Origin of the sequence: Longispora sp. NPDC051575, assembly GCF_040681875.1 — a bacterium.
In the GTDB taxonomy this organism is placed as follows: Bacteria; Actinomycetota; Actinomycetes; order Mycobacteriales; family Micromonosporaceae; genus Longispora.
The window spans coordinates 1-42,289 of the sequence record NZ_JBFAZP010000023.1; the positions used below are offsets into that span (position 1 = coordinate 1).

48 protein-coding genes and 1 pseudogene are annotated in these 42,289 nt (G+C 71.9%); 19 read left to right on the forward strand and 30 right to left on the reverse strand.

Annotation, left to right across the window (positions count from 1 at the left end; translation table 11 throughout):
• The 4 genes from mobF to AB0M43_RS38160 form a co-directional block, all read right to left on the reverse strand.
• On the reverse strand, nucleotides 1–2,866 hold a 2,866-nt coding region (mobF, locus tag AB0M43_RS38145; RefSeq protein WP_363732449.1), incomplete at its 3' end, for a MobF family relaxase.
• Between the two features lie 589 nt (nucleotides 2,867–3,455).
• Nucleotides 3,456–4,094 carry an HNH endonuclease gene (locus AB0M43_RS38150; protein ID WP_363732450.1) on the reverse strand — a complete coding sequence of 213 codons (639 nt, stop codon included), beginning with the start codon at nucleotides 4,092–4,094 and terminating at the stop codon, nucleotides 3,456–3,458.
• Nucleotides 4,091–4,321, reverse strand: coding sequence for a hypothetical protein (locus AB0M43_RS38155; RefSeq protein ID WP_363732451.1), 231 nt, complete (start codon nucleotides 4,319–4,321; stop codon nucleotides 4,091–4,093). Before AB0M43_RS38155 ends, AB0M43_RS38150 begins: the two co-directional genes overlap by 4 nt.
• A 32-nt stretch (nucleotides 4,322–4,353) precedes the next feature.
• Entirely contained in the window at nucleotides 4,354–4,986 is a 633-nt protein-coding gene (locus AB0M43_RS38160) for a hypothetical protein (RefSeq protein WP_363732452.1), read from the reverse strand.
• Between the two features lie 112 nt (nucleotides 4,987–5,098).
• Between AB0M43_RS38160 and AB0M43_RS38165 the strand changes: the two genes are divergently transcribed.
• Nucleotides 5,099–5,983, forward strand: a complete 885-nt coding sequence (locus AB0M43_RS38165) for a nuclease-related domain-containing protein (RefSeq protein WP_363732454.1) — start codon at nucleotides 5,099–5,101, stop codon at nucleotides 5,981–5,983.
• 21 nt (nucleotides 5,984–6,004) lie between these two features.
• Here AB0M43_RS38165 and AB0M43_RS38170 read toward each other — a convergent pair whose 3' ends face one another.
• Genes AB0M43_RS38170 through AB0M43_RS38180 form a run of 3 tightly spaced genes read right to left on the reverse strand, consistent with a single transcriptional unit; the run spans nucleotide 6,005 to nucleotide 8,511 of the window.
• Entirely contained in the window at nucleotides 6,005–6,895 is an 891-nt protein-coding gene (locus tag AB0M43_RS38170) for a hypothetical protein (protein WP_363732456.1), read from the reverse strand.
• Nucleotides 6,896–8,023 carry a hypothetical protein gene (locus AB0M43_RS38175; protein WP_363732458.1) on the reverse strand — a complete coding sequence of 376 codons (1,128 nt, stop codon included), beginning with the start codon at nucleotides 8,021–8,023 and terminating at the stop codon, nucleotides 6,896–6,898.
• Nucleotides 8,020–8,511 carry a helix-turn-helix transcriptional regulator gene (locus AB0M43_RS38180; protein ID WP_363732459.1) on the reverse strand — a complete coding sequence of 164 codons (492 nt, stop codon included), beginning with the start codon at nucleotides 8,509–8,511 and terminating at the stop codon, nucleotides 8,020–8,022. Before AB0M43_RS38180 ends, AB0M43_RS38175 begins: the two co-directional genes overlap by 4 nt.
• Nucleotides 8,512–8,812: 301 nt before the next feature.
• Between AB0M43_RS38180 and AB0M43_RS38185 the strand changes: the two genes are divergently transcribed.
• The 9 genes from AB0M43_RS38185 (at nucleotide 8,813) to AB0M43_RS38225 (ending at nucleotide 15,870) form a co-directional block, all read left to right on the forward strand.
• On the forward strand, nucleotides 8,813–9,967 hold the full coding sequence (locus AB0M43_RS38185) for a histidine decarboxylase (RefSeq protein WP_363732462.1): 1,155 nt from the start codon (nucleotides 8,813–8,815) through the stop codon (nucleotides 9,965–9,967).
• 110 nt (nucleotides 9,968–10,077) lie between these two features.
• On the forward strand, nucleotides 10,078–10,989 hold the full coding sequence (locus AB0M43_RS38190; RefSeq protein WP_363732464.1) for a 2-keto-3-deoxygluconate permease: 912 nt from the start codon (nucleotides 10,078–10,080) through the stop codon (nucleotides 10,987–10,989).
• A gap of 5 nt (nucleotides 10,990–10,994) precedes the next feature.
• Nucleotides 10,995–11,711, forward strand: coding sequence for a GGDEF domain-containing protein (locus AB0M43_RS38195; protein WP_363732466.1), 717 nt, complete (start codon nucleotides 10,995–10,997; stop codon nucleotides 11,709–11,711).
• Nucleotides 11,712–11,738: 27 nt separating this feature from the next.
• On the forward strand, nucleotides 11,739–12,122 hold the full coding sequence (locus tag AB0M43_RS38200; protein ID WP_363732468.1) for a hypothetical protein: 384 nt from the start codon (nucleotides 11,739–11,741) through the stop codon (nucleotides 12,120–12,122).
• Nucleotides 12,119–12,466: a hypothetical protein gene (locus AB0M43_RS38205; protein ID WP_363732470.1), complete on the forward strand. Its 348-nt coding sequence runs from the start codon at nucleotides 12,119–12,121 to the stop codon at nucleotides 12,464–12,466. Before AB0M43_RS38200 ends, AB0M43_RS38205 begins: the two co-directional genes overlap by 4 nt.
• A 58-nt stretch (nucleotides 12,467–12,524) precedes the next feature.
• Entirely contained in the window at nucleotides 12,525–13,103 is a 579-nt protein-coding gene (locus tag AB0M43_RS38210) for a hypothetical protein (protein ID WP_363732472.1), read from the forward strand.
• Nucleotides 13,100–13,345: a hypothetical protein gene (locus AB0M43_RS38215; protein WP_363732474.1), complete on the forward strand. Its 246-nt coding sequence runs from the start codon at nucleotides 13,100–13,102 to the stop codon at nucleotides 13,343–13,345. The genes AB0M43_RS38210 and AB0M43_RS38215 overlap by 4 nt, the downstream gene beginning before the upstream one ends.
• A gap of 165 nt (nucleotides 13,346–13,510) precedes the next feature.
• Nucleotides 13,511–13,984, forward strand: a complete 474-nt coding sequence (locus AB0M43_RS38220; protein ID WP_363732476.1) for a hypothetical protein — start codon at nucleotides 13,511–13,513, stop codon at nucleotides 13,982–13,984.
• A complete protein-coding gene (locus AB0M43_RS38225; RefSeq protein WP_363732479.1) occupies nucleotides 13,981–15,870 on the forward strand; it encodes a type IV secretory system conjugative DNA transfer family protein in 1,890 nt (629 codons plus the stop codon). The genes AB0M43_RS38220 and AB0M43_RS38225 overlap by 4 nt, the downstream gene beginning before the upstream one ends.
• Here AB0M43_RS38225 and AB0M43_RS38230 read toward each other — a convergent pair.
• The 6 genes from AB0M43_RS38230 to AB0M43_RS38255 form a co-directional block, all read right to left on the reverse strand.
• Nucleotides 15,867–16,415 carry a hypothetical protein gene (locus AB0M43_RS38230; RefSeq protein WP_363732480.1) on the reverse strand — a complete coding sequence of 183 codons (549 nt, stop codon included), beginning with the start codon at nucleotides 16,413–16,415 and terminating at the stop codon, nucleotides 15,867–15,869. The two genes, AB0M43_RS38225 and AB0M43_RS38230, sit on opposite strands and share 4 nt — an antisense overlap.
• 15 nt (nucleotides 16,416–16,430) lie before the next feature.
• Nucleotides 16,431–16,898: a DUF3307 domain-containing protein gene (locus tag AB0M43_RS38235; RefSeq protein WP_363732483.1), complete on the reverse strand. Its 468-nt coding sequence runs from the start codon at nucleotides 16,896–16,898 to the stop codon at nucleotides 16,431–16,433.
• An 86-nt stretch (nucleotides 16,899–16,984) separates the two neighbouring features.
• A complete protein-coding gene (locus tag AB0M43_RS38240) occupies nucleotides 16,985–17,245 on the reverse strand; it encodes a hypothetical protein (protein WP_363732485.1) in 261 nt (86 codons plus the stop codon).
• Between the two features lie 15 nt (nucleotides 17,246–17,260).
• On the reverse strand, nucleotides 17,261–17,839 hold the full coding sequence (locus tag AB0M43_RS38245; RefSeq protein WP_363732488.1) for a hypothetical protein: 579 nt from the start codon (nucleotides 17,837–17,839) through the stop codon (nucleotides 17,261–17,263).
• A gap of 171 nt (nucleotides 17,840–18,010) precedes the next feature.
• Nucleotides 18,011–18,403, reverse strand: coding sequence for a PIN domain-containing protein (locus AB0M43_RS38250; RefSeq protein ID WP_363732490.1), 393 nt, complete (start codon nucleotides 18,401–18,403; stop codon nucleotides 18,011–18,013).
• Nucleotides 18,400–18,582, reverse strand: a complete 183-nt coding sequence (locus tag AB0M43_RS38255; protein ID WP_363732493.1) for a hypothetical protein — start codon at nucleotides 18,580–18,582, stop codon at nucleotides 18,400–18,402. The genes AB0M43_RS38250 and AB0M43_RS38255 overlap by 4 nt, the downstream gene beginning before the upstream one ends.
• Nucleotides 18,583–18,683: 101 nt before the next feature.
• Here AB0M43_RS38255 and AB0M43_RS38260 point away from each other — a divergent pair, with 101 nt between their 5' ends.
• The gene (locus AB0M43_RS38260) at nucleotides 18,684–19,145 is read left to right on the forward strand and encodes a hypothetical protein (RefSeq protein ID WP_363732495.1); all 462 of its coding nucleotides are present in this window, start codon (nucleotides 18,684–18,686) and stop codon (nucleotides 19,143–19,145) included.
• Nucleotides 19,146–19,631: 486 nt separating this feature from the next.
• On the opposite strand, the gene AB0M43_RS38265 is transcribed toward AB0M43_RS38260, so the two are convergent.
• The 5 genes from AB0M43_RS38265 to AB0M43_RS38285 form a co-directional block, all read right to left on the reverse strand.
• Nucleotides 19,632–20,225, reverse strand: coding sequence for a hypothetical protein (locus tag AB0M43_RS38265; protein WP_363732498.1), 594 nt, complete (start codon nucleotides 20,223–20,225; stop codon nucleotides 19,632–19,634).
• Between the two features lie 87 nt (nucleotides 20,226–20,312).
• Complete coding sequence (locus AB0M43_RS38270; RefSeq protein ID WP_363732500.1) at nucleotides 20,313–20,594, reverse strand: hypothetical protein; 282 nt, start codon at nucleotides 20,592–20,594, stop codon at nucleotides 20,313–20,315.
• Nucleotides 20,591–21,610: a 3'-5' exonuclease gene (locus tag AB0M43_RS38275; protein WP_363732503.1), complete on the reverse strand. Its 1,020-nt coding sequence runs from the start codon at nucleotides 21,608–21,610 to the stop codon at nucleotides 20,591–20,593. Before AB0M43_RS38275 ends, AB0M43_RS38270 begins: the two co-directional genes overlap by 4 nt.
• A 59-nt stretch (nucleotides 21,611–21,669) precedes the next feature.
• Nucleotides 21,670–22,080, reverse strand: coding sequence for a hypothetical protein (locus AB0M43_RS38280; protein WP_363732506.1), 411 nt, complete (start codon nucleotides 22,078–22,080; stop codon nucleotides 21,670–21,672).
• On the reverse strand, nucleotides 22,077–23,489 hold the full coding sequence (locus tag AB0M43_RS38285; protein ID WP_363732508.1) for a hypothetical protein: 1,413 nt from the start codon (nucleotides 23,487–23,489) through the stop codon (nucleotides 22,077–22,079). Before AB0M43_RS38285 ends, AB0M43_RS38280 begins: the two co-directional genes overlap by 4 nt.
• A gap of 755 nt (nucleotides 23,490–24,244) precedes the next feature.
• Between AB0M43_RS38285 and AB0M43_RS38290 the strand changes: the two genes are divergently transcribed.
• Nucleotides 24,245–24,838 carry a hypothetical protein gene (locus AB0M43_RS38290; RefSeq protein WP_363732511.1) on the forward strand — a complete coding sequence of 198 codons (594 nt, stop codon included), beginning with the start codon at nucleotides 24,245–24,247 and terminating at the stop codon, nucleotides 24,836–24,838.
• Here AB0M43_RS38290 and AB0M43_RS38295 read toward each other — a convergent pair.
• The 7 genes from AB0M43_RS38295 to AB0M43_RS38325 form a co-directional block, all read right to left on the reverse strand.
• Nucleotides 24,835–25,257, reverse strand: coding sequence for a hypothetical protein (locus AB0M43_RS38295; protein WP_363732513.1), 423 nt, complete (start codon nucleotides 25,255–25,257; stop codon nucleotides 24,835–24,837). The genes AB0M43_RS38290 and AB0M43_RS38295 overlap by 4 nt on opposite strands.
• Before the next feature lie 82 nt (nucleotides 25,258–25,339).
• Nucleotides 25,340–26,326, reverse strand: a complete 987-nt coding sequence (locus tag AB0M43_RS38300) for a site-specific integrase (RefSeq protein ID WP_363732515.1) — start codon at nucleotides 26,324–26,326, stop codon at nucleotides 25,340–25,342.
• Between the two features lie 302 nt (nucleotides 26,327–26,628).
• The gene (locus tag AB0M43_RS38305; RefSeq protein WP_363732517.1) at nucleotides 26,629–27,141 is read right to left on the reverse strand and encodes a hypothetical protein; all 513 of its coding nucleotides are present in this window, start codon (nucleotides 27,139–27,141) and stop codon (nucleotides 26,629–26,631) included.
• Nucleotides 27,138–29,018, reverse strand: a complete 1,881-nt coding sequence (locus tag AB0M43_RS38310; RefSeq protein ID WP_363732519.1) for a hypothetical protein — start codon at nucleotides 29,016–29,018, stop codon at nucleotides 27,138–27,140. The genes AB0M43_RS38305 and AB0M43_RS38310 overlap by 4 nt, the downstream gene beginning before the upstream one ends.
• 462 nt (nucleotides 29,019–29,480) lie before the next feature.
• The gene (locus AB0M43_RS38315; RefSeq protein WP_363732522.1) at nucleotides 29,481–29,816 is read right to left on the reverse strand and encodes a hypothetical protein; all 336 of its coding nucleotides are present in this window, start codon (nucleotides 29,814–29,816) and stop codon (nucleotides 29,481–29,483) included.
• Complete coding sequence (locus AB0M43_RS38320; RefSeq protein ID WP_363732525.1) at nucleotides 29,813–30,112, reverse strand: hypothetical protein; 300 nt, start codon at nucleotides 30,110–30,112, stop codon at nucleotides 29,813–29,815. Before AB0M43_RS38320 ends, AB0M43_RS38315 begins: the two co-directional genes overlap by 4 nt.
• Complete coding sequence (locus AB0M43_RS38325; RefSeq protein WP_363732527.1) at nucleotides 30,094–30,549, reverse strand: hypothetical protein; 456 nt, start codon at nucleotides 30,547–30,549, stop codon at nucleotides 30,094–30,096. The genes AB0M43_RS38320 and AB0M43_RS38325 overlap by 19 nt, the downstream gene beginning before the upstream one ends.
• A 205-nt stretch (nucleotides 30,550–30,754) precedes the next feature.
• Here AB0M43_RS38325 and AB0M43_RS38330 point away from each other — a divergent pair, with 205 nt between their 5' ends.
• On the forward strand, nucleotides 30,755–31,600 hold the full coding sequence (locus AB0M43_RS38330) for a helix-turn-helix transcriptional regulator (RefSeq protein WP_363732530.1): 846 nt from the start codon (nucleotides 30,755–30,757) through the stop codon (nucleotides 31,598–31,600).
• Nucleotides 31,597–31,833, forward strand: coding sequence for a DUF397 domain-containing protein (locus AB0M43_RS38335; RefSeq protein ID WP_363732533.1), 237 nt, complete (start codon nucleotides 31,597–31,599; stop codon nucleotides 31,831–31,833). The genes AB0M43_RS38330 and AB0M43_RS38335 overlap by 4 nt, the downstream gene beginning before the upstream one ends.
• 61 nt (nucleotides 31,834–31,894) lie before the next feature.
• On the opposite strand, the gene AB0M43_RS38340 is transcribed toward AB0M43_RS38335, so the two are convergent.
• Genes AB0M43_RS38340 through AB0M43_RS38350 form a run of 3 tightly spaced genes read right to left on the reverse strand, consistent with a single transcriptional unit; the run spans nucleotide 31,895 to nucleotide 32,981 of the window.
• Nucleotides 31,895–32,218, reverse strand: coding sequence for a hypothetical protein (locus AB0M43_RS38340; protein ID WP_363732535.1), 324 nt, complete (start codon nucleotides 32,216–32,218; stop codon nucleotides 31,895–31,897).
• Nucleotides 32,215–32,526 (reverse strand): hypothetical protein, encoded by a 312-nt coding sequence (locus AB0M43_RS38345; RefSeq protein ID WP_363732538.1) that lies wholly within the window; start codon nucleotides 32,524–32,526, stop codon nucleotides 32,215–32,217. The genes AB0M43_RS38340 and AB0M43_RS38345 overlap by 4 nt, the downstream gene beginning before the upstream one ends.
• On the reverse strand, nucleotides 32,523–32,981 hold the full coding sequence (locus AB0M43_RS38350) for a hypothetical protein (RefSeq protein WP_363732541.1): 459 nt from the start codon (nucleotides 32,979–32,981) through the stop codon (nucleotides 32,523–32,525). The genes AB0M43_RS38345 and AB0M43_RS38350 overlap by 4 nt, the downstream gene beginning before the upstream one ends.
• A 270-nt stretch (nucleotides 32,982–33,251) precedes the next feature.
• Between AB0M43_RS38350 and AB0M43_RS38355 the strand changes: the two genes are divergently transcribed.
• The 5 genes from AB0M43_RS38355 (at nucleotide 33,252) to AB0M43_RS38375 (ending at nucleotide 39,533) form a co-directional block, all read left to right on the forward strand.
• Entirely contained in the window at nucleotides 33,252–34,115 is an 864-nt protein-coding gene (locus AB0M43_RS38355) for a ParA family protein (RefSeq protein WP_363732544.1), read from the forward strand.
• Nucleotides 34,116–34,261: 146 nt separating this feature from the next.
• Nucleotides 34,262–34,480 (forward strand): hypothetical protein, encoded by a 219-nt coding sequence (locus tag AB0M43_RS38360; RefSeq protein ID WP_363732547.1) that lies wholly within the window; start codon nucleotides 34,262–34,264, stop codon nucleotides 34,478–34,480.
• A 166-nt stretch (nucleotides 34,481–34,646) separates the two neighbouring features.
• Nucleotides 34,647–36,866, forward strand: a complete 2,220-nt coding sequence (locus tag AB0M43_RS38365; protein ID WP_363732549.1) for a hypothetical protein — start codon at nucleotides 34,647–34,649, stop codon at nucleotides 36,864–36,866.
• Between the two features lie 199 nt (nucleotides 36,867–37,065).
• Nucleotides 37,066–38,856 carry a TraM recognition domain-containing protein gene (locus tag AB0M43_RS38370; RefSeq protein WP_363732552.1) on the forward strand — a complete coding sequence of 597 codons (1,791 nt, stop codon included), beginning with the start codon at nucleotides 37,066–37,068 and terminating at the stop codon, nucleotides 38,854–38,856.
• On the forward strand, nucleotides 38,853–39,533 hold the full coding sequence (locus AB0M43_RS38375) for a hypothetical protein (protein WP_363732554.1): 681 nt from the start codon (nucleotides 38,853–38,855) through the stop codon (nucleotides 39,531–39,533). The genes AB0M43_RS38370 and AB0M43_RS38375 overlap by 4 nt, the downstream gene beginning before the upstream one ends.
• A gap of 61 nt (nucleotides 39,534–39,594) precedes the next feature.
• Here AB0M43_RS38375 and AB0M43_RS38380 read toward each other — a convergent pair whose 3' ends face one another.
• Together AB0M43_RS38380 and AB0M43_RS38385 are read right to left on the reverse strand one after the other, a co-directional pair.
• Nucleotides 39,595–40,173: a hypothetical protein gene (locus tag AB0M43_RS38380; RefSeq protein WP_363732556.1), complete on the reverse strand. Its 579-nt coding sequence runs from the start codon at nucleotides 40,171–40,173 to the stop codon at nucleotides 39,595–39,597.
• 12 nt (nucleotides 40,174–40,185) lie between these two features.
• Nucleotides 40,186–42,289, reverse strand: a pseudogene (locus AB0M43_RS38385) (hypothetical protein); the annotation flags it as partial.

A 42,289-nucleotide genomic window follows, 5' to 3' on the forward strand; every position in this document is an offset into this window, starting at 1 on the left:
GGGCTTCGGCGCTGTCCGGCATGCCGTGACCGCGGCCCTCGTCCACGGTCGCGCCCTGCACGCCGTGGACGGTGGTGGCGTAGCCCAGCGCCACCTGCTCGCGCACGTAGTCGGCGGGCAGGACGGCCTGGCCCCCGTACTGGGTCTCGCCGTTCGGGCCTTGGCCGTCCAGAATGCGGCGCACGGCCAGGCTGCCGTCCGGGCGCACCTCATCGACGGTGTAGTGCCGGCGGTTGACCACCTCGTCCCCGGCGCTGTCGTTCTTGCGGGTGTTCTTCCTGGCCACGATCTCATCGCCCCGGCCGACCGTCACCCCGCCGGCCACCTCGGAGTCCAGCCACAGGCCGCGCTCCTCGACCACCCCGGCCTCGACCAGCCGTGAGCGAATCTCGTTGTTCAACCGGGCGGCGGTCTCGTTTTTGCTGGCACTGAGTGCCCCGGTGCGCCCGTCCAGCATGTTGGCCACGTGCCGGCGCACGTCGCGCTCGGTCATCTCGTCCGCAGTGCCCTGGTGGAGCAGGCCGCGCTTATGGAGTTCGGGCACCACCGTGGCATCGCCGGACCGCAGACGCAGAGAGGCGTCGGCGTACCACTCGTTGATCGAGCCGTCCTTGTTCCGGAACCGGCGCACCGTGTCCAACTCCACGAACGGCGCGTGCTCGGTGAGCATCCGCAGGCCACCACCCGCGCCGACTGCGGTCAGCTGCGCGTCGTCCCCGGCGCCCAGCACCTTGGCCCCGGCCGCGCGGGCCACCTCGCCCAGCTCGAACATGTGCGGGTTGGCGGCCATGCCGGCCTCGTCCAGGATCACCATGTCCTTGGGCCCCAGCTGGGCCATCGCCTTCTGCTCGGGCGTGGGCGCGAAGTCTCCCCGATTCCAACCCAAAAACCTCGTGGTGTTCATGGTCGTGGTCACCCCGGCCTCACGCAGCACCTCGGCGGCGGCCTGCGACGGGGCCAGGCCGACGACCTTCCCGCCGAAATGCTCTTCCCACGCCTTGACCACGACGGCGGTCACGTACGTCTTGCCCGCGCCGGCCGGCCCGATCAGGGTCTGCCACTCCCGGCCCCCGGTTAGGATCTCTCGCACCGCCTGGGCCTGGTCCCCGGACAGGTTGGCCTCCCGGATCACCCGCTCCACCTTCTCCGCCGGCATCACCAGCTCCGGGCGGACGGTGTTCGCCATGCTGACCAGCCGCTCCTCGTTGGAGAGCTGGCCGGTCGTGGCGTACCGGGCGTTCGTTGGCGGGTCGAAGGTGCTCTTACCGTTGAGCAGCTGCAGGTCGGCCGGCGTCGGCAGGACCTCGAACCCGCCTACCTGTACCGGTCGGTCCAGGTCGCTCAGCCCGGCCCTGCCTGCCAGCGCGTCGGCCACCATGCCGTCGAACAGCGTTTTGCGCTCGGCCTCCCCGATCCCCGGGAGCCGCGGCACGACCATGCCCAGCTCCGACCGCAGGTCAGCGGCCGTCCACGTGGTTTTCTTCTCCTGCACCCGGGCCACGGCCTGCGCGATGATCCCCGGGCTGTCCAGGCGCTGCGGACCGCCGGTTGCGAGCAGCTTCCGGTCGGCCTCCCTGCCGGCGTTCTCCATCATTGCCACGGCCTCGCCCAGCGACTGGCCCAGCCGCTCCATCGCGGCGGCCTCGTACCGGGCGGCCAGCTCCGAGGTGGTCGCGCCCACCTCGGCCTTGCGGTCCCGACTGGCCAGCACGAACTGCTCACGCATCATGGCGCGCAGATACCGGCCCGGCTCGTGCCCCCGCCGGGCCTCGTACGCTGCGGCCCAGTCGTTGTAGTCCTTGTCCACCTCGCCCTTGCGGGTGGAGAACGCCGCGCGCTGCGCCTCGGTGCTGCCGACGATCTCCCGGGCCACCCCGTCCGGGCGGAGCTCCATCACGATCGGCAGGTGCGACTGCTCGACGTGCTGTTCCATGGCCCGCAGGTACTCGGCGTCCATGCCCAGCCGGGTGTTTTTCATCGACCAGGAGTCAAGCGTGCGCCACTTCTCGGTCCCGTCCGCGTCGACGGTCTTCACCCGGTTCGGGATCGTCGCGTGGGAGTGGATCTGGGGGTCACCGGCCCTCGATGTGAGGTGGAAGAACTCCATGCCGATCCACTCGTGCGCGTCAACGTACCGGCCTGAACTGGCCCGGTGCTCGGCGCTGCCACCGTGGTGGCCGGCCCGGCTGTATCCGGCTTCCTGCTGCGCGAACTTCAGCGCTGCGGCGACCCCCGCGCGGTGGGCGGCCTCGATCACGGCGGCGTCCTCGGTGCGGCCCGTGGCCAGCAACCCGGCGTGGTAAATGGAGATCGACTTCGGGGCGCTCAGGGTGATGTCGAAAAATCCCACGGCCTTGCGAGTGGCCTTCGCCTCCTCCAACCGGATGGCGTCAATGCGCTTCTTGTCGGCTAGCGGCTCGGCCTCCAGGCGGGCCTTAACGCGCTCTTCGGTGCTCTTGAACTTCCTCGGCGCGGACCCCAGCCGGGAGTTGTCGATGGCGGTAGCGTATTCCTCATCTTCGATGGCAGCCCGTTCCCGAGACGACACCTTGCCGCTGATCTCGCCCAGGCGGGCGGTGATCCGCGACTCTGCCGCGGCCATCTCCTCGCGGTAGCGCTGCGGGTGGCAGACGTGCCCGATCAGGGCCTCCACGTCGCTCTCGGTCACCACGTCGCCGGCCGTCACGCCCAGCTCCCCGACGCCCTCACCGACCCACCAGCCCAGCGGCCGGTCCTCGATCGCGCCACCCTCCACGCCGTGGGCGTAGTAGCCAGCGGCGTGACTGTGGTCGGCACAGCCTTCTTGCTTGAGCAGGTATTTGACCGCGCCAGGACCCGCGCTCATGGCGGTGATTCTGACGGTCATGTCAGCAAGGATACACATGATCTTGAATCCAGTACATCTAGATGCCTAGGTGTGTCATCTGTACTTGACTTGGTTCTTGATCTGGATTTTGACTTTGACTTTGATCTTGTACGGGGGTGAGACTGACGGGACGGCGGCGAAGAGGTGGTTTGGGGGGCGAGCAGCTGAGAGCGGAAGAGAGATGATCAAGCAGAGAGGAATGTGGGTTGAAGATCAACCGGCAGCCCCGCCGCGCGGACGAGACAAGATCGACTAGGGGCACCGGCCCGGTTGACGCGCCAGCGGAATCCCGGCACTCACGGCCCCGGGCCGTGGTGCCGGCGCACTCACCCGCAACCGACAGTCACCACCCCGACCCACCCCCGGCGCGCGGCGCCGGCCCGGCGATGGCGCGAATGCGCCGAGCCAGGGCCGCGCCGAGCGCGCCCCGCCCCCTGGCGGGGACGAAGCCTCGGCGTCCAGCCGGGCGAGTCCCCCGCCAGGGGGCGGGGCCGTTAGGTGGTCTCCACCCCGGGCCCACGGTGCGGGCTTATCTACGTAGATAAGTGGTGGTCCGGGCTGAGGGCGGGGCCGTTAGGTGGGGTGGGGGTCAGAGGTCCAGGGAGAGCTGCCCGGGGTGGGCTTCCCCGGCCGCGCCGACGTCGGCCAGTACGGCGTCCAGGGCCTCGGCGTCGGCCCCGGCGGCCAGGGCGGCGAGCAGGGCCTGGTGCAGGGCGACGGCTCGGCCGTACGGCCCCCGGGCGTCGGCGCCGCCCCACTGGCGTGCGCCGAGCAGGCCGGTCCGGGCGGTGCGGCCGCGGTGCTCCCGGTCGTTCGCGTTCTGCCGGTTGGTGCCGACGTCCAGGTGCTCGCGGGCGACACACAGCGGCTCGTCGCAGGAGTGCATCACCTGGACGTCAGGCCCGATCGGTCCGTGCCAGGCGGCGTACGCGTAGCGGTGCGCCCGCCACACCCGCCCCCGGCCGGCACGGTCGCCGGCCGGGGGCTCGGTGGCCAGGTCCTCAAGCAGCGTCGGCTCGGCGGCCGGGGCGAGCTCGGGTCCGGGGCCCTGGACCCAGAACTGCCCGTACCCGTCGCTGCGGGGCGGCTTGAGCCACAGGACGCACCCGGTGGGGGCGGGGAGCACGACCGTCTGCCGGCAGAACCTTCGCCAGTCGCCGGCCGGCACGTGCGGCGGGTAGCCGACATCCCTGCCCAGCCGGTCGACGGCCGGCGGCTCGGTGGTCATGACTCGCGGGGGGCGATCGGGGGGCTGATCACGGAGAAGCGGATCTTGCCAGGGACGACGGTGGTGTTCATCAGGACCTGGTACAGCGAGCCGTCCGGCGGGCCCAGCACGTCGCGCTGGAACAGCTCCACCGGGAGGTCGACACTGCCGCCCAGGTGCATCAGGACGGCAACGAGCCAGCCGTGTGACAGGTCGTGATCGGTCTGGGGGTCGGGGAGCTCGGTCACGGGGTCCTCCATCGGGGCCGTTAGGTCGGGGGTCAGAACGGGGCGCGGTCGCTGAACAGGTCGGCGTCGGGGTGCGAGCTCCGCCACGGGGCGAGCGACAGCATGGCCTCGGCCAGGGTCGCGGCGCGGCTCTCCGCGATCGGCCGGCCGTCCGGGTCGTCGTGGGCGGTGACGGTCACGACGTAGGCGGCCGGCTCGGGCTCGGTCACCACGTCGTACTCGCCCATGACCCCGATCACCTCGGGCCAGTACGTGGCGGTGAGCTGGTGGCCGGCGCGTAGCAGCTCCTCGACGTCCAGGCGGTCGTCCAGGGCGGGCCGGTCGGCCAGCAGCCGGGCGGCGATCAGGGCAGCGACCGGGCGGCCGCGTCGGGTGAGGATCTGGGGCTGCGCCTCGCCCCAACCGGTCGCGGCATGCACAAGGTCGCCCAGCCGGGCGCGGGCGGCGCTGACGGCGTGCATCGGCAGGCCGGCCAGGGGCTCGGTCACCTCGGACAGCGGGGCGAGCGCGGCCCACTCCCACCGGTCGCGGTGCAGCAGCACGATCTCGCCGGCCTCGGCGGTGGCGACCAGCGCGGCGAACTGGGCGCGGGCGGCCTCGACGCCTACGCCGTCGCCGTGGCGCTCGATCAGCTCTCGATACTCCACGGGGATGTCCATCATCATCCCTCAATTGTAAGGCACCTTACGACTCAAGTGCAAGGGACCTTACAGATACGGCGTTCCTATTTGGACCGGCCGGTGGGAGAATGGATCGATAACGGCGAAGGAGTGAGTGGTGGCGCTGAAGCTCAGACGGTGGCAGAAGCAGGGCCATGACCGGCTGTACATCACCACGGCCTCGGGGTCAGAGCTCGGATGGGTGGACCTGCGCACCAACCGCGACGGCATCCGGGTGCCCGGGATGTGGCCGGAGATCCAGGCCGCGGTTAACCGCTGGAAGTCTGAGAATCCGGGCTGGTCGCAGAGCAGGCCGGCCCGACCGGCCGGCATCTCGCAGAGTCGCCAACCGCTCCGGCGCGGGGACCTGGGCGTGGACGTCGACGGGGACGGGGACCTGGCGGCGGTGCGGGCCGGCGCGGGCGTGCAGCAGCGCGCCGACCAGCTGCGCCCCGGCTGGGGGATCCGGCTGCTGTCCGGGGTGTTCGGCCACCGGACCGCTGACCGCTCCTGGGCGGTCGGCGCGGCCGGCGAGCGCGCGGTGGGCAAGAAGCTCGACAAGCTGGCCCGGAAAGGCAAGTGGCGGGTACTGCACTCCGTCCAGCTGGGCGGCGGCGGGGACCTGGACCACCTGCTGATCGGCCCGCTGGGCGTGTTCTGCATCAACAGCAAGCACCACCCGGGCGGGAAAGTCCGGGTCACCCGGAAGGGGATCCGGGTCGGGAAGCGGGAGACCAGCTACGCGGACAAGGCGGGCCGGGAGGCACGGCGGGTCCAGCTCGCGCTGCGCTCGGCCGGGCTGTCGTGGATCGCGGTCCAGCCGGTGATCGTCGTGCACGGGCACGCCAGCCTGTCCGGGCGGCGCAACTCCGCCGGGGTCTCGGTGCTGGCCAGCAGCTCCGTCTGGTGGTGGTTCCGCGTCGGTCGGGCGCGGCTGTCGACGGCGACCGTGGAGCAGGTCTACGCCATCGCGCGCCAGTCCTCGACCTGGGCCGGCGCGTAGCCGCGGCTGGGTCGCCGGGTCCTACCTGAGGTCCCCCACGCGGTAGAGCGTGAGGGACGTCCGGAGGCAGGCTTGGAGGATCTGCAGGGTGGGCGGGGGAGCCTCGGCCTGGGTGCTGGCCAGCGCGGCCAGGTGTCGCCGTGCCCGGTGGGTTATGGCTCGGGTGGTCCGGTCCGCCGTCATGGGTTCGCCCGCGCGGTCGCGTAGGTCGAGCACGTTGAGGCGGCCCTCGCTGCGGTCCCGGTCGGCGGATGCTAGGTCGTTGGCCAGTCGCACGGCCACGGACGCGCTGGTCATGGCGCGGCTCCACCTGCTGAGTACAGGCGCCGGGGCCACGTCCCCGGCGAGCAGCACGAGCGTCCACGCGAAGCTGCGGTAGTTCATTGCGGGGCCGGCCACTCGCAGGTAGTTCTCGACGGTGGGGGCTGGATCTCCGAGCGCTACGCGGCGGCTGTGGGCTGCCTGGGCGATGCCGGCCAGCGTGGCCTCGTACAGGGCGGAGCCGACAAGACGGGCGACGCCTCCGGTGTCGTACGCCTGCAGTCGGCCCCACAGGCTCGCCAGCTCGGTACCGAACGGGTCTCGGGGGTCGGGCCTGGTGCTCCCGGTCGTGATGCCTCGCACCCGGGCCGCGAGGCTCTGCAGCTCTGGCCTGGTGGCGGCCGGGTCGTCCAGGTCGTCGTCCAGTCGGGCGATCGTCCATAGGCCGTACTCCACCGCCAGCAGTAGCCGGTCGCGGTCCAGGGCGGGGGCGATGGCGGCCACCGTGGCGGGCAGGGTCTGATAGACCCTCGCTGAGCGGTCGGCCTCACCTGGTGCTGCGCGGTGGCGCGCGGCTTCGGTAAGCCATGCCGCGTTGGACCGCACTAGGTCGTGGTCGGCTGGGGCCACGTTCTCCAGCAGGTGCTCCACCTAGTCCAACTCCTCGAACTGGAGCCTGAGCGCGGCCAGCTCCTCGGGGCTCATGCCGGTGAGAATGGCGTCTAGCTCGGCTTCCTGCTCGGCCATCTCCTCGTCAGCAATCTGGTTGATCTTGACTTCGAACTCGCTGAGCCAGATCGAGTAGCGCAGCAGTGCCCCGGTGACCCCCACGCAGTCAATCAGGGTCAGCAGGTAGTCCATCCAGCTTGAGGTGATCAGGGGGTTTCCTGCGGCTGTGTACGATATGGACTCCACTAGGACCAGCAGCAACGCAACCGCTGCCCATGCCAGCATGTACCGCTCCGCGCGCCGCGCCTCGGTTCCGCGCTGCTGCTCGTAAGCGATGAGTCCCACGACCAGGGGCATGGCGGCCATCGCCATGAGGGACTGCCGGACGTAGGGGGCCACGAACTGCGGGTTGGCTATGTCCATCGCGATGAGCATCACGAACAGAAACGTGGCGGACACGAACGCGCCGCCGCTCACCAGGGTGAGCCGTGCCCGTTGCACTCCGTCCGGGTCGGGCATCCCGCCGTACCTGGTGCTGGCGGCCAGGCGTGCCCTCCAGAGGCCATAGAGCACCATCATGCCCGTGAACCCGAACATGGTTCCGACACCGAGCAGGGTCTCACCGAAGAGCACCGGCAGGCCGGTGCCCTGGGTGGCCAGCTGGATCAGTGAGGACACACCCCACACGCTCGATCCGACCACCACCCAGATCACGCTTTGGCGCCACACGACGTAGCCCCACTTGGCCAGGAAGGCGGCGGTGCGGACCTCGACCCGCTCCGGGAACGAACCTCGGCCGACCCGCCGGGCCAGCCATTGGACACCGGACAGTGCCCCGGCCATGGCCCGGTAGGACCACGGGCCCTCGCCGGGGGCGGGGATCGTCGCCTTGTGCTTGTGGATCTGGGAGTGCGCGGTGAGCGCGGCCACGCCCGCGAGTACGGCGGCGGCGATCAGCATTTGATGCGCCCACCGCAAAGAGGCGGGCCAGTCCAAGGGGATCAGGTCACTGATGATCAGCACCATCTGACCGGCCACCGCCACCAGCCCCGCGCACAGGCGTACCCACCCGAGCCGGCTGGTCAGCGGCGTCCGTTTCTCCCCGGTCATGGCTGGCGCACCCCCAGCTCCTCGACCTGCTCAACGACGGCGGCCGACAGGAACTCGTCTTCTTGCTCCATGAACCGCGCGAACCGCGCCAGTGCCCGGGCCCTGATGTTGCTGGTGATCCGGTCCAGGTCCTCCTGGCTGAGGTGTTCGGCGTTGGCGTTCAGAGCCGACCGCGTACGCGTCAGGGCGGCCAGGACCTGAGCGGGGTCGGTGAGCGGCTGATCCGCGACCGACAGCGGCGCGGTGCCCGGCTGCGGGGTCGGGTCCTGCCCGGTGGCGTACATCCGCGCCGCCGAACCCGGCTCCCATTGCAGCGCCCGGTCCAGGCCCTGCAGCGTCCGGGTCGACGGAATCGACTGCCCCGTCTCCCGCTCGATGTTGCCCAGCTGGCGCTCGCCCACCGACGCCGTAGCGGCGAGCTGCGGGCGGGTCATGCCCAGCTGCTGGCGGCGGGCCCTGATGCGCTCGCCCGGCGTCGTCGTCGGCATTACGCGTCCTCCTCGTGTGCAAGCGACCCCCGTCCACGTCATCCTCCCACCGGGACCGGCCAGCAGGTAACCCATTACCCCAAAACAGGCAATCAATTTCCTGTAAGGGGGTTGCGTGTTACCTGATCACGTGCCTAGGGTGCCTGATCAGGCAATGGATTTCCTGTTGGCCTTGAAGGGGGGATCTTCCATCTTGCCGCCACGGAGGTCCCCGCACCCGGGGGCTTAACACCCCTAGGAGTGTCTTTTGTCCATTTATGTACCTCCCGATGTTCCGGCCCTCTCGGGGCCTGCGGCCGGCGTGGTCGGCCTCGATGACCCGTGGAGCGCGCAACTGGAGTTCCTGTGGCACCGGTTGGACTTGGAGCTGCGGACCCTTATCGGGTTCCCCGGGGCCAGAGATGTGGACTGGAACCTGTTCCGCCGTTGGATCATGCGGCCCCTCAACGCCTTCGGGGATCCGGACTCCGATCCGCGGTGGGCCAACCACGCGCGTGAGTACGAGCGCCAGGTGGTGACCTGGGTGGGCGACCTGTTCCGCGCCCCCGCCGACCGGTGGGGCTACGTCACCTCCGGCGGCACAGAGGGCATCATTGCCGGCCTGCGGCTGGCTCGGGCTGCCCACCCGGGCGCCGTCGTGTACTACTCGGCTGCCGCGCACGCCTGCGTCCCCGATGCCGCTGAGCTGCTGCGGATGCTGGCCGTGCCCGTCGACGTCGACGGCGGCGGGGAGATGGACTACGGGGATCTGGCCCGCAAGGCTCGCGCCTACCCGGGCCGGCCCGCCGTGGTGGTGGCCACGGTCGGCACCACGATGACGGAGGCGACGGACAACACCCATCGGATCCACGCGGCGCTGAACGCGGCCGGGGTGGGTGACCGGTACCTGCACGTGGACGCGGCGCTGGCCGGCATCCCCCTGGCCCTCCTCGATGATGGAGACCGTCCGGCGGCACTCGACATGACCAACAGCCGCGTGGACAGCCTGTCCATCAGCGGGCACAAGTTCCTGGCGGTGCCGATGCCGTGCGGGGTGGTCATCGCCCGGCGCTCCCACCGTGACCTGATCGCGCGCCCGGTCGTCTACACGTCCACGGTCTCCTCCACGGTCCTCGGGAGCCGCTGCGGGCACACGATCTTGATGCTGTGGTGGGTGCTGCACCGCTACGGGCTCGACGGTCACCGCCTGCGGGCGGTCCTGGCCCGTGACCTCGCGTCCTACTTGGTGGACCGGCTCACGGAGTCCGGGCACCTGGCCTGGCGTCATCCGCACTCGATGACGGTCGTGCTCCGACGCCCGCCCGCCGCGATCGTGCAGCGCTGGCAGCTGGCCACGGCCGGGGAGTGGAGCCATGTCGTCACCATGCCCGGGGTCACCCGTGACGTCCTCGACCAGTTCCTCGAGGAACTGCGCGACGCGGACCCCACGGCTGTGAACCGGAGGGCGGCGGCGTGACGTGCACCGTGCCGCGTACCCGGCCCCTCGACCAGCCCGGACCCGACGCGCCTTCCCCCGCGTCGGGTCCGGGCGGGCCCGTCCGGGCGCTCGCGCGTCGAGTGGGTGCTGTGCCGGGTCTGACGGTCCTGGTGCCGCTGCTGGTGGGGGCGGCGGTCGGATCGGCCATCGGGCACCGTCCGCAGATCCGGCCAGTGACGGAGCTGGCGGGTCACCTCCCGCTCTGGTGCATCGGGGTGCTGCTGATCGTCGTCGGGGCACAGGTCCCGGTGCGCGCGCTGCGGGCCCTGGCCACCCGCACCCTGGCCGTCCTGCTCGCGGCCACGCTGCTGCCGGCGCTGCTCGTCCTCGGCTACGGCTGGACGTGGGGCGCGGCCGGCGTCCTGGGCGTGCCGCTGCTGACCCTGGCCAGCGCGAGCATGAGCGTGTCCAACAACATGTGGACCGCCATCGTGCAGAAAATCGGCACCCCGGCGGATGTGGCGGCCGGGTGCGTGGCGGCCGTGGTGTCCAGCGGCCCCCTGGTGCCGCTGCTCGTGCTCGCGGTCTGGGGCGGGCGGTCGACGTCCCTGCCGTGGGCGCTGGTCCTGGCGGCCGTGCTCCTCCTGGCCGGCGGGATCCTGACCGGCACCGTACTTCCGGGCAGCAGGCGACTGCTGGCCCGGCTCACCACCCCCCTGCTGCTCGTCATGAGCGCCGCCATGGGGTGGGTGGTCCCGCTGGGGTCTTTGGTCCGGGAGGCTCCAGCGGGAGTGGTGGTGGCCGTGCTCTCCGGGGTGGTGACCGGAGGCACGGCCGCCCTGCTCTGGGCCCGTGTCCTGCACCGGCCGGCCGCGATCGGCTGGGCCGCTGCGGCACCGGCCGGCGTCTCCGTCGCGGTGCCCACCATGGTGGCCATCGCTGACCCCACCTGGTCGCAGTGGGTACCGGTCGCCACCGCTCAGACCGGCGCGGCCGTCCTCGCCGGGATCGTCCTCGCGGCGGTCCTCGGCGCCGTCACCCGACCCCGCGCGGGGAGGTGACCACCGTGGACCCCATCACCCTCGGCACAGTCGCCGGCGCGGCCGTCGCGCTCGCCGGCATCAGCCGCGGCTGGCTCCGCGCCCGTGGCCGGCTCGTCCAGACAGAGCGGACCCTGGACCGTGTACGCCATGACCTGGCCTCGGCCCGGTGGGCGGCCGACCACGACCCCCTGACGGCCCTGCTCAACCGGCGTGGCCTCGCGGCGGAGGTGGAGCAGCAGCTGCGGCCCCTGCCCGGGTACGCGGCGCTGCTGATCCTCGACCTGGACGGCTTCAAGGCCGTGAACGACACCCTGGGCCACGCGGCCGGGGACGCGCTGCTGGTGACGGTGGCCCGGCGCCTGCGCGGTTTCGCGGCCGGCCTGCCGGCGGCGCGGCTCGGGGGCGACGAATTCGCCGTGCTGATCTCCGGTCCCTACCCGGTGCCGGTGGCCGCGGCGACCTGGCCCCATCCGCTGGGCGTGCGCCTGGCGGAGCTGCTGGCGGCTCCGATGCTGATCGGCGGTCGGACGCTGCGCGTCGGGGCCTCGATCGGCATCGCCTCCGTGGCTGAGCCCGCACCCCTCGGGGTGCTGCTGGCCCGGGCGGACGCCGCGTTGTACCGGGCCAAGGAGTCCGGCGGCGGGGTCGCGGTCTACAGCCCCCGCGAGGATGCCGGCCGCGTCGGCCGATCCCGCCTTTCCCGCGCGGGCCGCGCCGCTCACCCGGCGCCCCTCGCGTAGCTCACCCACCTGACAGGAGACACCACCGTGCCTGACATCCCCTCGACCACCCAGCCGACCCTCGACCCGCCGCTGCCGGCACCCACGCCCGGGGCCTCCGTCAGCGGCGTGGTCGGGGTGTCCCTGCTCGCGGTTCTCATCGCTGTGGTCTGCGGAGTTCCGGCATACGCCTGGGCACAGCTGGCCACGGACAGCTGCGGCGTGCAGTGCCCGATGGAGGACACCATCAGGACGCAGTTCGGCGTGGCCGGGTCCGTCCTCGGCTCCATGCTCGTGGGGGTGCTGCTCGGCGCGATCGCGCCACGGCGCTGGGAATGGGTCCGGGGCGTGCAGCTGTGCGCGGCCGTCATCGCCGTCTGCGCCGCAGTGTGGCCCGTCGCCTGGACCCTGCTCGGCGGGCCGCAGTCATGACCAGCGCCCGGCCCGAGCGGTGGCTGCGCGTCCTCGCCGGGGTCCTCGCCGGCCTGGGCGTCGTGATCCTCATCAGCTGCGGCCCGTTCGCCCTGGGCCTGTCGGCCATGGGCACCGACACCTGCACCGGAGACGCACCGTGCCCGGCGGCCGACGCCATTGATCGCGCGTTCACCGGGTCCGTTGCGGCCACGGGCCTCGGGGTGCTCATCGTCCTGGTGCTCCTCTTCGCCCCTCGCCGCTGGATCTGGGCGCCCGTCGTCCAGGTCGTCGCCGGGGTCCTCGCGCTCTGTGGCGGGCTCTACCCCCTGGCCTGGCTCTTCGCAGGCGGACCGCACCCCTGACATCCCTGACCACCCGGCCGGATCCGGCCGGGCCCTACCCACCACCACGGAGTACGCCATGACACGCATCACCACACCCCGGGTCCTCGGCGGGGCGGCCCTGCTCTGGGTCCTCGCCCTGGTCGTCGCCATCGCCCTGCCGATGTCCGACCGGCAGACCTTCGAGGATCAGGCGCTGGCCGAGCAGCGGGCGCTGGCCATCCCGGCCAGCTGGGGCGACTCGTCCACCGTGCGCGACGTCCCGTCGAGCGGGCGGCACGCCTCCATCACCTGGTACTACCCGACGCAGACCGGCGCCGCGGCCGTGACCGACGTCGCCCAGCTAGGCGACCTGGCCCGGGAGCAGGGCTGGCAGGTGCGCAACTGCGGGAGCGAGACCTGCATGGCCAAAGGGGGCTACCACCTGATGGTCGATCTGGTCGCCTGTGACGGCGACGCACAGCGGTGCGGCCTGGCCGTCTCGATCTCCTGGACCGCGCCCCTGATCGCCGGCCGGCTCCTCGGCATCGTCACGGTGCTGCTCGCGCTGGCCGTGGGCGCGTACCTCGCGGTGGTCCGCTCTCGGGCCCGGGCCGCGTCGGTCCCGGCCGGCGGTGACGGCCAGGTCGTCCCGGCGGCCGGCGGGGACACGCTGTGATCCGCCGCGTAGTCAACTGGGTCTTGGTCGCTGCCGTGATCGGGCTGGCCGCGTCCACCGCGGTCCTGTGGTTCACCCCCGACACGACCGGTAATCACTCGCTGATCATGGGGGCGGCCTGGGTCTCCCTGGTCGCGTTCCTCGCGCTGATGGTGTCCCTGGTGGTGCAGCTCGGCTACATCGTCGTGGACCGGCTCCGTCAGCTCGCGGCCGACGCCGAGCAGCGGCGGGGGCGGCCGTGATGGACACCACGCGTGCGGCGCGGGTGGGCGGCGGCCGTGGCTAGGGCTGCCCGGCAACCGGGCGACCTGCGCTCGACGCGCCCCGCCCCGCCCTCGTCGGCCCCGGATCCCTCGACACCGCCCCCGGCGGCCCCGGCCCGCTCTTCGCGGTGGACCGCTCGGCGGGTGTGGCTCATCGTCGCCGGCACGGCGGTGCCCATGATCGTCGGCTGCGCCGGCATCGCAGTAGTGGTCGTGTGGCCCATGGCGGTCGGCCCCAGCTGCTGCACCAGCCCCGGTCTGGCCGTCACGGAGTACGTCGACAACACCCTGGGCGCCGGCTATTTCCCCTCCGCCGACCCGACTCGGGCCAAAATCGCGTCCTGCTCGGATGCGGCGAACAAGCGGAGCTCGGCGGCCCTGACCGCCAAAACGCTCCTCACGACCGGAGCAAGGGCCGACGCGTACGAGACGTTCCCCCACGACTCCCGGCCTGGCCCTGACGGTGCCACCATCGTGCAGACGGAAGTCCAGATCACGGTGGGTACCGGCGCGACCTGGTACACGGGCATGGCCTACTTCGACGTCACGGTGCGCCCCATCAAGGGCGGGAGCCGCTGGTGCGTCGACTCCATCGTGTCCATTCCGGATCCGCAGTGAGCACCGCGACCCCCGATGTGCAGATCCCCCAGGCCGGTGGCCGGTGGCTGCTCGGCGCGGCCGGGGTCTCCGTCCTGACCTGCTGCGCGGCCGGCGTCCTCGGCTGCGGCGGGTACCTGTCGGATCCGGCTGCCGGCGATTTCACCTCGACGGTGGTCGGGGTGCCGCTCCTCGCCCTGGTCCTCGCCGCGCTCGTCGGCATGGGCCTGGGGGCCTGGGCCGGCTGGACGGATGAGCGCGGCGGCCGAAGCCAGCCGCGCGCCCTGGTCCTCGTCGCCACGGTGCTGCTCGGTGCCCTGCCTGCGGTCGTGGCCTACCTGGTGGCCCGGTGGATCGCGGCACGACAGGTCCGCTCGGACGTGCACCTGCGAGAGCAGCAGGCCGCGGCTGTCTGGGCCGACTGGGAGCGGTACTGGGCGACCGTGCCGGACGGTCTGGCTGCGGCCCGGGAGCTGGCCAGCCGGGACTGGGGACGGCCGGGCGCGGTGGCCGGCCTGGTCCTGGACCCCCCGGCCCGGCGGGTGCGCGTGGCCAGCCCCCGGGGCGCGGCGCTGGTCATCGGCCCGCCCGCCTCCGGCAAAACCACGGCCGTGATCATCCCCTCCGTGCTCGTCGCCCCCGGCGCGGTGGTGGCGTCCTCGATCAAGCTGGACGTGGCCCTGGCCACGGCGGCCGTGCGGGGCCGGCTCGGCCGGTGCTGGGTGTTCGATCCGGGCGGCGACCCGGGGGCGGTGCCCGGGATGGAGCTTGCCCGCTGGTCCCCGCTCGTCGGCCTGGACACCTGGGACGACGCGCGCCAGGTCGCCTCCCGGATCGCCATGGCGCTACGCGGTGGGGACGACGGTGACGACAACAACATGGCCCACTTCATCGACAAGGCGCGTGACTGGCTGGAGATCTTCCTGTACGCGGCGCGACTGTCCGGGGCGGACATCGGCACCGTGGCCAGCTGGGCCGGTGCCCCTGACCAGCCGGCGACCCTCGCCCGGATGGACGAAGTACTGCGCCCGGGCGGCGCGATCGACTCCGACTCGGAGGGCCCGGGACTGGCCCGCGAGCAGCTGGCCGGCCTGCTGACGATCGAGCCGCGGGAGCGCGGCAGCATCCGCTCGACCCTGGCCCGCATGGTCCGCATCTACGGCGCGGCCTCGGCCCGGCGGTCCGGAGCTGACCCGAACTTCGTCCCTGACACCTTCGTGCGGAGCACGGACACCCTGTACATCGTCACCCCGCCGGAGCGGGTGGCGGAGTACGGGCCGGTGATCGGCGCACTGCTGGAAGCCATCCGCCACGCCACCTACCGGCGGCACGCTGCGGAGGAAACCGGCCGCGAGCCTCGCCGGCCGCACCTGACCATGTGCCTGGACGAAGTGACCAACACCGCGCCCATCGACGTCTCCTCGATCGTGTCGGAGGGCGGCGGGCAGAGCCTGCACGTCATCGTCGGCACGCAGGACCTGGCCCTGGTGCGCGCGAAGTTCGGGGCGGCGGCCGACAGCTGGTTGACGGTGTTCCGCTGCAAGATCGCGCTACCGGGCATCCTCGACCCGTACACCCTCGACGCGCTGAGTAAGGCCAGCGGAGAGTACGACCGCACCGTGGTGTCGGTCTCGCAGTCCACCAGCCACCTGACCCGCTGGCACATCCGCCACACCCGGCGGGAGCCCAGCTGGTCCACGCAGTCCACACCCCGGCTCCGGCCCGGCGACATCGCCCAGATACCGGAGGGCGCCGCGATCGTGTGGACCGGCGCGACCTGGTCCATGATCGACTGCCCGGGGTTCTACTCGGAACCGGTCTGGCTGGCCGCGATGCGCCCGGCCGTGCCCGTCTACGGCGACCGGCCCCCGGGTGGTCCGGGGGCCGGCGGGCAGAACTCCAGCTAGATCAGCTTGCCCAGCGCGTTGAGCGTCTGGGCGACAATGTGCTTCCGCTCGGCTCTGACCTGGCGGGCGTCGTGGGCCGCGTCGCGGTGGCGGTGGTCGGGTCCGTACAGGCCGGCCTGCCCCGTCTGGGCCACGGCCCGCTCGTAGAGCCAGTCCGCGTCATCGGACATCAGGACCGTGAGGGTGGCCCGCTCGTAGTCGTCGGCCACCCCGGTCAGGTGCTCGGCGGCGACGGCCAGGGCCTCCTCCGCGACGATCCAGCGGTGGTGGGCGGCGATCCAGTCGGCGGAGCTGGCGGTGGACAACGCGGTGTAGGCCAGCCACGCCTCCTCCCTCGCGGTGGTGACCGGCGACACGGCCGCGGCCTCGGCCAGGGCGTGCTCCACGAGCGCGTTGTGGTGGTGCGCGGCCTGCCAGCTGTGCGCAGCGGTGCGGGCGGCCTGGTCGTCCTGGCCCCAGTAGCGGGGCTCGGGCTCGCGGCCGGTGTACCCGTTGATCGTGATCGGGGCCGGCGGGGCGGGCGCGGGCTTGGCGGTCTTCTTCATCGGAATGTCCTTCGGTCAGACGATGATCAGGGCGGCGACGAACAGGAACAGCCAGTGCGCGGACTGGTCCAGGGCGTAGGACCCTGTGCCCAACGAAGGGTTATCCGGGCGGTCGGTGTCGGCGTACTGCGGGCGCGGTGCCCCCAGCCGGAAGAACGCGGCGTGCCCGGACAGAGCGGCCAGCCAGGCCAGCGGGGCGCGGCGGTCGAGCAGGTAGTGGGTCACCGCGCTGACGGCCAGGCCGGCGGCGACCCGCCCCGGGTGCAGGTCCAGGTCCAGGCGGAGCTCCACGGCCAGCAGCGCGGCCGCGGCCGTCACCGTGTAGGTGGCCACGTGCCGGGCGCACGCCAGCCGGCCGACCCAACCGGGCCGCCCCTTCGTGTTGGCCTGGTGGTCGGTCTGGATCCAGTGATCAGCGAAAGTGTGCGCGAACAGCAGCGCGAGCAGGGCGGCGGCGAACACCGCGGCTTTGTCGGTGGGCATGATGGTGGTGCCTCCTGATTTCGGGTTTCAGCGGTCGGGTGGTGCGGTCGGCCCCCGTGTCTTGTCCGGATCGGGGGCCGGCCGGTCTACTCCTCGTCCAGGTCGTACAGGTCCTCCGGGGCGTACCCGTGCGTGCTGCACAGGTACGGGGCGGTGCGGGTGGCCCGCGTGTAGAACTCGCCGTCACACACCTCGCAGGCGACCAGCTTCCGGCCCCGCCGGGCCTCCCGCGCCTCTTCGCGCTGCTCGGCGGCGATCTCCAGCGTGTGGTCCGCGTCCATGACCAGCCGATCGGTCTCGGTCACCAGCCGGGACAGCAGCTCGGCCGGGGTCTCCAGGGTCGTCATCACGATGTCCTCCTGTTACTCGGCCCGAAAGCCCTGGTCGATGGGGATCCAGCGCGGGGTCCGGCCGTACTGCTCGATGAACACCGGGGCCATCTGCTCACGCAGGTTGTCGGGGTCGGCCTCGCGGTCCCACGACCCGAACACCTTCCCGTCCCGCACGGCCTCCCACGCCTCGGCGGTCTGGCGGAGCTCGTAGACGCACGTCGACGGCCGGCCGGTGGCCCACCGCTCCATCCGGCTGGGCGGGTCGCGCAGGATCTGCTCCCGCTGGTACTGCACCGTGCTCGACGGCGCGGCGGAGGCCGTGGCCAGCTGGCGCACGCTGCCGCCCGCCTGGGCGTGCTCGCGGACCACCGCCCGGCGCACGCCCTCCAGGCGCGGCAGCAGCTCCTGGTCCAGCTGCGCGATCACCCCTGCCCAGTAGGCCACGCCCCGCTGCGGGGCCTCGCCGGCCGGCCGGGTCCGCAACTCCACCAGCGCGTCCAGGGTGGATCCCAGCCACGCGGCCATCGCGGCCACATCGGCCTCCAGCCCCTCGTCCTCGATGGGGTCGAACTGGTACACGATCCTGTCCGGATATCTCTGCACCCTCACGTCGTCACGCTCCCTTTGGTGTACGAAAGTTCGTACACTCATGCTGTACGAAAGTTCGTACAGCCACAAGGGAAGTGTCAGCGGCCCGACACCAGCCGGGGCCCACTTATCTACGTAGATAATTTAGATTCCGAGCCCTCTGGCCTCGGGAAATGCTGGAGGTATGTACGCCTAAAGCTCGCGGATCTCGGGGCCGTCCGGGACGATGCGGCGTAGCCGGCCAGCGTCACCCGTGATCACGGGGAACCCTCGGCCCTCGGCGGCGATCAGCACCACGGCCGCGGCTGGGTCGAACACTCCGGCGCTGTCCAGCAGCTCGGCCACGGCCTCGGGGTGGGCGGGCACGGTCAGGATCGCGGGGTGGTCCAGCAAGCGGGCGAGCAGGTCGGCCTGGTGCGGGTAGACCATCGTGGCCTCGGCCACGGCGGAGTCCGGCACGATGATCTGGGCGCCGGAGGTGCGGGCCAGGCGGAGCCAGACCAGCGCGGTGGTGTGGCTGGTGAGCAGGGCGGCTAGGGCCGACCCGTCGAGCACGTATCCCGTGACCGACTCCGGCGCGGTCACTCCGCGATCGGCAGCAGCCGGCGGGCCTCTGCGTCCCCGGGCCAGGACATCCCGAGCAGGCGGTACCCGTCGCGCCACTCCTTCAGGGTCGGGGTGCCGCCATCGGCCAGCAGCTCGGCCTCGATCAGCTCGGCGCGGGCCTCACTGCGGCCCAACTCGGTCGACAGGTCGATTTCCATGCCGACCACGGTACGCCCGGCCAGCGCCTCCGCAACAGTCGGCGGTTGTGCTGCGGTGTCCGGCAAGCGGTGCGCTCGGTAGCGTGACGTACGGTAATTCCATGAGCGCTTTGGATGACGGCCAGGTTGCGTGGATCCAGTCTCAGGTACAGCGCGGTGTCCGCACCCGCCAACATGAACGGGCGGCCCCGGCCGTGGTCACGGCGGCCCGGTTCTGCGCCGACCCTGCCACGGTCGCCCGGGCCGTCCGCGCCGTCGCAGAACTGCACGCCGATGGTCTCCTGCGGGCGGGGCTGGACGTGGCCGCGCGGGCGCTCGTCGCTGACCATCCACCGACCGCAGACATCACGCTGGTTCTGAACGACCCGAGGAGCGACTACCGCGCTGATGACGTTGAAGACCCAGCCGGGACGTTGCGGGCATACACCCGGGGCGAACCGGAGCGGGCCTGGCAGCAGCTGGCCACCCGCGAGCGGCGACAGATGACCCTGATGGCGTTCGCGTTCACCCTGCACGAACAGGCCGCCCACCCCTCAATCCGTCCCCACTCCAGCGTGATCTAGTCAGGCTGGGCGGGGACTCCACTGCGTGCACCTCTGGCCAGGTCCTGCGGTTACGGTCCGGGGATGGTGCGGTGGCGGCTGGTGTGGGAGAGGTACACGGGCGGCCGGCGGGAGCTGGTCGTGGACTCCGTGGCCGCGCTGCGGGCGGCGCGGCGGGTTGCCCTGGACCACCCGGACACGGTGGCCGTGAAGTTCTTCCGGCTGTACGACAACCGGAGCTCGGCGGCGTACTGCGCGGCTGGGCACGCGGTGCCTCCGGCTCAGGTGAGCGTCCGCGACGTCTGCCGGTGCGGCCTGGCGCACGTGAACATCGGGAGCTGCGGGCACCTCGGGTGTACCGCGCCCCGGGGCTGGGATCCGCCCTTCGGGGAGGGCTGCGGGCCGCTGCCGGAGGATCCGGAGAAACCTCGAGTTCCACTTAGGTCACCCTAAGTTGATCTACAACATATGGCACATTATGGTGTTGCCCGATCAAGATCAACTAGATCAGGCGTGGGGGTTGGCCATCCGCCACTGGATCGCGCCCACCTTGCTGGCGAACATGAAGAACAAGCACAGGAACACCTGCAGCTGACCCTCGACGTCCAGGCGCTCGACCTCGGGCACGTCGTCCCACCCCAGATCCTTGCGGCTGGCGGTACGCCGATTGAAGATCCGGCGAGCCAGCTCGTGGTGTGCGTCGCTGATCTTCAGCGGGTGCATCTCGCGGATGTCGTAGCCCTCGGGGAGCGGCAGACCGGCCAGCTCCTTCGGGTACCGGGTCATGATCCGGGCGGAGGTGTTGACCACGTGCAGCGCGATGGCCGGCCCCATCTGCATCTGCTGGACCATGCTGGCCAAGACGTCGACGGGCACGACGTCCTCCGCGATGCTGACCGGCGTGTTGATGTCCAGGTCCAGGCGCTCCATCGCCAGCGCGATGTTCTCCATGACCTGGCTGGCGTTGACGACCACCTGTCCGCCGCCGCTGATGCTCGCCCTGCCGTGGTACGGGTCCAGCAGCTCGGCCACGGCCTGGTCCTCGGCGGCGGGATCCTCAGCGGCCGGGTCCGGCTTGCGGCGCTTCCAAAACCATCCCATCGCTGCCACCTCCGGTGAACGTCGTCCCTGCTGGCGGCAAGTATGCCCCGGGCCTGCGACATTGCGGGACCTCGGCGCGGTGGCCGGTCAGCTCACGGCGTGCGGCCGGAAGTCTGGCCCGTCGACGGGCATCAGCAGCGGCACGGGTTGGCCGGTCTCGGCTGCGGCGGCGTCCAGGGCGCGGGCGAGCACGTGCGCCACCTGGGCGGAGTACTCGCCCGCCACCTGTGAGTACTCGAACAGGATCGCGGCCGCGGCGCTGGCCACCCCGGCCGGGAGCGTCACCAGCTCCGGCTCGGCCACCTGGGCGGGCCCGGGCGTGATCAGCGTGGTGATGCCCCGGCCCAGCCCGCGCTCCCTGTTGCTCACCCGACCATTGTCCCGGCGGTCACCGCGTCCGGGTCGTTGCGCCGCGCGGTGGCGGCCATCTCGCGTAGCCGGGTCACGACCATCCGGCAGTCGCCCGCCGCGCCGTGCGGCCCGTCGAGTCGCTGCCAGGTGTAGCTACCCCAGTAGTCACTCCACTGGCCCCACCACTCGGCGTAGCGCTCCATCGCGCACTCCACCCTCAGACCGGCCAGCCAGGCCAGCGCGGCCCCGGCCCGCTCGCCGGGGAGCCGGCGGGCCTCGTTGCGCAGGATCTCCATGTCAAACGCCCGGTTGTAGATCACCAGCCGCTTGCCGTCGAGGGCTTCGACCAGCTGGGGCCACAGGTCGGCCAGCCGGGGCGCGTCGGCCACGTCCTGGTCCTCGATGCCGTGAATCCGCGTGGCGTCGGTCGGGATCGGCTCGCCCGGGTGCAGCAGGGTGTCGAGCAGCAGCCGGTCGCCGGGGACGTCCAGGACGGCCAGCTGGACCGCGTACGCGTCGTACAGCCCGGTGGTCTCGGTGTCCAGGATCGTGGCGTCCGGGTCGGCCAGCACCTCGGCGGCCCAGCGGGCGGCGGCGGCCCGGTCGCTGTCGAGCTGTTCGCTCAGCGCGGCCTCGGCCTCCTGCTCGCGCCGGTAGTCGGCCACGCGCTTGGCGGCCGCGCACGGGTCACAACGCACTTCCCACCGCTCGACCCGCGTCGCGCACCCGGCGCCCCTGCACGGGACGCTGCGCTGGATCCACCGGCCGTGCTCCAGGACCTCGCGCTGCCGCGCGGTGAGCGGGCGGACCGGCCGGGCGGCGCTGACCTCGTAGAGGTGGACGTACTGGTGGTGCAGCATCAAGTGCAGCCACGCCACCGGGGTCAGCCCGGCGGCGCTGAGCCCCTGGGCACGTAGCTGGCTGCGGGTGGCCAGCCCCTCCGGCGCGGTGCGGGCCCTGTAGACCGGCCGGCCGTCCAGGTACCGCTCCGGCACGGCCACGGCGGCGGGCATCTCCTCGGGCATGGTCTCCATCGGATCGGTTCCCTTCGGGACAGTCACCCCGGCCGGGCCGGCCGGGGGGCGGGCGTCGGCTAGAACGGGTCTTGATCTGCGAACGACAACCGGCCGGGCTCGGCCTCGCCGGGGGTGACTCGGCCGACGTTGACGCACCGGGAGCAGCCAGCGGCCGGGGGCTCGCCTCCGCAGGCCGGACAGTCGACGTCGGGCAGTCGCCACTCGTAGGACGGCGGCCGGAGCTCGTCGCCCTGGTCCTCGGGCTCCTCGTCCCACTCGCCGGGCCAGCCGCGGCGGGCCCGCATCTGGGCGCTGGCCCACTCCTGGGCGGCGGCGACGGCGGCCGGGTCACCGATCGCGCTCAGCAGCCGCGGCTCCACCTGGTCGGCCCAGCCGGCGGACAGTGCCCACACCCGGTCATCGGGGGAGTAGTGCAGCTGCACGTACCCGGCCCCTCGTAGGGCCTCCTCGTCTCCGGCCCGGGTCACTTCTTGCCATCCTTGGCCGGAGCTTGGCTGGCCAGGGTGGTGGCCAGGTCGGTCAGCTTCTCGGTCAGCTCGGCGGCCTGCTTGGTGGCGGCGGCGGTGGCCTGGCGCTCGTGGTCCAGTTCGGTCTTGTGCTGGGCGCGATCGCGCTTGAGTTCTTCGGCCCGCTCGGTGCGCTCGCGCTCCAGCTCGGCCTTGTGGTCGGCGCGCTCGCGCTTGAGGTCGGCCCGCACCTCGGCCAGCTGCTCGGCGGCCGTCTTGGCGGCGGTGTCCTGGGCCTCGACCTTGGCGTGCAGCGTGATCAGCTCGCCGGCCTGGGTCCGGGCGGTCTTCTCGGCGGCGGTGCGGGCGTCGGTGGCTTCGGTCAGCTGGGTGGTCAGCGCCATGGCCCGCTCCTCGGCGGCGGTCAGCTGACCGGCGGTGCGGTCGGCGGTGGCGCGGGCGTCGGCCAGGTGCTCCTCAAGTTTGCCGGCCCGGCGATCGGCGGCGGCCAGGGCGTCGGCCTGGCGGTCGCGCTCGGCGGTGACCGTGGCCAGCTCGGCCCGGGCGGCGTCGCGCTCGCCGGTCAGCTCGCGGGTGGCCACGGCGGCGGCGTCCACATGGACAGTCAGCGCGTCGATCTCGATGGCGGCGGCTGCGGCCGCTTCCTGCGCGGTGGCCAGCTGGCGCTCCAGCTCCTCGACCCGCGCGCCGCGCTCCCGGATCGTCTCGCCGGCCTCGGCCAGCCGGGTCTCCAGGTCGGTGGCCCGCTTGTCGCCGGCCTGCACCTTGGCCTCGGCCTCAGTAAGCGCCAGGCGGGCGGTGTCGCGCTCTTCCAGGGCGGCGTTCCGCTCGCCCTGGGTCAGCAGCACCTGATCGGACATCTCGTCGGCCAGTTCGCTGGCCTCGGCCCTGTCCTTGAGGGCTTCGGCCAGGGCGTCCTCGGCCTTCTTCCGGGCCTGCTTGGCCAGCACGGCCTCGTTGCGGGCGTCACTGACGGCCTTGCCGGTCTCCGCGTCGACGGCCTCCAGCTCGGCCTCCACGTTGTCCAGGTCGGCGGACTTCTCGGCGGCGCGCACGATGAGCCCCAGCTGATCGACCAGCACCACGCCGATCGTGGTCTGCAGTCCGGCCACGATCTCGCGCACCTGCTCCAGTGCGTCCCGGGCGGTCTTGCCGGCGGCGGTGACGGGCTTGGCCGGCAGCTTCCCGGTGTCCACCAGCAGCGCGCCCTCGGGGGTGCGCCGGGTCTTGGCGGCGTGGAACGCCTGGGCGTTGTGGTCGGTGCGTTCGCAGTAGCTAGGCGCCCGGCCGGCGGTGGCCCCGGCGCGGGGGGCCACGGGCCGGTCGCAGAGGTCGAGCTGGGCGAACTTGCACAGCGGCTTGACGTCGCCGGTCTCGGCGGGGGGGTTTCCGTTCTCGATGTCGCTCATGTCTGAATCCTATCATTGCTATCATATGTTTGTCAAATTAATGAATGATAGGAATGAATGATAGGAATGGTAGGTGTCGGCAGTCGGGATGTCCGTTTTGGGCCGGCTCGGCTGGACGGGCGCTCGGGCGGTGCGGCGCTGGGGTTTTGCCTGCACAGCAGAGGGCGGGGCCCTGGTGGCCATCCCGTCGTCTGGGCTCCGCCATGTCGGGCCGGCGTTCGGGGCGCAACCGCTCTTTGGTTGCGGCTCGGGCGCTGGTCTGGCATCCCTCCGGGCAGACGTCGGGGTGGCCACCCTGGTCACGACCGGACCCACGACGTACGCCGCGGCGGCGCTCGGTCCCCCCGGCCATCCTGTTGGCCTGCCCGCGCGGCGAGCGCAACGCTCTTGACCTGCCCCTGCCTCGGGCCGGCGGCCTACTCCCCCACCTCCTCGTCGGCGCCGGGGTTCGGCTCTCGCCCCTCCGACCCGCAGCTGCCCGACTCAACCGCGTACCCGACCCCAGCCACGGAATGGCGACCCGCGAGCAGCCGGCGGCGGTCCACGTAGGTCGGGGACACCACCTCGACCACCACGGCGGCCGACCACCCCACCCGGGTTGAAAGAAGAACGGCGGCCGACCACCACCCGGCCGGACGGCCGGCTACCTGGGAGCACTGACCTGTCTGCTCGTGCTCGACCTGACCGACCACGCACACGCTGCCGCCCTGCCCGGGTGGCTCTTATCTACGTAGATAGGCGGTATCCTGATGGGCATGCAGTTCGTGATCGCGGCACCCGTGGAGCTGGTCGACGCGCTGGCGGAGCTGGTGGAGCCGCTGGCGGAGGTGGAGCGGTCCTGGCTGGAGCGGTCCCGCGCCGCGGCCTGGGCCCGGCCGGGCGTCGAGCGGCGCGACGCCCTGGCGGCGGTGGACGATCAGCTGCTGCTCCTGCGGGAGCGCGGCGAGCTCCTGGGCACGCAGGGCGCGGTGGTGGCCCACCACCTGCGCGCCATCCTGCGGGAGGAGGGCTGGGACGTCCGGACGTGGCGGGCGGTGCCTGCGGGGGTCAAGCGCCTGCCGGGGCGTCCGCTCGGCCGGGGCGAGCGGCAGCTGGCGGACGGGGATCGCGGCGGGCCGGCGCGGCTGGTCGTGATGCTGCCCGATGACCTGGGGGACCTGGTGCGCCGGATCGCCTACCGGGTCTCGCGGCCGGCGGTGGTCAAGCTCGCGGGCAAGGTTGCCCGGGCGGAGCGTGAGCGGCTGCGCGGGGAGGTCCTGACCACGGGCGACCTGATCCGCGCGGCGGCGCTGCGGGCCCTGGGCAGAGAGTTCTACTTCTACAGCCCGCAGCGTCCGGCGTCGTCCTAGCGGCGCTCGATGCCGCCGAACACCACGGCGTAGTCGTCGGCCAGGCCGGCGGCGTCCAGGCCGTCGCGGAGCTGGTCGTGCTGGTCGGCCGGGAGCCACCCCTGGCGGGCCCCGGCCTGCAGCATCGCCACGGCGGACACCTGGCGGATCCGCTCGGGGCCGTGCTCGGCCAGCAGCCGCTCCTGCAGCTCGGCGGCCCGGTCGGCCTGCCCGGCCCCAGCGGCCTGGGTGTACTGCGCGAACAGCGTCAGCGCCTGGGTGAACGCGTCGAGCTCGGCGGCGTCGGCGTCCGACGTCGCACCCTCGGCCACCAGGTGCTGACGCAGCTGCTCGGCGCGGCCGTCGTCGCCGGAGCGCACGGCCTCCCCCAGCTGGCGGGCCTGGCCCACCTCGAACTCGTACCCGGTCTCATCGAACATGGCGCGTCCCTCCGGTTCGTCTCCTCCACGGCCCAGTGCTTGTGTAGCTGTCCCCCAGGGGTAAACCTACTTCTGGGTAGGTTCAGGTGCTCCGGCGTCTGGCGGCGGGGTCGCGGCCGGCGACGTGGCGGGCGACGGCTTCGGGGCCGGGGCGGGCGTAGCGTTCCAGGCTGCGGACGGAGGCGTGTCGGGAGCGGGCGAGGAGCAGCGGGGTGCTGGTGCCGGACTCGGCGTCGTGGGTGAGCGCGCTGTGGCGGAGCTGGTGCAGGTCCCATCCGGACAGCCCGCCGAGGTCGGCCGGGGCGATGTCGGGGTGGGCCAGGGCGACGGTGTGCTGGTCGAACAGTTCGGCGGCGCGGCGGTAGGACAGGCGGGCCCGGCCGGTGTCCGGGCACAGGTCCCCGGTCGGGGTGGCCCTGGTCGGCAGCCGGTCGGCGAGGAACAGCGGGCCGCGCGTCCGTCCTGCGAGGAGGTGCGGGAGGAGCCGGGCGGTGCCGGTCTGCCAGTGCACCCAGCCGACGTCACCGCCCTTGCCTGTGACCCGGGCCCGGTTGGACGGCCGGTCGCAGTCGCCGACGTCGAGGAGCAGGATCTCGTTCGCGCGGGCCGCGGTCTCGTACAGCATCCGCCACAGGGTGCGCTCGCGCACGGGGACATCGAGGCGGAACAGGGCGTCGACCTGCTCGACGGTCAACGCCCGGGTGGTGTCGACGGTGACCTTCGGTCGCGCCCACCCCAGCGTCGGATCCGAGGCGAGCCGGCCGGTGACCCGCCACCAGCCGATCGCCGACCGCAGCGCCGCGAGGTGCCGGGCCCGGGTCGCTGGCGCGAGGCGGGCGAACCGTTCATCGAACGCGATCCGCAACCGCTCAGCCCCGGCCGGGGTGTCCAGCTCGGCAAGGACGAAGCCGGGGCCGAGCCGGCCGGCGAGGGCGTCGAGGGTCTGGCGGTACTTGACCGTGGTGCCGTCCGACCAGGCGGTGCCGGTGTGCTCGGCGATGAACCGGCCGGCGCCGGCGACGAAGGTGTCGCCGGTCGCGGCGCGGGGGAACTGGTGGACCTGGCCCATGATCGTCAACGCTCCGGATCTACCGCAGGAAATGCGTACCCGTCCAGTGTGGGGCGAGGGTGCGACGATTCCCGGGAATCCCCGGCCGGAGCCGGTGGCCCATTTTCGCGATCTTGGGGTTGTCGCGGGGAATCCGGTAATTCCTGCGACAACTGGCCCATGATCATCCTGGTTTACCCCTGGGGACACGAACACAAGCGCCGGGCCTCCACAGTGGCAAGATCCACAACGCGCCACCGGGGCCCATCTATCTACGTAGATAATAGTGAGACGGGGCGGGCATGACCAGCCGCGTGAGCTGGTCAGACAGGCAGGATCGCCGGCAGTGGCCGGCCGACGTCGGCGCGGATCTCGTCGGGCAGGCCGTACTGGAGCAGGGCCAAGCCGGCCGGGTGCGGGGCGAGCAGCGCCACCTCGCGGCAGCTGCGGCGGTACTCCGCGCTGACCGGCAGACCGATGTACGCCAGTCCCGGCTCGGTCCAGGTCGGATCCAGTGCCCGGCCGGCCGGGCCGGAGCACCACGCGTGCTCCGTGGGCATCGGCTCGAACACGCTGCTGTAGCCCTCGACGTAGGCCAGGCCGCTGGCCATCGACCACAGGGCGGCGGACACGTAGCAGGTGCCGGTCGCGCCCTGGTGGTGCTCGGGGACGTCGACGGTGCTGCCGACGCCCGGCGTGAACAGCCGGCCCTCCGCGAGCAGCAGCGCGGCGAACGACCGGTACCGCCACCCGGCCATCCGCTCGGGGGCCTGGCGGTCGGCCAGGTGGGCACGCAGGGCCAGGTCCCGCAGGATGTTCTCGGTGGCGGCGTTCACGGTCTCGACCCTACGGACTCGACAACGGGCGGGGGCAGCTCGGGCCAGTCCTCGACGGCCGGCGCGGCGGCGGCCTTCTTGGCGGCCCACTGGGCACGCAGGGCGGCGAACCGCGCGCTGGCCTCGGCCGGGCGGTCCTCCGTGGCCACTGCGACGGCGGCCAGGGCGACGGCGGCCGCGGCTACCTCGGCCCGGTGGACGTGGTGGACGGTCTGGTACTCGGCCACGGTGCGCCGGTACCCGTCCGGCGTCATCGCCTTGAGCAGGGCCCGCAGGTACGCGGCGGGGTCGTCCACCTGCTCCGGCCAGCGCCTGCCGCCGCGATACTCCTGGATCTTGGCGGCCAGCTCCTCGGCCGACCACTCCGGCGGTACCCACCGCCCGATTGTGGACGCGATCCGCATCCGGACCTCCCGCCGATCCTCGTCGGGGACCATCCAGCCGTACCCGTCCTGCTCGGCCAGCTGATCAGCCCGGACGTAGGCCCAATCGGCCCACTCGGGCCGCTGACGGGGTATCTTGGACGTCACCCCGCGTTGGTGCCTCCTAGGACGCTCAAGCGGTGGTGATCCAGGTCGCGCCCCTGCTCTTGGTGATGAGCGCGGAGCGCCTTCTCCCTCCCGGCCGGTAGGCCGGGCACCCGTCCACTGGCGGGAGTGGATTGATCTTCCTGTCTTCTCACCCAAAACCAAGCAGGAACTTGAGTACTCACCTAGAGCTCCCACGGAGGGGGGGACGAAATAGGTTTCACGTTCCGTCGCCGTGGCGGCCAGGGTGTGGGTGTGGATGGTGCCGGCGACGGCTGCCCGTAGCCGGGTGCGGCGCACTGCCGAGACCCATGCCGCGCCGATCTCGTCTCGGGTGACGGCGGCCAGCTCGGCCAGGGCGGCCTCGGCATGGTCCAGGTGCTCGGCGGCGTTGGCCAGCAGCAGGGTCAGCAGGGCCACGGCCTCCTCGCGCCAGGGGTCCAGCTGGTCGGTGGTGAAGTGGTGCACGGGTCGCAGGTCAAAGACGCTGCGGTTGTTCCACCTGCCGGTCTCCAGCCGCTCGTCCAGGCTGAGGCGGCCCCCGCGTACGGTCTCGTGCATCCATCCGCACCCGCGCGGGTTGTCGACGGCCGGTAGCCGGGTGGCCCGCCAGGTCCTCGACACTGACCGCTCCTTGCACCCGGCGAGCCTGGCCACCCACTCCCGGCCGGGCATGGCAGAACGGCCAGAGCGCCAGTCGGCGGCCGTGGCCATCGCGGCCATCACCAGCCCCACCCCGCCCTTGCGTCCGCGCCGGCTGGCCCGGGGCCCGTAGAGCAGGAACAGCCCACCGGCCAGCAGGTCCACGGAGCGGCCGAAGCCGCGGCCATCACGGTGGGCGGCCAGCTGGTCGTTGATCCTGGTCGTCCAGTCCCGCCAGGCGTCGCGCTCGGCCTCTGCCTCGGCCCGCACGGCCAGCCGGGCGAACTCCGCGTTCACGGCGGCCTGGTCGGCGGCCCGGGCAGCCTCGACCTGGGCGCGCACGTCGGCCAGCCACTCGTGCCCGCACAACCAGCAGCCCCGGGTCGCAGCGATCCCCCGGCGCCCGGCGTCGGCGGCCTGGTCGGCGCACACCGGACACTCAGACTCGGCGGCCTCGACCTGGCCCACGGCCTCCCACACGGCGGCGGACAGCTCGGCCAGGCCGGCCCGGCGGGCGCGCTCCTGGCGGCCGGTCCCGCACGGGATGCACAGCGGCGTCGGGTCGCCCTCGATCCGAAACGGCAGGCCCTGCCGCTCGATCCCCGACCGCGCGCACCCGGCACACTGCACCTGCACGCCGGTCGGGTGCAGGGTGCGGCCGGCCTCCAGGTCCCGCAGCGCGATACGCAGCTGGCCGGACCGGAGCACGATCGAACCCGCCGACGTCGAGCTACGAACCGGCGGGGCGAGAACTGAAACGGGTAGGTCCGAACGTCCAGAGTCTTGAACTTCCGAAGCCAAAGACTCCGGCGTGTCGATCTTTGGACGTGGGGTACCTACCCGGTGGGCCTGGTGTATCCTGGCCTCCGTGGTAGTGCGCTCTAGGGCGCAAAAATGGGGCTCTTGTCACCTGGCAGTGACTCGGGCCTGACAGCGGTACGCAGCAGCGCGGTGGTTGATAGCCCCACATCTGGGCCGGAGAGCTTGGCGGCAGCCGGTCTACCAGAGGGTGGGGCCGATTTTTTTCGATCGGCCTCCCGAAGATCCATACGTCTGCGGGCGATCCTAGTCCTTCTTAACGCTCCGCACTCGCCTTGAGCAGATGGCTCGGCGTGTCCCCCAAACAGACAGCGGCCCGGACATCCGTCCGGGCCGCCGGCCTTGATGGAGTCAGTGCAGGGCGATCAGCTCCCAATCCCCGGTCACCAACCGCTGCACGCGGTAGGTCACGGTGGGGTCCACGGAGTGGTCACCGTCCAGAGTGGGCAGTGCCGCGACCGGCCGGCCGGCGCGGTACAGCACGTGCTCCTGGTCCTCGTCCAGACCGGTGCCGGTGACCAGCAGCCCGGTCCGGCCGGCCCGGATCGTGTACGTGCCCGGCAGCATCCAGTACTGGCGGGCCTGGCCGGCGGTCATCAGGTCCAGGCTGATGATGCACTGCTGGCCGGCCTCGACTCGGGTGTCCAGGATGCCGACCACGGTCCCGGTGTCGTCTGTGGTGCTCACTTGCTCCTCCGTTGGTTGGGCGCTGTCCCCGGGCGCGGGGCGCGCGGGGTGGGGTTGGTGGTGACCTGGACTCCGGCCCATCGCACGTACACCCGGCGGGTTTTCACCGCGTCGCCGTGCTCGTCCAGGACGTAGCCGCGGAGGTATCCCCAACCGCGCACGGACGATGCGGTCTCCGCCCCCGTGACCCTGAGCCGCAGCTGGTGCTGGCCCGCGAACTGCGGGCTGGCCTCGGCGGTGAGCAGGACGGTGGTGCCGACCGGCGGCACGTCCTCGCTCACGCTGCGCTGGACCACGGGCCCTCCCCGGCGCGGCCGGGCTTAAACGCGTTCCACTGCGGCGGCGTGGCGGCCTGCTCCGCGGCCAGGGCGGCGCCGGGCTCTCGGCGCGGGTACGGCGGTCGGGTCGGCACGGGCTCCCGGCGGGGCCCGCGCACCTCGGCGCGGCCCCGGGCGGGGGCGGGCGACTGCGGCCAGACCGGCGGCACGTCCTGGGCCGGCGGGTCGACGTACAGCGGGTGGTCGTAGAGCGCGGGCTGTCCGCCGGCCAGCTCGATGAACCGCGCGGCCGCGGCGCGGGCGGTGCACTCGGCGTGTCCGCAGTACTCGCACTGGCCGGCGTGCAGCTGGTGCGTGCGGTACTGGCTCACGGCCAGGACGTAGGTCGGGGACTGCCGGATCCGGGCGTCCGCTTGGGGCTGCGGGACGCACTCCGGCCGGGGGGACGGGGCCACGGGGCCACCTCCTACAGGGAGGGTCGACGGTCGCCGTGGGGGAGTCCGCGCGGTGTCGTCGGCCAGCTGAGGCAGTCACGGCGCGTCAACGCGTGACCACCCCCTCAGGCTAACTCATGAATCCTGAATTACAACTCCTGATGTACGATCGGCGCGTCACGTACCCCTCCCTGGGGCCACGCTCAACGGTGAGGAGACTTAGGCCATGACTGTCTCGTTTCAGGTGCGGATCCTGGCGAGTGAACTGCGCCGCCTACGGGAGCTGGCCGGCCACACGCAGAGCCAGGCCGAAGAGGCCGCGGGACTCACGGCGGGCTCGCTGAGCAGGTACGAGACGTGCACAAGCGCCATCGCCGTGCCAGCCGCGCAGCTGCTGCTCCGCGACGTCTACGGGGTGCGGGGCGACCGGCTGGACGATCTGCTGGAGCTCGCCCGGGTTGGCCGTCGACGGCGGCCTAAGGGCTCGGGCCCGGGCGTGCTGTGGCCTCCAGTGGAGGACCTGGCCATCTTGGAGCGCGACGCCTCGACCATGCAGACCCTCGCCCTGGTCCTCGTGCCCGGCGTCCTGCAGACGGAGGACTACGCCCGGGCGATCCTCGGCGCGGGCCGGCTCGGCGCGGACGTGGAGAAGCACGTGCAAGCCAGGCTCGGGCGGGCTGAGGCGGTCTTCAACCGGTCGGATCCGCCGGAGTACTGGGCGATCCTGCGGGAGTCCGTGCTGCGCTGCCACGTCGGCGGCCGCGACGTGATGGCCCAGCAGCTCGACCACCTGGCGGCGGTCGCGGACCGGCCCCGCTGCATGATCCAGATCATCCCCGACAGCCATGGCGCACACCCGAGCATGACCACGGCGTACGTCCTGCTGAGCTTCAGCCTGGCGCCCGATTTCAAGGTGGCGTACCTGGACTACCCCACGGGCAGCCTCTACATCGACCAGCAGCCTGAGGTGGGCACCTACGCGGGGATGTACCCTCACCTCGTCGCTGCGGCGCTGCCGCCGGCTGAGTCGCTGGCGCTGATCCACAGGACCCGTGAGGAGCTGTACACATGACCCACCCCCACCCCCCGCGCTACATGCTCGACTTCGGCGACGGCCTGGCCTGGCACAAGGCCACCCCGTCCGGCGACAACGGCGGAGACTGCCTGTACATGACCCCGGCCGGCCCGGCCGGCCAGGTCGGCGTCCGCGACGGCAAGGCCGGCTCGGCCGGGGCCGTCCTGTGGACCGCCCCCGGCGACTGGGCCGCGTTCCTCGACGGCGTGCGGTCCGGCCGGATCGGCTGACCCACAGACACGAGCAGGGCCCGCCGGGTGATCCGGCGGGCCCTTCGTCGTGCGGGAGCTGCTACGCGGCAGCCCGGCCTCCGATGCTCAGACCTCCGGGCAACGTCCGGATGACCGGCGCGCGGTAGGCGGGGGCCACGTACCCGGCCCGGCCGGCCGAGCAGGTCACCAGCGCCACCAGTTCGGCGGCGGCCACCTGGTCCAGGTGCCCGATCGGCTGCCCCCGGCGGGCCAGCTCGACCCTTCCGGCCGGGTCCACCGTCAGGGTCCAGTCCTGCGTCCCGTCGTCCAGCACTTCCACCCCGTCCGGCCCCTCGGCCGGCCGGTACGTCCAGTCCGGGAGCCGGGCGTGCAGTGCCTGCGCCAGGCGGCGACCCGCGCTCACGACAGGGCTCCCGCTGCCCCGGGCTCGGCGTCCAGCCACGCGATGCGGGTCCGGCCGGCGTGGCCGTGCACGGTCAGCACCTCGGCCACGGACCGGAAAACACACAACTGCTGTACCCCGGTCGTCGTCCCTCGCCACCGGAGTACCACCTGCTCGTCGGGGCCGTCCCCGAACGCCACACCCCACGCGATGATCCCCGTGCCGGACACCCCGCTGGGGTCGTCCAACCGGTGCAGCGCGAACCTACGCGGCACATCCGGCAGGATCTCGGCCATCCGGGCGGCCGGGTCCGGGCTCGGCCGGGTCACGACGCGCTCCCGACCAGCACCCCGGCGACCCGCGCCAGCGCGGTCAACTCGTCGCCGGCGGACACCGACGTGACCGGCGCACCGGTCCGCGCCGGCGCGATCACCTCCATGTGGTCGGCGGGCACCGACGACTCCACGATCTCGACCGGCGCACCCGTCAGGGCCTCCACGGCCTCGGCCACGCTGCTGCCGGCGAGCCGGAGCACCACCACCCGGGCCAGGTGCACAGCCAGCAGCACCTCGCCAGCCAGCAGCACCACCTGACCCACGGCCGGCCAGTCCATCGCCACGGCGTAGCCGGTCACCCCAGCCAGCGCCAACACCTCGGAGCTGGTGGCCACCACCAGCGCGACGGACGGCGCGGTGGCCCCGGTCCGGATCAGCTGCTCCCGGGCCGACGTGATCGGGTGCAGCACCGTGTCACCGGCCTGCATCAAGTGCGGGAGAATCCTCATGATCCCCTCCTGTTAGGGGGTCTGGCCCGGCGGGCGTTACTGCGCCCAGTCGAGCGGTTCGAGGAGGGGTCGGGCCGCCAAGCCCGGCCCCTCTGTTGCCGCCACGATAATACTTGCATTACTTGGAAGGCAAGCGTTACGGTGGTTGTCAGCTGGGATTTCAAAGATTGGCGCGCTGGCTTAGCTGGCCTTGCACGCATTGCCGGGAGGGAGGTGGACACTGTCGTGGACAGCAACGCCAACCATGCCGCCGATAAGACGGGAACCACGATGGCTCCTTCACCCCTGGCCTTCCAGGAACACCTCCCGCCCGACGTCCTCAAGCAGCTGCGCCCGGCACTCGAAGCGATCAAGTCATCCCCGAAGTTGTTCCACACCACGTACGGGGTCGTGAACCAGAAAGGCGGCGCGGGCAAGACGGCCACGGCCGTCACGGTTGCGGCCATCTGGGCACTGTGGGGCCTGCTTATCCGGCTGATCGACAGCGACCCCCAGATGAGCTCCGCGACGTACTGGCTCCTGCAAGAGCTCATCCTGGAGCTGACCCTGCGCGGGATGTACTTCGGGGAGTGCACCCTGGACCAGGCGACCGTGCAGACCTCCATGGAGGGCCTGCTGCTGGTCCCCAGTTACGAGAACCTGGCTCAGGTGGAGTACGCCCAGCTGCCGGACACCAACATCGCACTACGCGGTGCCATCGCGGACTCCGCGATCCCCGCCCACATGTCGCTGATCGACTGCCGCCCGTCGCTCGGCGCGCTCACAGCCTCGGCGCTCGTGGCGTCCGACCAGCTGATCATCCCCTTGAACCCCAGCGGCATGGACCTTCCGGGATTGGTCGAGCTGTCCAAGACCCGCGCGGTGATCAAGAAGCGGCTCAACCCGGGCCTGTCCGTGGCGGCGCTGGTGCTGACGCAGGACACGGGGCAGACAACCCTGGCCGGGAAGATCCGCGAGCAGCTGGCCGTGGACTACCCCGACGCCCCGCGGTTCCGGATTCCCCCGTCCGTGCGGATCAGGGAGGCTCCACTGACCGGCGAGCCCCTGCCGACGTTCGCGCCGCGCTCGACCGCGAACGGCGCCTATGCCCTGCTCGCCGCTGACCTGCTCATCCGGCGGGTGGCCGCAGCATGAGCTCACAGAAGGGAAAGCCATTCGTCGTGGGCTCCACCACCGCAAGCCCTGAAACCGAACTCCTGGAAGAACTCGGGGTGATGCCACCACGGCCTGCACCTGCGGCCACGCCTCCACGGGCGGAGGAACCTCCGTCCCGACCCCCGATGACGGTCTACGTCTCACGCGACGTGCAAAACGCTGCCCGGGCGGCGGTGTTCTGGACGAACAACAAGCCCGGCGGGTTCGACAACCTCTCTGACCTGCTGGAAGACGCCCTAATGGCTCGAATTCAGCAGCTGGCCGACGAACTGAACGACGGCCAGCCCTTCGACCCGGTTCCGGAGGGCCGCCGACTGCGGCGCGGCCGCCCGATCGGCCGGTAACACCAGCACGGCGGGCAATGCCCGTAGTGCAGCTAATGCAAGCAATAGGAAACCCCGGCGGGGGCTGGCAGGCCGTATTCCGCCGGGGGTCACGAACAGAGAGGAGTACCCTCGTGTCCAACTACAACGTTACGGCCCCGGGCGCTCGCGTACGAGAGGTGTCCCGGTGACCTGGAAAAACGTTGAAGAGCTCGCCGGCCGGGTGGACTGGCCGGCAACCGGGGCGGTCGTCGCCCTGGTCCTCCTCGCCGTTCTGGTGCTGCTGCGGATCACGCGGCGTAAGTCGGATGCCGCCACGGTTGAGGCGAAGCACACCACTCCGTGGGTGGACCGCGCGATGGTCATGCTGATCGGTGGGGTGGTGACCGGCACCCTGGCGCAAGCCATGTGGGGCTTCTTCGAGCACAAGCTGGGGATCTCGGATCCGTGGCTGCTCTGGCCCCTGTTCGCGGTGCTGGAGGCGTCGCTGCTGTACTGCGTCCGCTCGGCGCGGCGGATGCTGCGCTGGACCCTGGATCACGACCCGGCTAACGCCAGCGCCGGCCCGGCCGGCAAGGTGCTGGTGTTCCTGATCAGCTTCATGGCGGTGGTCGCTGCCTCCGACGCGCACAACGGCGGAGCGGTCATGTTCCGTCTGGGGATGCCGGTCCTGGCGCTGATGCTCCTGCTCCTGGAGATGTGGGAAGAGAGGTTCAGGGCTCGGACCCTCGCCGGCCTGGCCGGTCCCAGCGGACTTAAGCGCTTCCTGCCGGAGTGGCTGCTGGTGGCGTTGGGCCGCTCGGAGCTGGAGGTGTCCGGCCTGGCCCTGGTGCGCTACACGCGGCGGGTCGCGCGGATCTGCCGGCGATTGGACTACCTGACCAGCCGGGCGACGGGCAAGGACAAGCTGGGCCGGTTCACGGGCTGGATCATCCGGGGCCGGTCGTGGCGGCTGCGCGGGAAGCTGGAGCGGCTGATGTACCGCGCGCCGGAAGGCGTGACCCTCGCGGCCGTGCGGCGCATCAACGCCGGGCTGGCCACCATGGAGAAGTTCGGCGGCCAGGTCGACACCGAGGTGCAGAACATCGAGCGGGCCATGGCCGATGCCGCGGCGAGCCACGCCGAGGGCCCGCGAGCCACGGCCGGCGAGCCACTGGCCCGCCCCGATGGCTCGGTGGTCCAGGACGGGCCACTGCCGGTGGCTCACCCGGGCCACGCCGATGGCCCGGTGGCCCAGCCCGATGGCCCGGCGGTTTCGGTCGCCGTGCCAGTGACCCGCTCCAAGCAGCACCCGGCACCCGGCGAGCCACTGCCGGCGAGCCAGTGGCCCGCCCCGGTTGGCCCGCGAGCCACGCCCGATGGCCCGCTGGCTCAGCCCGTGGCCCGCGTGGCTCAGGCCGATGGCCCGGTGGCCCGCCCGGCAGAGCAGGCTCCGGTGCCGGCGGTGCGGCTGGAGTGGCGCCCGTCCACGCAGCAGCCCGTCGACGTCCCCGCCGACACTGCGCCGCTGCTCAACGGCCCGGACGCTGACGGCGGAGTGCTGCCGGTCTCGCCGGAGCTCGGCCCGATCGGCTACGTGGGCACCGCGCTGGACCGGGGCCACCGCCCCGCGGGCGTCAACGGCACGCACGCCCCCCAGCAGGGCGGCGGCCAGGTCGCGGTCCTCGACACCCCTGCGAGCCACGGCCCGGGCCACGCGGTGAGCCAGCCGGCGGGCCACGCGAGCCAGACCGATGGCCCGCGAGCCACGGCCGGCGAGCCAGTGGCTCACCCGGATGGCCCGGCGGGCCACGGTGGCCCGCAGCGAGTGGCCCGCGAGCCATTCCCAGTGGCTCACCCGAGCCACGACGGTGGCCCGCGAGCCACGACCGATGGCCCGCTGGCTCACGGTGCCCCGGGTCCGGTGGCCCGCGAGCCACGACCGATGGCGCAGCTGGGCCAGCCGGCGAGCCACGCGAGCCAGACCGATGGCCCGCGAGCCACGGCGGATGGCTCGGGCGAGCCACTGCCGGAGGTGCTCGTGGAGCGGGCCGGCGAGGCTCGGGCGCGGATCCGCAAGCTGTCGACAGGGGAGGACGCGGCCGCGGAGTCGGCCACGGCGTACTCGAGGATCGGCACCGGGGACGTGCGGGAGGTGGTCTGGCTTGACGGCCTGTACCCGAACACCGCGCTGGACGACGTGGACCTGGAAGAGTTCGCCCGGGTCATCTACCGGGCGTCGACGTCGCCGGACTTCGAGCGGCGGCTGAGCGATCGGGCGCTGGCGGAGCTGTGCGGCCAGTCCCGGCGGTGGGCGGCTAACCGGATCTCGGAGGTGACCGCGGCCGACGTCGAGCAGCAGCCCGGCTGTGGCGACTGCGCCAGCGAAGCGAAGATCCCTCAGCAGGGCGGCGGACAGCCGGCCTGACCTGCGTCGACGGGTCCGACAATGTCGGACCCGTCACGTATGGTGATCAATCTCCACCCTCAGATTCACACAAAAAGGTGCCCGGCAGGTGCGCGAACACCTGCCGGGCCAACAGAGAACAGAGGTCTCTGCCGTGTCAGTACGCATCATTGCAGCACCCCCCGAACTCGCGCAGCGGGTACTCCAGAAGGTGACACTTTTGGCTGAGCCGACGTGCCCACCGGCCTCGACGGCCCCGGGCGGCGGCCTGCCGGACCTGTCCACGTGGACGTTCGCCATGGTCGGCTTCGGGCTGGCCATCCTGCTCATGATGGCGGTGATCAGCTTCCGCCAGGGCGGTGGCGGGTCCAGTCCGTCCGGCCGGGCCACCCCGAAGCAGCTCAAGGCCTCAGAGCTGACCCTGAAAAAGGTGAAGGCCAAGACGTACAAGTCGATCCGGGTCGAGCTGGCCAAACTCTCAAAGGATGCGCGGAAGAAGCTCGCGCCGGGGGAGTTCGGCCTGCTCCTGGGCAAGCTGTACCCCGGATTCGATCCGATCGCGCCCCTGGGGCGGCTGGAACGGTGGGCACAGCGGACGTTGCGGTGGTGGGGCCTGGACCTGTACCTGACGCTGGAGGAGGTCGTGCTGCTCATCGCTCCGCCCCGGGCCGGTAAAACCTCGTGGATGGCGGCGCGGGTCGTCGACTACCCGGGCAGCGTGGTCACCACGTCCACGAAAACCGACCTGTACGAGCTCACCCGGGGTCTGCGCGCCAAGCGCGGCGGCCGGGAGCACCTGTGGAACCCCGAAGAGCTGGGCCGTGCCCGAGAGTTCGTGTCCACGTTCCGGTTCAGCCCCACGGCCGGCTGCGAGGATCCGGACGTGGCCATGGAGCGAGTGGCCAGCATCGTGGGCCCGCAGGCTGGATTCTCCGGCGTGACCAACGCCAGCTTCTGGGAGAACAACACCCACAAGGTCTTGCGCGGGCTGTTCCACGCGGCCGGCCTGGGCGGGCTGCGGATGAAACACGTGTGGGCCTGGGCGTCGAACTCCTCCGACATGACCCCGCTGAAGATCCTGGCCAGCCACCCGGACACGGCGGCCGGCTGGGCCGGCGAGCTGGCCGGCCTGCACGCGAAGGAAGCGGCGTTGATCGGCAACATCTACGCCGGGGTGGCCGACGCGCTCAGCTTCATGGCCAGCCCAAAGATCGCGGCGACCATGGACTGCTCGGCTGCCGAGTCCTTCGACTTGGACTCGTTCATCCTCTCCGGCAAGGACACGCTCAACCTGATCGGGAGCCACAAAAAGAGCAGCGGCATCGCGCCCCTGTTCGCGTGCTTCACCGAAGCCTTGTTCTCCAGGGCCAAGGTCTTGGCCACCCACAACGCCAAGGGCAAGCGGCGCCTGAACCCGCCCCTGGGCTTCATGATCGATGAGGCCGCGCTGATCTGCCCCATCCCGCTGGCCAGCTGGGCCCCGGACTCCGGCGGCCGCAACATCTCGCTGGTGATCTCCGCTCAGGACATGGAGCAGCTGTACATGGCCTACGGCCGCGACGGTGGGGAGGCCATCTTCAACATCGCCAACACGAAGATCATCCTGGGTGGCGGCACGGGCGTGGAGCACCTCGAACGGTTCTCGCGGCTGTGCGGCATGGTGGTGCGCAAGGGTCTGGAGTCCACCACGACCAGCGGGGACGGCAAGGTCTCCCGCCACCGGCCCCTCGTGGAGCAGCGGGTGCTGACCCTCGACCAGATCAAGGACTTGCCGCTGGGCCGCGGCCTGGTCGTGCGCGGCCGCACCCGCGCGGTCCTGTTCGACTACCCCGACATTGCCGACCTGCCCGCCGTGGTGGCCCAACTGGCGGAAGAGGGCCGTACGGTCGACTTGATCCAGCTGGCTGCGGACCTCCGCGAGGCCGAGCTGCGCGACGAACTGCCCAACCAGCGCAAAGGCACGGCGGACGAACCGGCCACCACCTGGGAGAACGGGGAGGCCCAGCAGTGACGACACCCAACCCGAACGAACTCGCGGGCCTGGTGGCGGCCATCGCCGTCGAGCAGACCCAAGTCCGCGGTGACCTGCGCACGGTCGAGACCAACGTGGGCGCGATCGAGACACAGATGGCCCAGCTCCCGGCAATCAAGCTGGCCATAGCCAAGATCGCCGACTCCGTAAAAGCCCTCGCTGGCACAGAGGAGGAAGAACCCTCCGCCCTGTGGGACTGGTCCACCATGACCCGCAAGGATGCGGAGCTGGCCTGGTCGGAACTGTCCACCTGGATGGACACCGTGCTGTCCGGCGTCTACCGCAAGGTGGCCGGCGGCGGCGGGAACCACTCGGACCCCGACATGGCCCGGCTCGCGGTGTCCATGCCCAGCCTGGGCGGCGACAACTCCAGCGGCGGCCTGGTGCCCGTCTGCTGGATGCACCACCCGGACCTCGTGGCGGAGCTGTCCTGGCTGTGCCAGATGTGGCTCAGCATCTACCGCACCCCGGCCGGCACGGCCCGCGTCGGGGACTGGCACGACCGGTACCTGCCCGGCGTCCTGGCTCGCATCAGCACCTCCACCGCCCGGACCTGCCTCAACCAAGCGCACAAGCCCCTGCGCCCGGCTGCGGTCTCCTCAGCGGACGCGCTCAGCGCGGCCATCCGCGCCGACGTCGCCAACCGCGAACAGTAACGCCAGCAATACAAGCATTGAGGGCCACACCATCCGGTGTGGCCCTCAATGCTTTGCCTGCTCAGCTGGCTTTTCGGCTAACCGGCAGACCCGGCCCGAACTTCCCCGCGTCGATCAGAGACTGGATGTAGGGCGGCCAGTCTCTGCGCAGCAGGTCCCGCAGGAAGTCGCGGAGGTGTTCCCGCTTGTCCGGAGTGATCCGCTCCTCCGTGCCGTTCGTGAAGGACAACACAACGCCCTTCACGGTGGCATCGGCAATAGTGTGTGCCATCCGCGCGTTGGTGCCGATCATCAGCTGCGGGGTGCGGATCACGTCGCCGGCCATGTAGTCCAGGGCGGCCTCCCAGTCGCGCACTCCAACGTCGTACCACTCGAATCCCTGGTGGTACGCCCACAGCGTGAGGTCGGAGAACCAGACCACGCTCCGCTCCGGGTTGGCCTGGCGGTAGGCCGTTGCCACCTTGAGCAGTGCCCGCACATCGGCGGGCAGATCGGGGTCCGTCACGAGATCCGGCGCGATGGCAATCGCGCCCTCCCACACGGGGCCCGCCTTGTCCGGCACGGGCAGGACCCACATCAGCCAGTACTGCGGGTACAGCAGCCGGCCCGCTCTCTCCACGGCCTGATCCTCGGCAACCATGAGGGTGTCCCCTTACTCCCGCTCGATGCCCATAGATGGAGTCTGAGTGCGCTGGACCGTCGCGTCCAGTGCTGGGCGCTCCCGGGCGGCCCAAGCCGCGGTGCGCTCGGCGGCGGCCTCGGCCTCGACTGCGGCCCGGGCGGCCCGTTGCGCGGCCAGCTGGTCGAGCGCGGCCTGCGCTCGGTCCACCTCGGCTGCCAGGTCCAGCTCCGGCTCCACCTCCGGCGCGGTGGCCGGCGCGGCCTCGGTCTCCAGCACCGGGACGGTCTCCGGGTCGGGCTCGTCCAGGTCGACGTCCGGCCGGTGGTCGGCGGCGGCCAGGTCGGCCTCCCACAGCTCCTCCGGCACGGCCTCGGCCTCCGGCGCGACGTCGACGGGCTGCTGTTCGGCCTCGGCCGTGGGCTCCACGTCCTGCTCGGCGGCGGCCGGGTCGACGTCGACGGCCGGGCCGGGCTCGTCCGGCTCCGGTGCGGCGGCCGGCTCCACGTCCTGGTCCTGCTCGACGTCGGCCGGCTGGTCCGCGACTGCATCGGGGTCCAGCTCCTCGGCCTGCTCGACGTCGACGGGCTCCTGCTCGGCCTCGGCCTGCGGCTCCAGGTCCTCGGGTTCGGGTGTCACGTCCTGGTCCTGCTCGACGTCGACGGGCTCCTGCTCGGCGGCCGGGTCCAGCTCCGGGCCGGTGTCCGGCTCGGGGGCCTGGTCCAGGTCCTGCTCGGCTTCCCTGTCGGCGGCCTCGCGCTCCAAGGCCTCCCACCACGCATCCAGGTCCACCGGCTCGGGGTCAACGGCGTACGCCTCGTCCGCGTCCGGGGCCTCCTTCGGCGCGAGCTCGGCGCGGCGGTCCAGCTCAGCCTGCGCACCGTAGGCGGTCTCCCGCTCGCGGGCGGTGCCGGCGTGCCACTCGTCGTAGGCGGCGTTGATCTTCTCCAGCTGCTCGGTCTGCCCGGCGTGGAAGTCGCCCATCAGCTCGTAGGCGGCCAGCAGCCGCTCGGCCTGCTCACGCTCGGCCGGGTCAGCGACCGTGCGGGCCTTGTACCGGGTCTCCTTGACGGACAGCTCCATCTCGTCCACGGCCACGTACGTCTCGCGCATGACGTCGCTGACCTCGCGCGGGGCCCACTCCCGGGCCCGCTCGTACTGCTTGACGCGCAGCAGCAGCTGGGCGTCGGTGGCCTCCGCCAGCTGGCGGGCGTCGACGTCCAGGCCGAGAGCCTTGTGGGCCTCGCGCCAGTCGCGGTGCTGCTCCACCATCGCCGGGGCCGGCGCGGTGCCCAACACGTCACCGGGCGCAAGGTTGCGGCCGTACCACTCCCGGTAGGCCGCGACGGTGCCGGCGCGCTGCGTCCAGTCCAGGCGGGCAATCGGGTCTTCCGGCACCGGGCCCAGCCGGTCCAGGGCCCACGGTGGCGGCTCGGCGGCCGCGCGCTCGCCCAGCGCGGCCTTGCGCTCCTCCAGCTGGTTGGCCACGGTCAGGGTCCACTCCCTGTCACGGGCCGGCAGGTCGGCCAGGGTCCGCTCGGGGTAGGTCGGGCCCGTCGGGGCCAAATCCGGCTGCCGCTCGGGCAGGATCTTCTCCGTCAACCGCCAGTGCAGCACAGACGGCAAAGTGTGGGCGGTGGGAAGCTCCCGCCAGGCCACCGCCTCCTCCAACAGCTTCTTGGGGTCGTGTCCGTCCAGCTCGGCGGACCGCACGAGCCGGTACAGGCTGCTGGGGTCCTCGCCGTTGAGCCGGGCGTACAGGTCCGGCCCGAGCAGCCCGGCCATGTGCCGGTCCAGCTGTGAGCGGCGGCCCAGCTCCTGCATCTCGATCCACTTGGGCCCGTTGTTCAGCATCGACTCGGCCAGGTCCTGGTCCCGGCGCAACAGGTCGGTGGCCGACAGTTCGGCGGTCCGGTTCTCCATCGCCCGGGTGGCGGCTTCCATGGCCGTCTCGCGCCGCGGCTCCGGGTTGTCGTGGCTCGGCTCTTCCTGGATGTGGGACACCTCGTTGCGGCTGCGACCTCGGGTCAGCACCACGTACAGGGCTTCGGCGCTGTCCGGCATGCCGTGACCGCGGCCCTCGTCCACGGTCGCGCCCTGCACGCCGTGGACGGTGGTGGCGTAGCCCAGCGCCACC

Coding starts and splice junctions, on each gene's coding strand:
- AB0M43_RS38380 (WP_363732556.1), bottom strand. CDS start 40,173: ATGGTTGCCGAGGATCAGGCCGTGGAGAGAGCGGGCCGGCTGCTGTAC.
- AB0M43_RS38160 (WP_363732452.1), bottom strand. CDS start 4,986: ATGATGATGGACATCCCCGTGGAGTATCGAGAGCTGATCGAGCGCCAC.
- AB0M43_RS38255 (WP_363732493.1), bottom strand. CDS start 18,582: ATGGAAATCGACCTGTCGACCGAGTTGGGCCGCAGTGAGGCCCGCGCC.
- AB0M43_RS38240 (WP_363732485.1), bottom strand. CDS start 17,245: ATGACGACCCTGGAGACCCCGGCCGAGCTGCTGTCCCGGCTGGTGACC.
- AB0M43_RS38210 (WP_363732472.1), top strand. CDS start 12,525: ATGACACGCATCACCACACCCCGGGTCCTCGGCGGGGCGGCCCTGCTC.
- AB0M43_RS38290 (WP_363732511.1), top strand. CDS start 24,245: ATGCAGTTCGTGATCGCGGCACCCGTGGAGCTGGTCGACGCGCTGGCG.
- AB0M43_RS38350 (WP_363732541.1), bottom strand. CDS start 32,981: ATGAGGATTCTCCCGCACTTGATGCAGGCCGGTGACACGGTGCTGCAC.
- AB0M43_RS38335 (WP_363732533.1), top strand. CDS start 31,597: ATGACCCACCCCCACCCCCCGCGCTACATGCTCGACTTCGGCGACGGC.
- AB0M43_RS38360 (WP_363732547.1), top strand. CDS start 34,262: ATGACGGTCTACGTCTCACGCGACGTGCAAAACGCTGCCCGGGCGGCG.
- AB0M43_RS38205 (WP_363732470.1), top strand. CDS start 12,119: ATGACCAGCGCCCGGCCCGAGCGGTGGCTGCGCGTCCTCGCCGGGGTC.
- AB0M43_RS38330 (WP_363732530.1), top strand. CDS start 30,755: ATGACTGTCTCGTTTCAGGTGCGGATCCTGGCGAGTGAACTGCGCCGC.
- AB0M43_RS38230 (WP_363732480.1), bottom strand. CDS start 16,415: ATGAAGAAGACCGCCAAGCCCGCGCCCGCCCCGCCGGCCCCGATCACG.
- AB0M43_RS38235 (WP_363732483.1), bottom strand. CDS start 16,898: ATGCCCACCGACAAAGCCGCGGTGTTCGCCGCCGCCCTGCTCGCGCTG.
- AB0M43_RS38285 (WP_363732508.1), bottom strand. CDS start 23,489: ATGAGCGACATCGAGAACGGAAACCCCCCCGCCGAGACCGGCGACGTC.
- AB0M43_RS38150 (WP_363732450.1), bottom strand. CDS start 4,094: ATGACCACCGAGCCGCCGGCCGTCGACCGGCTGGGCAGGGATGTCGGC.
- AB0M43_RS38295 (WP_363732513.1), bottom strand. CDS start 25,257: ATGTTCGATGAGACCGGGTACGAGTTCGAGGTGGGCCAGGCCCGCCAG.
- AB0M43_RS38260 (WP_363732495.1), top strand. CDS start 18,684: ATGAGCGCTTTGGATGACGGCCAGGTTGCGTGGATCCAGTCTCAGGTA.
- AB0M43_RS38265 (WP_363732498.1), bottom strand. CDS start 20,225: ATGGGATGGTTTTGGAAGCGCCGCAAGCCGGACCCGGCCGCTGAGGAT.
- AB0M43_RS38300 (WP_363732515.1), bottom strand. CDS start 26,326: ATGGGCCAGGTCCACCAGTTCCCCCGCGCCGCGACCGGCGACACCTTC.
- AB0M43_RS38275 (WP_363732503.1), bottom strand. CDS start 21,610: ATGGAGACCATGCCCGAGGAGATGCCCGCCGCCGTGGCCGTGCCGGAG.
- AB0M43_RS38355 (WP_363732544.1), top strand. CDS start 33,252: ATGGCTCCTTCACCCCTGGCCTTCCAGGAACACCTCCCGCCCGACGTC.
- AB0M43_RS38175 (WP_363732458.1), bottom strand. CDS start 8,023: ATGACCGGGGAGAAACGGACGCCGCTGACCAGCCGGCTCGGGTGGGTA.
- AB0M43_RS38180 (WP_363732459.1), bottom strand. CDS start 8,511: ATGCCGACGACGACGCCGGGCGAGCGCATCAGGGCCCGCCGCCAGCAG.